This window comes from Streptomyces bottropensis ATCC 25435 (assembly GCF_000383595.1).
GTDB classification, from domain to species: domain Bacteria; phylum Actinomycetota; class Actinomycetes; order Streptomycetales; family Streptomycetaceae; genus Streptomyces; species Streptomyces bottropensis.
On sequence record NZ_KB911581.1, the window covers coordinates 1,564,255 to 1,619,030 of the forward strand.

A 54,776-nucleotide genomic window follows, 5' to 3' on the forward strand; every position below is an offset into this window, starting at 1 on the left:
CATGACCAGCGGACGTCGCCAGCAGGTGCTGCTCACCGTGGACCGGTCGGCCGGAGACCCGCTGTTGCTGGCGGCCGGTCTCGACCGCGACCGGGCGAACGTGGCCCTGGCGCTGCGCAGCCTCGGCGACCGGGCCCGTGAGGTGCTGGCATGAAAACACCCTCGGCGCGCAACGTACCCGCGCTTCTGCAGGCCCTGCACCAGGAGGGCCATACCGGTACGGTCCAGGTCTCGGGCTCTCCCGGTGGCACGATTCACCTGCGGGACGGCCTGATCGGCGCGATCGAGACACCGGGCGCGCCGACCGCGACGTCCGCGCTGCTCTCCTCGGGCCGCATCGACGACGACGCCTGGCTGGCGGCCTGCGCGGCCGAACCCGACGCCGACCGGCTCGACGCGCACCTGGCGGCCGCCGGTCTGATCGGCGCCGCCGAACTGGAGGTCGTCTGCACGGCGGCCGTGTTCGACGGGGCCTTCGCGATGGCGCTCAGCCCGCCCGGCGGCTGGGAGTTGACCGAACGGCAGCCCACCCTCCTCGCCCGGCCCGGCGTCGAGCCGCGTCGGCTGGCGGAGGAGACCACCCGCCGCATGGCGCTGCTGACGCGTATCTGGGGCCCCGCGAGCGAACTGGCGCGTGCCCGGCCCGAGCCGGTCACCGGCCACGGCTTCGCGGAACACGACGGCCGGCTGACCCGGCGCCATCGCGACCTCGTCGAGAGCGCGAACGGCCGCCGCACTCCGCGCGACATCGCCTTCGCCCGGGGGCGCGGCCTCTACGCGGTCATGCTGGACCTCGTCCGGCTGGAATCGCTGCAGGCGGTCCGCTGGCAGCACAGGGCCGAGCCCGACGGCCGGCCCAGCACGGCGCCCCGGATCCCGCAGGGGCCGCCGCCGTCCGAGGAGCCGTCACCGAGAGCCGGCCCCCTGCCCAGACGCAGGCCCGGCGGAGGCTCTCCGATCGGAGACCTCGGAGCGAAGGACGGGTAGTGAGCCCCGACAAAGACCCGGCCCGTAAGCGCCGCATACGCAGCAAGGCCGCCCGCCTCCGACGGCGTTCGGCCCCCGGAGCGGCCGCGGACGACCGCCCGGCACCACCTGCCGGAGCCCGGCCGGCCACCGTACCCGTCCCCACGACCGACGGGCGACCGCCGGCCGCCGAACCGGGTGGCGCGACGGCCGGACAGCCGCCCGACGTGTCCGTCCCCGCGACCGCGGAAACCGGCGCCGGTGGCGGTGCCACGGCCCCGGCGACAGGCGCCGGTGGATCCGCCACGGCCGCGCGGACCGGCGCCGGTGGCGGTGCGGCGCAATCGCCCCCGTCACCCGTGCGGGGCGCTGCCGCGGGACTGCCCCCGTTACCCGTGCGGGGCGCCGTGCCGGGCCCCGTGACCGCCGGGGAGGGGGCGTCGGACGCCCCGGCCGTGCCGCCGCCCTTCCTGCCCCTGCCCCTGCTGTCGGCCGAGGAACTGCTCGCCGACCGGCCCTCCCTCGACATGCTGCGGCGCGTCCGCCGCGGGCTGCGGGCTCTCCCCGAGTCCGACGGGCATCTCTCCGACTGAGGGGTGCCGTGACCCTCCCGCACGGCATCCACCGTGCCCGGCAGACCCCTGCCGACCGGACCGCACACCCACCGCAGACATCTGGACCAAGGAGCACGTGCCCATGACCGCACACGCATCGACCGAATCGCTGACCGGCATCCTGGCCTCGCTGCGTGACCGGGTGATGGGCGTCGCCGAGAGCGTCCTGTCCACCGTGGACGGACTCCTCGTCGTCGCCGACGTGGACAAGGTCCACCCCGAGTCCGTCGCGGCTCTCGCCGCCGCCACCCTCGGCGTCAGCCGCCGCATGGCCGACCAGTCCGGCGTGGGCGCGCTCCGCGAGGTCGTCGTCCGCTGCGGTTCCGGGCACGTCATCGTGGTCGCGGTCGGTGAGCGCACGCTCCTGACCGTCATGGGCGACGACGGCCTCGACTTCGCCGCCTTCCAGCGCGAGTCCCCGGCGACCGTGGAACAGCTCACCAAGGTGCTCGCGGCGGACGTGGCGCACTGAGGGGTGTCGACGGGTTCGCCGACCGCCGGTGCGGTGCCGGCCGTCGGATCCCGTCGTCGCCCGCGGGGACCGGCTGCGCGGGCCACCGGTCCTGTGCGCTTCCCCCCCGCTCACCGAGCGGCCCTCGTTTCGCAGGCATACGAGGCGAACGTCCGGGCAGCAGGGCCGGAGGGCCGCTCGCCGCGGGTGAGGGGGGAGCCGTGGCCGACGGGAGGCGCGCGACTTTCACCCGGACGTGGTGGAATCGCTCGCGAGGTACGGTCGGGAGACTGTCTGACCCTTCCCGCGGTGGGGTAACCCATGGGTAATGAGCGGCCCTCCACGCGGTCGTGGTTGGATGCGAGGGAGAGGGTGTACCGGGGGGCGACGGCCAGCCCACTCCGACGGAACTGGCAGGCGGGAACCGTAACTGGCAGGCGGGAATCGTGAGGATCTTCGGCAAGGGACGGCATCGGCCCTCCGCCTCTTGGCGGCAGGCCACCGATCGTGCGTTCACGCTGATCGGTGACGGTCGGTACGAGGACGCGGGCGCACTGCTGACACGTGCCGCGGACCTGGAGCCGTGGCTCTCCGAGTCCTGGTTCAACCTGGCCCTGCTGCACAAGTTCCGGCACGACTGGGAACAGGCGCGGGCCGCAGGTCTCAGGGCGGTCGCGCTGCTCGACCGGGAGACCGGGGCGCCCGACTGGTGGAACGTGGGCATCGCCGCGACCGCGCTGCAGGACTGGCCGCTGGCCCGCCGCGCCTGGCAGGCGTACGGCCTGCGGGTGCCCGGCGGCGCGTCCCGGCCGAGGCCCGGCAGCGGCCCCGGGGACAACGGCGAGCCGGTGGGCATGGACCTCGGCAGCGCGGCCGTACGGCTGTCACCGGAAGGTGAGGCCGAGGTCGTGTGGGGGCGGCGGCTCGACCCCGCCCGGATCGAGGTGCTCTCCATTCCGCTGCCGTCGTCCGGGCGGCGCTGGGGCGAGGTCGTCCTGCACGACGGGGTGCCGCACGGGGAGCGGACCACGGCCGTGGGGCACGCGTATCCGGTGTTCGACGAGATCGAGTTGTGGGCGCCCTCTCCCGTGCCGACGTGGGTGGTGCTGCTGGAGGCCGCGACCGAGGCGGACCGGGACGCGCTGGAGCGGCTCGCGGCGGACGCCGGGTTCGCGGCGGAGGACTGGTCGTCGTCGGTGCGGTTGTTGTGCCGGCTGTGCTCGGAGTCGCGGATGCCGTCCGACGAGGGGGACGGGGAGCATCTCGATCCGCACGACCACAGTGAGCCGGGGCATCCCGGGCCGCTGGGGCATGTGACGGACGGGCAGTTGTGGGCGCCGGAGCGGGAGTGCGGGGTGGCCGCGCCGGCCTCGCTGGTGCGGGGGCTGCTGGACGGGTGGGTGGCCGACAGCCCGGATTCCCGGGACTGGCGGGATCTGGAAGAGGTTTGTTAGAGGCTCGCCGTTCACTTTCGGCCACGGGTTCGTCGTGGTCGCTCGCGCGGTTCTCCGCGCCCTTACGGGGCGCCCCCTGAGCGGCGCGATCCCCGTACCCTGTATCAGCATCACCATTCCCTGTTTTTCTAGGAAGGCGTACGTCTGTCATGGCCCAGCAGGACACCGATCAGCAGCGCGAGGGCGTGCTCCCCGTCGACGACGAGGGGTTCGTCATCGACACGGAGGACTGCGAGGAGCGCGAGCAGGCGTACCGCGAGCGCGGCACCTCGCTGCCGATCACCGTGGTCGGGAACCCGGTGCTGCACAAGGAGTGCAAGGACGTCACGGAGTTCGGTGACGAGCTGGCGAAGCTGGTGGACGACATGTTCGCCAGCCAGCGCACGGCGGAGGGCGTGGGCCTGGCCGCCAACCAGGTCGGCGTCGACCTGAAGGTGTTCGTGTACGACTGCCCGGACGACGAGGGCAAGCGGCACACCGGTGTGATCTGCAACCCCAAGCTGGTCGAACTGCCCGCCGAGACGCGCCGGTTGGACGACAGCAACGAGGGCTGCCTGTCGGTGCCGACCGCGTACATGCCGCTCGCCCGCCCCGACTACGCCGAGGTCACCGGGCAGGACGAGAAGGGCAACCCGATCAAGGTGCGCGGCACCGGGTACTTCGCGCGCTGCCTGCAGCACGAGACCGACCATCTGTACGGCTACCTGTACATCGACCGGCTCTCCAAGCGCGACCGCAAGGACGCGCTGCGGCAGATGGCCGAGAACGAGCCCCGCTACCCCGTGGTCGCGAACGACTGAGCCGCGCGCCGGGCCCGCACCGTGAGCCGGGGACCGGTCCTCAGGCCGCCTCCGGGCCCCGGAAGGTCCGGCGGTACGCCTGCGGGGTCGTGCCCAGCGACTGCACGAACTGATGGCGCAGGGCGGCGGCGGTACCGAAGCCCGCGCGCCAGGCGATGCCGTCCACCGTCTCGTCCGTCGCCTCCAGCAACCGCTGGGCCAGCAGCACCCGTTGACGCAGGATCCAGCGGTACGGCGTGGTCCCGGTCTCCTGCTGGAAGCGGCGGGCGAACGTGCGGGGGGACATGTGCGCGCGGGCGGCGAGCTGCTCGACGGTGACCTCCTCGTCGAGGTGCTGATCCATCCAGACGAGCACCTCGCCCACCGTGTCGCACTGAGAGCGAGGCAGCGGTCGCTCGATGTACTGCGCCTGACCGCCGTCCCGGTGCGGCGGCACCACCATCCGCCGGGCGATCTTGTTGGCCACCTCCGGTCCCTGCTCCTTGCGGACGATGTGCAGACACGCGTCGATGCCGGCCGCCGTGCCCGCCGAGGTGATCACCGGGTCCGCGTCCACGTACAGCACGTCCGGCTCGACCACCGCCCGCGGATACTGCCGGGCCAGCTCCTCGGCGTGCTTCCAGTGCACCGCGCAGGGCCGCCCGTCCAGCAGTCCGGCCGCGCCGAGCACGAACACCCCCGAACACACGCTGAGCACCCGGGCGCCCCGGTCGGCGGCCCGCCGCAGCGCGTCCAGCAGTTCCGGCGGGTAGTCCCGGTGCACATAGCTGTCGCCCGCCGGTACGACGACCAGGTCGGCCTCTTCGAGCCGGTCCAGCCCGTACGGCGTGGAGACCGTGAACCCGGAGGGCGTCCGCAGGGTGGAGCCCTCCGCCGAGGCGACCGCGAAGTCGTACACCGGCAGGCCGTCGTCGCTGCGGTCGAGGCCGAAGACCTCGCAGACGACACCCAGTTCGAAGGGATGCACGCCCTCCATGAGGACGGTGGCCACGTTTTTCAGCATGCTGCCAGTGTGCATCGGAAGTGGCAGGAATTCGAGGGGGTGCGGCAGTCCTGCCACTGTTTGCCAGGAGCGTTCGGCGCGAAAGTGGTGTCCATGGATACGACACAGCTGCAAGGACTCATCGGAACACTGGCCGTCATCGGACTGCTCGTCCTGGTCGCACTGCCCGCGATCGTCGGCGTGGTGCACGACCGGCGCGTCGACCGCCAGCTCAGGCGGGCGCAGGAACGACGGGCGTCGCACCACGTCGCCCGCGCCGCCTGAGCGGCGGCCCGATGCCGCTGATACGTCCCCGGCACGACGACGACCGCGCGGGTCACGCCGGCCGGGGACGAGGTCACACCGCTGACCCGGGCGGCCTAGAAGTCCTCGTCCAGGTCGACCGTGCCCTCCACCGCCACCTGGTATGCCGAGGGACGCCGCTCGAAGAAGTTGGTCAGCTCCTGGACACCCTGTAGCTCCATGAAGGAGAACGGGTTCTCCGAGCCGTAGACCGGCGCGAAACCGAGCCGCGTGAGCCGCTGGTCGGCGACGCACTCCAGGTACTGCCGCATCGACTCGGTGTTCATGCCCGGCAGACCGTCACCGCACAGGTCGCGCCCGAACTGCAGCTCGGCCTCGACGGCCTCCTTGAGCATGTCGGTGACCTGCTGCTGGAGCAGATCGTCGAAGAGGTCCGGCTCCTCCTTGCGGACGGTGTCCACCACCTCGAAGGCGAAGGACATGTGCATGGTCTCGTCGCGGAACACCCAGTTGGTGCCCGTCGCCAGACCGTGCAGCAGCCCCCGGCTGCGGAACCAGTAGACGTACGCGAAGGCGCCGTAGAAGAACAGGCCCTCGATGCAGGCGGCGAAGCAGATCAGGTTGAGCAGGAAGCGGCGGCGGTCGGCCTTGGACTCCAGGCGGTCGAGCTTCTCCACCGAGTCCATCCACTTGAAGCAGAACTCCGCCTTCTCCCGGATGGACGGGATGTTCTCCACCGCCGCGAAGGCCGCCACCCGGTCCGCCGGGTCGGGCAGGTAGGTGTCCAGCAGGGTCAGATAGAACTGGACGTGCACGGCCTCCTCGAACAGCTGGCGGCTCAGATAGAGCCGCGCCTCGGGGGAGTTGATGTGCTTGTAGAGGGTCAGCACGAGGTTGTTCGCCACGATCGAGTCGCCCGTCGCGAAGAACGCGACCAGACGGCCGATCATGTGCTGCTCGCCCTCGGACAGTTTGGCGAGGTCCGCGACGTCCGAGTGGAGGTCGACCTCCTCGACGGTCCAGGTGTTCTTGATCGCGTCCCGGTAGCGCTCGTAGAAGTCCGGGTAGCGCATGGGGCGGAGAGTCAGCTCGAAGCCGGGGTCGAGCAGGTTCTGGTTGCTGGGAATCACTGGCAGGCCTCGCAGGACTCGGGGTTCTCAAGGGAGCAGGCGACGGCCTCTGCGGAGGTGGCCTGTTGGAGGGGGATGTTCGTCTCGGGCTGCCGGGCCTGGCCCTGCGCCGCGCGGGCGATCCGGGTCGCCGGGCGCGAGCGCAGGTAGTACGTGGTCTTCAGACCCGACTTCCAGGCGTACGCGTACATCGAGGAGAGCTTGCCGATGGTCGGCGTCTCCAGGAACAGGTTCAGCGACTGCGACTGGTCCAGATACGGGGTGCGGGCGGCGGCCATGTCGATCAGGCCGCGCTGCGGGATCTCCCAGGCCGTCCGGTACAGGGCCCTGACGTCGGCCGGGATCCACGCGAAGTCCTCCACCGAGCCGCCCGATTCGCGCAGCGCCTCCCGGGTGCGCGCGTCCCAGACGCCCAGTTCCTTCAGGTCCTTCACCAGATACGAGTTGACCTGGAGGAACTCACCGGACAGCGTCTCGCGCTTGAACAGGTTGGACACCTGCGGCTCGATGCACTCGTACACACCGGCGATCGAGGCGATGGTGGCCGTCGGCGCGATGGCGAGGAGCAGCGAGTTGCGCATGCCGGTCGTCGCGACGTGCTCGCGCAGGGCCGCCCAGCGCTCCGGCCAGGCCGGCCGGGCGTCGAAGTGGTCGGGGTGCAGCACACCACGGGCTGTGCGGGTCTTCTCCCAGGCCGGCAGCGGGCCGTTGCGCTCGGCGAGGTCGGCGGAGGCCTCGTAGGCGGCGAGCATGATCCGTTCGGCGATCCGGGTGGACAGTGCCTTCGCCTCGGGGGAGTCGAAGGGCAGGCGCAGCTGGAAGAAGACGTCCTGGAGACCCATCGCGCCGAGGCCGACCGGGCGCCACCTGGCGTTGGAGCGGCCCGCCTGCTCGGTGGGGTAGAAGTTGATGTCGACGACGCGGTCGAGGAAGGTGACGGCGGTGCGGACGGTCTCGTCCAGCCGCTGCCAGTCCATGTCGCCGGCCGCCCGGTCGACGAACGCGCCCAGGTTCACCGAGCCCAGGTTGCAGACCGCCGTCTCCCCGTCGTCCGTGACCTCCAGGATCTCCGTGCAGAGGTTGGAGGAGTGGACGACGTGGCCCGGCTCGGCCGTCTGGTTGGCCGTGCGGTTGGCCGCGTCCTTGAAGGTCATCCAGCCGTTGCCGGTCTGCGCGAGGGTGCGCATCATGCGGCCGTACAGGTCACGGGCGGCGATCGTCTTCCTCGCCAGGCCGTTCGCCTCCGCCTTGCGGTAGGCCGCCTCGAACTCCTCGCCCCACAGGTCGACCAGCTCGGGCACGTCGGCCGGGGAGAACAGCGACCACTGCTCGTCGGCGTTCACCCGGCGCATGAACTCGTCCGGGATCCAGTGCGCCAGGTTCAGGTTGTGCGTACGGCGGGCGTCCTCACCGGTGTTGTCGCGCAGCTCCAGGAACTCCTCGATGTCGGAGTGCCAGGTCTCCAGGTACACCGCGGCCGCGCCCTTGCGCCGGCCGCCCTGGTTCACGGCGGCGACCGAGGCGTCCAGCGTCTTCAGGAACGGAACGATGCCGTTGGAGTGCCCGTTGGTGCCCCGGATCAGTGAACCGCGCGAGCGGATGCGGGAGTAGGACAGCCCGATGCCTCCGGCGTGCTTCGAGAGGCGGGCGACCTGGTGGTAGCGGTCGTAGATGGAGTCCAGCTCGTCCAGCGGGGAGTCGAGGAGGTAGCAGGACGACATCTGGGGGTGGCGGGTGCCGGAGTTGAAGAGTGTGGGGGAGGAGGGGAGGTAGTCGAGGCGGCTCATGAGGCGGTAGAGCGCGGCGACCTCGTCCACGGCCCGCGTGGTGTCGTCCTCGGCCAGGCCGCTCGCCACCCGCAGCATGAAGTGCTGGGGCGTCTCGACGACCTTGCGGGTGAGGGGGTGCCGGAGCAGATAGCGGCTGTGCAGGGTGCGCAGGCCGAAGTAGCCGAAGCGGTCGTCGCCGGCCGGGTCGACCAGGGCGTCGAGACGCTCGGCGTGCACGCGCGCGAACTCCGCGGTGCGGTCGGCGACGAGACCCTCCCGGTGGCCCACGGCGATGGACTCGGTGAACGTGGTGACGCCCTGCGAGGCGGCCTCGTCGCGGATGCCGATGGCCAGCAGCCGCGCGGCGAGCTTCGAGTAGGCGGGGTCCTCGGAGATCAGACCGGCGGCCGCCTCCGTGGCCAGCTCGCGCAGCTCCACGATCATCTCGGCGGAGGCACCGCGTGAGGACCGGCCGCGCAGCGCGGCGGCGGCGACCCGGCCGGGGTCGGCGTCGGGGAGGTCGACGGTCAGCTCGGTCAGGATCCGCAGCAACGCGGAACCGGGACTGTCGCTCCCCGTCGCCGGGTCGGCTGAAGCCAGGTCGGCTGAAACCGGGTCGGCTGGCGCGATGGTCACGTGGGGGCTCTCCCTCGCTCGGCAAGAGGCCTGGCGGAGGGCAGGCGGCAGCTCACGAGCGCACGGGGGCGTCGCGTCCACCGGCCCATTCCACGAGGCCCGGACGTCAGGCACCCGGACCGGACGGCCGGGCGCGCTGTCGACAGGTGTTCGGACTGAACAGGCGTGCGCGAAAGGGCATGAACGCACGCGAGTACACCGTTGCGGGACAGTTCCGGATTCGCACCGGATTCCCCTGTGGTGACAGCGAGCATGAGCATACATCTAGTGCCGGTGCGCGGTGTCACCCCCACATGTTGTGTCGCATTCGGCTGCGCAGGGTGTCGGAGCGTCAACTCATAGGTGATCGAGTGATGTCGGGGGCCTCGGGGAGGGGGCTCCGTTCGCGCTCGGGTGTGCGGGTGAAGCCCAGGCGTTCGTAGAGGCGATGACCTCTCCCGCGTAAGTGATCGTGATGTCCATGCGTCGCAGTGTGCATCAGGAGCGTCTTGGCGCGGCCCGGGTTGTCCACAACGGCTGCCGTTTGTCGGATGATCCGATCCGGCGGCCCATGGCGCCCGGTCGGGACGGGACGAGCCGGTCAGGCCACCGCAGGCCAAAGCGGCAGCGTCGCCACGAAGTCCTCGCTGAAGTCGCGGGTGCCCGGACCCAGGGCCACGCGGCCGGTGGCGCGGAGGCGGGCGGTCAGGGCGGGGGACTCGGAGTAGTGGACGCGCCGGGCGGTGGCCGGCACGAACACGGTCTGACCCCGGGTGAGTTCGCTCGCGCATTCGACGACGACGGCGCCCTCGGCGGCCGCCACGAACGCCTCGTCCCCGCACACCCCCACGGCCAGCGGATCGTGCAGCGGACAGGTGCCGTCTCCGCCGTGGCGGGTGTAGGCGTCCATGTACGTGCGCATCAGCCGGGCGGCGAGGGCCGTGCCCGGGCCCGCCGCCTCCAGCGCGGCGAGGTCGGCGGGGCGGAACAGCCAGCGGTGCGAGGCGTCCAGGTCGACCATGGTGAACGGGATGCCGGAGGAGAGCACGATCTCGGCCGCGTCGGGGTCGGCCCAGATGTTGAACTCGGCGACCGGGGTGATGTTTCCCGGCACCTGGGCGGCGCCGCCCATGAACACGAATCTGGCGACGCGGTGGGCGAAGCGGGGGTCTTCGAGCAGTGCGACGGCGATGTTCGTGAGGGGGCCGGTGGCGCACACCGTCAGCTCGCCCTCGTACTCCCGGGAGAGGCGGAGCAGGGCCTGTGCGGACGACTCCGTCGGGTGCGGGGCCGTGGAGTCGGGCAGTGTCTCGTCGCCGAGGCCTGCCGGGCCGTGGAAGGCGGACGCCTCTCGGTAGGGGAGGGAGGAGAGGGGGCGGCCGGTGCCTCGGTGCACGGGGATGTCGCCGTCGATGCGGAGGGCTCGGGAGAGGGCTCGGGCGTTGGCGTAGGTCGCTTCGGCGGGGAGGTTGCCCCCTACCGAGGTGTAGGCCTTGAGGTCCCACAGGCCTGTGCCGAGGAGGTACTGCAGGGCTACGGCGTCGTCGATACCGGGGTCGCTGTCCAGGACGATCGGTGCGCGAACGGTCACGTCGTCAGCGTAGCGGGGTGTTGTGCGCCCCCGCGGCTCCTACCCGTCCCCTGACCAGGGGCGCTGCCCCTTCGACCCCGAGAGGGTGAGTTCCACGGGTGCGGGTCGGGTGCGGGTCGGGTGGGGGGTGCGGGTCGGGGGGCTCGCGCAGTTCCCCGCGCCCCTGAAAAGCCAGGCCCCGCGGGCCGGGGGCGAAAGACAGACCTTCCCGCCCCGGACCCCCGTCCCGGACCCCCGTCCCGGCCTAGTGGCTCGTCCCCGCCGTCGCCGGAGGCAGTTCCACCTGGACGCCTCGGTCGCCCGCGTCCGCCGTGTAGTCCTCGGGGCTGGTCTCGTCGATGCCGTCGGGGGCGTTGAACGCGCGCAGGGCGAAGGTGAGGACCACCGTGACCACGACGTTCAGGACGAAGGCGGTCAGGCCGATGTAGCCGATCTCGCCGATGCCGGGGATCTCCGCGGACGAGCCGCCGAAGTGCTTCTGCGTGGGGGAGGCCACGCCGTACGCGGCGATCGTCCCGTACAGCATGCCGACGGCCCAGCCCGCGAGCAGGGCCCAGCGATGGCACCAGCGGGTGAACAGGCCGCCCACGAGCGCCGGGAAGGTCTGGAGGATCCAGATGCCGCCGAGGAGCTGGAAGTTGATGGCGACGGTCTTGTCCATGGTGAGGACGAAGGCCAGGGCGCCCACCTTCACCAGCAGGGACACCAGCTTGGAGACCTTGGTCTCCTGCGCGGGTGTGGCGTCCGGCTTGATGAAGTCCTTGTAGATGTTGCGGGTGAAGAGGTTCGCCGCCGCGATGGACATGATCGCCGCGGGGACCAGCGCGCCGATGCCGATGGCCGCGAAGGCCACGCCCGCGAACCAGTCGGGGAACATCGTCTCGAACAGCTGCGGGATCGCCAGCTGGCCGTTCTGCACCTGGATGCCGGCCGCGATCGCCATGAAGCCCAGCAGCGCGAGCAGGCCCAGCATCAGCGAGTACAGCGGCAGGATCGTCGTGTTGCGGCGGATGACCTCGCGGCTCCTGGACGACAGCGTCGCCGTGATCGAGTGCGGGTACATGAAGAGCGCCAACGCGGAGCCGAGGGCCAGCGTCGCGTACGTCCACTGGTTGGCGTCGCCGGGGACGAGGGCCCCGCGGGGTTTGTCCGTGGCCGGGTTGGTCTGGCTGTACGCCTCGCCGGCCTTGGCGAAGATGTCGTCGAAGCCGCCGAGCTTGATCGGGATGTAGATGATCGCCACCGCGATGACGAGGTAGATCAGGGTGTCCTTCACGAACGCGATCAGGGCGGGCGCCCGGAGGCCGGAGGAGTAGGTGTAGGCCGCCAGGACGCCGAACGCGATCAGCAGCGGCAGGTCCTTGACGAACCAGTTCGTGTTCTCGCCGCCGCCCACCCCCATCACGTCCAGTACGGCCTGGATGCCGACGAGTTGAAGGGCGATGTACGGCATCGTCGCCAGGATGCCGGTGAGGGCCACCGCCAGCGACAGGCCCTTGGACCCGAAGCGGCCGCGCACGAAGTCCGAGGTCGTCACGTAGCCGTGCCTGTGGGAGACCGACCACAGCCGGGGCAGGAACGTGAAGATCAGCGGGTAGACCAGGATCGTGTACGGCACGGCGAAGAAGCCGGCCGCGCCCGCCGCGTAGATCGCCGCGGGGACGGCGACGAAGGTGTACGCCGTGTAGAGGTCACCGCCGAGCAGGAACCAGGTGACCCAGGTGCCGAACGACCGGCCGCCGAGGCCCCATTCGTCGAGGCTGTGCTCGTTCTCGGCCTTGCGCCAGCGCGCGGCCAGGAAGCCCATGACCGTGACGGCCAGGAAGAAGAAGATGAAGACGGCGAGTGCCACGCCGTTCACGCCGTCCTTCACTTCGCGACACCCCCGTCCCGCGTCTCGGACCTGCGGGCGCGCTGGTCACGCTGCCACAGCACGTACGCGGTGGCCGTGAGCGCGGTGGAGACGAGCACCCAGGCCATCTGGTACCAGTAGAAGAACGGGATGCCGATGAACGCCGGGTCCGCCTTCGCGTACGAGCCGACCCAGAGCATCGCCACGAACGGGGCGAGCAGACACAGGGCGATGACGACTCTGACAGGTGTCACCACCGGTGGTCCCACTTCAGGCGCTTCTGACATGTCCCGGTTCCGTCCCCTCGCTGGTCGCCATTGATCGCCACTGATCACGTGCTCGACGCGCAGGAAATGTAAGGGACAGGTTCCGTCCTCCGGAACCCCTTGTCCGGATAACGGATGCGGAGGTTGTGTGTTCAGCGGCGGCGGAACTGCTGGCCGGGGCCCGTTTCCTGGCGATCCGTCCGCGGGCGCTCGGACTCCCCTCGGGGAGCGACACCACCGTGCCGGGATCGCGCGCGGGCATACGCACAGCGGGGCCTCCGTGTCGGTGGGGCGACGCAAGGACCGTAGAACAGGAGCGGCGATCGCGCCACACCACGTGCACCACACGCGCGCGGCGGGGCACCACCGGTCACGCGCGCCGGCGGGCCCCGAGAGGCTCAGCCACGCGGGCGCCCCGCAAGGCTCAGCCACCGCGGCCGCCCCGACCGGCTCAGTCCTGCGGGCGCTTGAGCCTCGCCACGAACTTGTAGCGGTCGCCCCGGTACACCGACCGCACCCACTCCACCGGCTGGCCCTCCATGTCCAGCGAGTGCCGGGAGAGCATCAGCATCGGCAGGCCGACGTCCGTGCCCAGCAGGCCGGCCTCGCGCGGGGTGGCCAGCGAGGTCTCGATGGTCTCCTCGGCCTCGGCGAGACGGACGTCGTACACCTCGGCGAGCGCGGTGTAGAGGGAGGTGTACTTGACCAGTGACCTGCGCAGGGCCGGAAAACGCTTGGCGCTCAGGTGGGTCGTCTCGATCGCCATCGGCTCGCCGTTGGCCATGCGGAGGCGCTCGATGCGCAGGACCCGGCCGCCGGCGGTGATGTCGAGCTGCCCCGCGAGCGTGTCGTCGGCGGTGATGTAGCCGATGTCGAGCAGCTGGGACGTCGGTTCGAGGCCCTGGGCGCGCATGTCCTCGGTGTACGAGGTGAGTTGCAGCGCCTGGGAGACCTTCGGCTTCGCGACGAACGTGCCCTTGCCCTGGATGCGCTCCAGCCGCCCCTCGACCACCAGCTCCTGCAGCGCCTGCCGCACGGTCGTGCGCGAGGTGTCGAACTCGGCGGCGAGGGTGCGCTCCGGCGGCACCGGCGTGCCGGGCGGAAGCGTCTCGGTCATGTCGAGCAGGTGCTTCTTCAGGCGGTAGTACTTGGGCACGCGTGCGGTACGGACGGTCGCCCCGTTCTCGTTCTCCGCACTGCTGACGTCGGTGCTCATGCTCCGCCTTCCCGGTCTTCGTGGCGTGATCCCTCTGTATACCCCTGCGGGCCCCGCTGGTCTAGTCCACGAAGGAGTCCTGGCTGGTCCACTCCGCAGCGGTGCAGTGGTCTACCCGGAGAGTGTGGCTCAAGTGGCGCTGTTTTCGCTGGCTTATTACATAAAGGTTCCTGCATATGTAGGTCGCATAACGGCTGGTGAGAGGGGGTTCGAGCACTCTTGACACGGCGAATGGTCTGAGCCAAGCTCCGCCTACTGGTCTACACCATTGGTCCAGGTCCTGGCCCCAGGGGCGGTACGTCCTGTCACCGCGGGGAGCAGGGGGGTTTGTGGCATCCCTGAGCAAGGGCATCCCTGAGGAGGGTGGCGTGAAGAGGAAGCTGACGACCGCGATCTGTGTCGCGGGCATGATGGTCTCCATCGCGGCGTGCGGGGGCGGCGAGAAGAAGAGCTCGGACACCGGCGCCGACACCAAGGAGCTGACGGTCTGGCTCACGGTGGACGCGCAGAACAACTGGCCCGAGCTGGTCAAGGCCGCCGACGCGGCGATCGAGAAGAAGCACCCCGGCATCACCATCACGCACGAGTACTACGGGTGGCCCGACAAGAACGCCAAGCTCGACGCCGTCCTCGCCACCGACAAGGCCCCCGACGTGGTCGAGATGGGCAACACGGAGATGCTCGCCTACATGGTCAAGGGTGCCTTCGCCCCCCTCGACGCGGCGAAGTTCGACAACGCGGACGCCTGGCTCGACGGCCTCAAGGCCTCCGTCACCTACGAGGGCAAGACCTACGGCGTCCCGTACTACGCCGGTGGCCGCGTCGCCAACTGGCGCAAGGACGTCTTCGCCGCCGCCGGCGTCAAGTCCCCGCCGAAGACGTACGCCGAACTCACCGCCGCCCTCGACAAGGTGCAGAAGAAGAAGGGCGACAAGTTCAGCGCCTGGTACCAGCCCACCCGCGACTGGTACGCGGCCATGTCCTTCGTGTACGACGCCGGCGGCTCCATCGCCGTCGAGTCCGGCGGCACGTGGAAGGCCAACCTCTCCTCGCCCGAATCCCTCAAGGGGCTCGGCGAGTTCAAGAACGTCGTCGACAAGTACATGCACGGCGACAAGACCAAGGACGAGTCCGACCGGTACATCGTCTACGGGCAGGGCAAGTCCGGCATGATCTTCGCCCCCGCCTGGGAGGGCGCGACCGCCGCGGCCAAGGAGAACGACAAGACCGGCAAGCTCGAAGGCAACGTCGAGAACTTCGTGATGCCCGGCCCGTCCGGCAAGAACCTGCCCGTCTTCCTCGGCGGCAGCGACCTCGCCGTCCCGGTGAAGTCCGACGCGCAGACCGTCGCCGCCGAGTGGATCAACGCCTTCACCGGGCCCGCCGGTCAGAAGGGGCTGATGGAGAAGGGCAACCTGCCCAACAACAAGACCGACCTCGCCACGCTGAAGGACGACCCGGCGACGGCGGTTCCGGCCACCGCGGCCGAGTCCAACTGGTTCGTCCCGATGGCGCCCGGCTGGGGACAGGTCGAGAAGGCCCAGATCCTGCAGACGATGCTGCAGTCCATCGGCACCGGCAAGAAGTCGGTCGAGGAGGCCGCGAAGGAAGCGGACGCCGAGATCGACAAGGTCATCAACAACGAGTGACGGTGACCCGTCGGTCGGGGCCCGGCCGTGGTGGCCGGGCCCGGCCGGGGGTGCCCTGGTGGTCGCCGGTGGGGGACACCGGGTTGGCCGCCGGCCGAAGACATCAGGTCGCCCGGTTGGAGACATCGGGCCGGCCGGTCGAAGACATCAGGTCCGCCGGTTGCAGACACCGGGTCGACCGGTTGCAGACACCGGTTCGGCCGGTGGGTGATCTACGAAAGTGCCGCGACGGGGTGTCGGTTCGGTGCCGGTGCGTCGTGGCTGGTCGCGCAGTTTCCCGCGCCCCTTCGGGGTCGCTGCTGCCGGCCCCTCCTTCATCTGCTTAGGAGTGCGCGATGAGTGCCGCAGACACGACCGCCCCCGCGAAGGTGCCGCCCGCGCGGCCGGCGCCGCCCGCGCCACCTCCGCCGGTGGTCACCGGGCGTTCGGCCAGACGTTCGACCGGGGGAGCCGCGGTCCCCTGGGCCCTCCTCGCCCCCTGCCTGCTGATTCTCGCCGTCGTCCTCGGCTACCCGCTGGTCCGCCTCGTCACCCTGTCCTTCCAGGAGTTCGGCCAGTCCCAGCTGTGGGGGTTCAAGCCCGCCGAGTCGGTCGGGTTCGACAACTTCTCCAAGGTGCTGGGGGACGGCGAGTTCTGGTCGGTGGTCGTCCGGACCATCGTCTTCGCCGCCGCCTGCGTCGTGTTCACGATGGTCATCGGCATGGCGGTCGCCCTGCTGCTCCAGCGCGTCTCCGGCTGGGTCAAGACGCTCGTCAACATCGCGCTCGTGGCGAGCTGGGGCATGCCCATCATCGTCGCCACCACCGTCTTCAAGTGGTTGTTCGACTCCGACTACGGCATCTTCAACGCCCTCCTCAGCAAGCTCCCCGGCGTCGACATGATCGGCCACAACTGGTTCGCCAGTGGCCCCGAGGGCCTGGCCGTCATCACGCTCCTCGTGGTGTGGGGCGCCGTGCCGTTCGTCGTCATCACCCTCAGCGCCGGACTCACCCAGGTGCCCAAGGAGTTGGAGGAGGCCGCCCGCCTCGACGGCGCCGGCGCGTGGGGCGTGTTCCGCTACGTCACGCTCCCCATCCTCAAACCCATCATCGTGATGCTCACGACCCTCTCCGTCATCTGGGACGTGGGCGTCTTCCCCCAGGTCTTCGTCATGCGGGGCGGCCACCCGGAGGCCGAGTTCCAGCTGCTCACGACCTACTCGTACGACAGGGCGTTCGTGGTCAACGACTACGCGCAGGGCTCGGCCATCGCACTGCTGACCGTGCTGCTGCTGCTCGGCGTGATCGGTGTCTACATGCGCCAGATGCTGAAGATCGGAGAGGTCGAATGAGCGGCACGAGCGCGATCGCCACCACGAAGGGCCGCTCCGGCCCCCGGAAGCCGAAGCTCGGCTGGAACCTCCTCGGGCTGTTCGTCTTCGTCACCGCGGGCTTCCCCGTCTACTGGATGCTCAACACGGCGTTCAAGCCCGCCAAGGACGCGATCGACCCCGACCCCAGCCTGCTGCCGACGTCGATCACCTTCGCCAACTTCGGCCGGGCGCTGGACATCGCCGACTTCTGGGGTCCGGTCGGGCGCAGCCTCATCGTGTCCCTGACCGTGGTCGTGATCGGCATCGTCGTGGGCATGCTGGCCGCCCTCGCCATCTCCCGGTTCGCCTTCCGCGGCCGCAAGGTGGTCATCGTCGGCATCCTGGCGGTGCAGATGGTCCCGCTGGTCGCGATGATCATCCCGGTCTTCCTGCTCCTGAACGACCTCGGCCAGTACGACCGCCTCACCGGTCTGATCATCACCTACCTGACGTTCATCCTCCCGTTCACGGTGTGGACCCTGCGCGGCTTCATCGTCAACATCCCGCGCGAACTGGAGGAGGCGGCCATGGTCGACGGCTGCTCCCGCACCACCGCCTTCCTGCGCGTCGTGTTCCCGCTGCTCGCGCCGGGCATGGTGGCGACCTCGGTCTACGGCTTCATCCAGGCGTGGAACGAGTACCTCTACGCCCTGATGCTGATGAGCCAGCAGAACCAGACCGCGACCGTCTGGCTCGGCAACTTCACCACCAAGCACGGCACCGAATACGCCCCGATGATGGCCGGCTCCACCATGATGGCCGTGCCGATCGTCGTCCTCTTCCTCCTCGTCCAGCGCAAGATGGCCGCGGGCCTCACCGCGGGCGCCGTGAAGGGATAACCGCCCCGATGACGACATTCGCCACCGGCTCGCCCGGCTCGCCCTCCGGACAGGACGGCCTCGCGCGCGACGCGCTGACGGTTCTGCAGCCCGGTTTCACGGGCACCACCGCCCCCGACTGGCTGCTGCGCCGCCTCGGCGAGGGCCTCGCCTCCGTCGGTCTCTTCGGCCGCAACATCACCTCGCCCGGACAGCTGGCGGCCCTCACCGCCCAGTTGCGCGCCGAGCACGAGGACGTGCTGGTCGCGATCGACGAGGAGGGCGGCGACGTCACGCGCCTGGAGGTGCGCACCGGCTCCTCCTTCCCGGGCAACCACGCCCTGGGCGCGGTCGACGACGTGGACCTGACCAGGGACGTCGCCTTCGCCCTCGGCCGCCGCCTCGCGGAGTGCGGCGTGAACCTCAACTGGGCCCCCTCGGCCGACGTGAACGCCAACCCGTCCAACCCGGTCATCGGGGTCCGCTCCTTCGGCGCCGATCCCGGCCTGGTCGCCCGCCACACGGCCGCCTACGTCACCGGCCTCCAGAACGCGGGCGTCGCCGCCTGCACCAAGCACTTCCCGGGCCACGGCGACACCGCCGTCGACTCCCACCACTTCCTGCCCCGGATCGACGCGGACCGCTCGCTCGTGGACTCCCGGGACCTGGCCCCCTTCCGCGCCGCCATGGCCGCCGGTTCGCGCGCGATGATGAGCGCCCACATCCTGGTCCCGGCCCTGGACCCCGACCTTCCGGCGACGCTGTCCCACGGCATCCTCACCGGCCTCCTCCGCGGCGAACTCGGCTACGACGGGCTCATCGTCACCGACGGCATGGAGATGCGGGCCATCGCGGACACCTACGGCATCGAACGCGGCAGCGTGCTCGCCCTGGCCGCGGGCGCCGACGCCATCTGTGTCGGCGGCGGCCTCGCCGACGAGGAGACCGTCCGCCGTCTGCGCGACGCCCTCGTCACGGCGGTCCGCGACGGCGACCTCGCCGAGGAACGCCTGGCGGACGCGGCGAGGCGGGTCCGGTCCCTGGCGAAGTGGACCCGGTCGGCGGCCGGGGGAACGGGAGACGGCGGTGGCGGTCCCGAGACCGACGCCACCGGGGATGTCGGTCTCGTGGCCGCCCGCCGCGCCCTGACCACCACCCGCGCCCGGCCCTACGAACCGCCGACCCAGTCCCTCTACGTCGCGGCCTTCACCCCGGTCGCGAACATCGCGGTGGGCGACGAGACCCCGTGGGGCGTCGGGGCGGAACTGGCCCGCCTCCTTCCCGGCACCGAGACGGGCACCTTCGCCGGCGACAGCGCCGGAGCCTCGGCCCTGTCGGTCGCCGGCACCCGCCGCGTCGTCGCCGTCGTCCGCGACGAACACCGTCACCCGTGGATGACCGCGGCCCTCGACCTGCTCCTCGCCACCCGCCCCGACACGATCGTCGTGGAGATGGGCATCCCGCAGGCCCCGCCCCGGGGCGCCCTCCACATCGCGACCCACGGCGCGGCGCGGGTCTGCGGAAGGGCGGCGGCCGAGGTCATCGCCGGGACGCGCTAGAGACTCCCGGCGAACCCCCACGCACAAAGGCGCCACAGCCCCCACCGGGCCGTGGCGCCGTCGCGTATCCCCGCCGCCTAGATCCCCTGCCAGTCGGGCTTGTTGTCGAACGTGTGCCGGAAGTAGTCCGCCAGCTTCAGCTTCGACGCGGCGCCCTCGTCCACCACGACCGTCGCGTGGCGATGGAGCTGCAGCGCCGAGGCCGGGCAGACCGCCGCCACCGGCCCCTCCACGGTCGCCGCGACGGCGTCGGCCTTGCCCTCGCCCGTGGCGAGCAGTACCAGGTGCCGTGCTTCCAGGATCGTGCCGATGCCCTGGGTGATGACGTGGTGCGGCACCTGCTCGATGTCGCCGCCGAAGAACCGCGCGTTGTCGATCCGGGTCTGCTGGGTGAGCGTCTTGATCCGCGTCCGGGAGGCGAGTGAGGAGCACGGCTCGTTGAACCCGATGTGGCCGTCGGTCCCGATGCCGAGCAGTTGCAGATCCACACCCCCGGCCTCGGCCAGCGCCCTGTCGTACGCCTCGCACGCCCCCGTCACGTCCTCGGCGGTCCCGTCGGGCCCGATGAACGCGTCCGGATCCAGTCCCAGCGGCTCCAGCACCTCCCGCCGCAGCACCGAGCGGTACGACTCGGGGTGCTCGGCCGGCAGACCCACGTACTCGTCGAGCTGGGCGACCCGCGCCCGGGAGGCGTCCACGGCACCGGATCGCACCTTCGCCGTGAGTGCCGTGTAGACGGGCAGCGGGGTCGAGCCCGTGGCCACCCCGAGGAGCGCCTCGGGCTTGCGCCGGAGCAACTGCGCCATCGCCTCGGCTATGAGTTCGCCACCCGCCTTGGCATCCGGAACGATGACAACTTCCACGCTGGGCCTGCCGATCTGGAAAGAAGGACTCAAGGGGACCCGACCCGGAGCGGCCAGGTAGCCTCGTATGTGGTGTAGACCAATCTAGCAGGGGAGTCCCCGACGCCACAGGGGTCGGCCGGGCAGGGACGTGAGGCGGCCACCACGGTCGCCACCGTCGTCCGGCGTTCCGGCCCGCCTCCGGCCGGAAGCGGGCTACTCTGCGTGTGGGGCGTCGGCGGATGTCGGACAATGGAACAACAACAAACATCCGCCAACGCATGGACACACGCAGTGGTCTAGTCAACAATGCGTGGGTAGGCAGGTGATCGATCAACGGCTCCGGCCGCCGACGATCGCCCGTCAAGAAGTAGAAGCCTCCGTCTTCCCCGCACAGGAAGGCGGACCGAGGACCCGGCGCTCTCTGCCCTGACTGCTCCGGATCCTCGCCTTCGGCCGACTGGGACCGCACACCCCACGGCCGATGTTGCTCCGGGCTGCGGTGCCGGGAGGGTTGAGGGTCCCTCTCAGGCGCCGCGGCCCGCGGGTGTTTCCGGGGCCGACCACGACGGCCACCGGCCCTTTCCGGTCATCTTCGTACCGCCAGGTACGCTCGCACACGTGCCCTCCATGAACGAACTCGTCCGCCAGCACACCGCTCTCAGCGACTCCGACCTGGAGTGGCTGCATCTGCTGGTGTCGGAGTGGCAGCTGCTGTCCGACCTCTCCTTCGCCGACCTGGTCCTGTGGGTCCCCACGCGCGACGGCACCCGCTATGTCTCCGTGGCCCAGATGCGCCCCAACACCGGCCCCACCTCCTACCAGGACGACATGGTCGGCCACCTGGTCCCCCGAGGTCGCCGCCCTCTGCTGGACGCCGCCCACGACGAGGGCCGCATCGTCCGCGAGGGCGACCCCGAGTGGCGGGAGGAGGTGCCCGTACGGGTCGAGTCCATCCCCGTGCGCAGGGAGGGGCGGGTGCTCGGCGTCATCGCGCGCAACACCAATCTGCTGACCGTGCGTACCCCCAGCCGGCTGGAGCTGACGTATCTCCAGAGCGCCTCCGACCTGGCCCAGATGATCGCCGGGGGCGCGTTCCCGTTCCCCGACCAGCAGGTCGACATGGATGCCTCGCCGCGCGTCGGCGACGGCCTCATCAGGCTCGACGCCGACGGGATCGTCCAGTACGCCTCGCCGAACGCCCTCTCGGCCTACCACCGCCTCGGCCTCGCCACCGATCTCGTCGGCTGCCATCTCGGCCGGACGACCGCCGAACTCGCCCCCTCCCGGGGCCCGGTGGACGAGGCGCTGGCCAAGGTGGCGAGCGGATGGGCGCCCCGTGAGTTCGAGATCGAGTCCGTGGAAGGTGTGATCCAGTTCCGGGCGATCCCCCTCAAGCCCAAGGGGCCGCGCATCGGTTCGCTGGTGCTGCTGCGGGACGTGACGGAACTGCGGCGGCGCGAGCGTGAGTTGATCACCAAGGACGCGACCATCCGGGAGATCCACCACCGGGTGAAGAACAACCTCCAGACCGTCGCCGCGCTGCTGCGCCTCCAGGCGCGGCGCATCGAGTCCGAGCGGGGCCGCGAGGCACTGGAGGAGGCGGTGCGACGGGTCGGATCGATCGCGATCGTCCATGAGACGCTGTCCCAGAACCTGGACGAGCGGGTGGAGTTCGACGAGATCGCCGACCGGGTGCTCGCCATGGTCGCCGAGATCTCACCGGGCAAGGTCGTCGGCCGGCGCACCGGACGCTTCGGCATCCTGGACGCGGAGGTCGCGACCCCGCTCTCGATGGTCCTCACCGAGATCCTGCAGAACGCCCTCGAACACGGTTTCCGTGAGGGCGACACCGGCACCGTCGAGGTCTCGGCCGTGCGCGGCGGCACCAGCAAGGAGACCCGCCTCCTCGTCACCGTCCAGGACGACGGCGTCGGCCTCCCCGAGGGCTTCGACCCGCACCGCTCCGGCAACCTCGGCCTGCAGATCGTACGGACGCTGGTCGAGGGCGAGTTGGGCGGCACGTTCGACATGGTCCCCGCTCCGGAGCGGGGCACCCAGGTGATCCTGGACCTCCCCGTGCGGGCCCAGAAGTAGCGGCGGACACGACAGCCACGCACACGACAGCCACGCACACGAAAGCCGCGATCGCCGTGACGACCGCGGCCTTCCTGCGGCGAACAGCACAGAGCCCCGGACCACCATGTGGTCCAGGGCTCGGGCTCGTGGCTGATTAAGCGCACCGGGGGTACTGCGCGCTGCGGCTCGGGGGCGGGAGAAGCGCACTCGCTGTGCGCGCCGCCAAGCTCAGGCTATTGCTGGGTGGGATGTCAGGCGGATGCCTGACGGGCCCGGTTGCGGGCGGCGCGGCGCTTCATGGCGCGGCGCTCGTCCTCGCTGAGACCACCCCAGACGCCGGAGTCCTGGCCGGACTCAAGCGCCCACTGCAGACACTGCTCGATAACAGGGCAGCGACGGCAGACAGCCTTGGCTTCCTCGATCTGCAGCAGCGCAGGACCGGTGTTGCCGATGGGGAAGAAGAGCTCGGGGTCTTCCTCGCGGCAAACGGCGTTGTGACGCCAGTCCATGGCTGCTACCTCTCCTTGGGTATTACTTGCACGTTGCTTGTGAATGTGAACGCTTTCACGAATCCCTCAACAAGTGAAGGGCCGATCACCAGACGGACTGGTGTGGTCCTGTGGATTGAGGAGGGGTTCTGGCGCTTGCTTGAGCCGGGTGTTGCGGGCTGTCCCGAGCGCCACGTAGAGACTCGCAAACCTCAGCGGCGGATACAACCCCTTCCGGAAAGTTTTTTTTGATTCCTCGGTGTCGACTGTGTCACAGCCGTACTTCCATGGGGTGGACCCTGGCCTAAACGTTCGAGTGGAAGGACTTTTGCCCGTTCCGCTCACACAATCACACGCAGTGCACGGCGTACGCCTGTGAACGTCACGCTCGTACGCAGTCCGAGGTGGTCGCCGTCCATCTGGAGGGGGAGAGGGGCCTTCGAATGCAAGGTGAAGTCGGTCAGATCGTGCAGGGTGGTGGCGTGCTTGCCGCGGGGTCCCCGCTCGGGGGACGAAGTGAGCAATTGTGTGCCATATCGGGCGAGCGCGGGCGTCGACATGCGGCTCAGGCCGAGCACGTCGAGGCCTTTATCGAACGAGGCCTTAGGCGACGCGTACACCGGGCGATTACCCAGAAACGTCCACGGGGACGTGTTGCAGACTATGGACAGCACAAGATCGGAAATCGGATCCTGGCCCGCCTGCTCCACGGTGATCGTGCCGAGTCTGCGATGCGGCTCTTCCAGGAACTGCCGAAATGCCTGACGCAGGTAAAGGGCGTGTGTGGATTTCCGTCCGCGTTCCCGTTGTTGCTCGACACGGCCGATCACACCCGCGTCGAATCCGAAGCCGGCGCAGAAGGTGAACCAGCGGGACGGCACCGCCTCGTCCTCCGTACCCGGTGTGCCCGAGGCCATGCCCAGTCCGACCGTGCGCTCCCGGCTCTCGCGCAGGGCGTCGAGCAGGACGCCGGTCGACTCCACGGCGTCGTTGGGCAGTCCCAGCGCACGGGCGAAGACGTTGGTGGAGCCGCCGGGAACCACGGCGAGACGGGGGAGGCGGTCGGGATCGGGGCCGTGGTGCAACAGGCCGTTGACGACCTCGTTGACCGTGCCGTCGCCGCCGAGGGCGACGACCAGTTCGATGTCGTCCTTGCCCTCCGCGGCCTGCCGGGCGAGGTCCCGGGCGTGGCCCCGGTACTCCGTGGTGACCGCCTCAAGCTTCATCTCGCTCGCGAGGGCGTGGATCAGGACATCGCGCGTACGTGCGCTTGTGGTGGTTGCCGCCGGATTGACCACGAGAAGTGCACGCATGGGTTGCAGCGTACCTACTGGGTGGTACCCGGCCCATACCGAGGTGCGGATCAAGGGGAGATCGGGTAGTGACGATGAGCACGCGGGGGCGTGTGGAGGGGCGGCTACCCTTCACGGGTGAGCCCTGAGCAGACCCCCACGCCGGACACCTCCGACGCCGAGCCCCGTCCCGGGCGGCTGACCGCCGCCGCGGCGCTGGCCGCGCTGGAGGGGGCGGCCCTGTTGGTGGGCGGCGGGGCCATGCTCGTCCTGGGCCTCGGCGGCGACTCCGACGACCTGAGCACCGGCGTCACCGGAGGGATCACCCTCTTCGCGCTGGCCCTGCTGCCGCTGATCGCCGCGCGCGGGCTGCTGCTGCGCCGGAGCTGGAGCCGGGGGCCCGCCGTGATCACCCAGATCATGGCGCTGCCAGTGGCCTACAACCTGCTGCGCGCCGACAGCGTGGCGATCTGGGCGGGCATCGTCCTGGCCGTGGTCGCCGTCGCCGCGCTGGTCCTGCTGATCAATCCCGCTACGACCCAGGCCCTGGGGATCCAGGGGCCGGGCCGGGCGGAGGAGACGAAGCGGTAGGTCCTGACGGGGCGCGGGAGCTACTCCTCCACGAGCAGCTTCTCGCGGAGCTGGGCCAGCGTCCGCGCCAGAAGCCGTGAGACGTGCATCTGCGAGATGCCGACCTCCTGGGCGATCTGCGACTGGGTCATGTTGCCGAAGAAGCGCAGCAACAGGATCCGCTTCTCGCGCGGCGGAAGGTCCTCCAGGAGCGGCTTGAGGGACTCCCGGTACTCGACGCCCTCCAGCGCCTCGTCCTCGGCGCCGAGCGTGTCCGCGACGGCCGGGGACTCGTCGTCGGTGTCGGGGACGTCCAGGGACAGCGTGGAGTACGCGTTCGCCGACTCCAGGCCCTCCAGGACCTCCTCCTCCGAGATGGCCAGCTTCTCGGCCAGCTCGTGCACCGTCGGCGAGCGGCCGTGCTGCTGGGACAGCTCGGCCGTGGCCGTGGTCAGCGAGAGGCGCAGCTCCTGCAGCCGGCGCGGGACCCGCACCGCCCAGCCCTTGTCACGGAAGTGCCGCTTGATCTCGCCGACGACCGTCGGGGTCGCGTACGTCGAGAACTCCACGCCGCGGTCCGGGTCGAAGCGGTCGACCGACTTGATCAGCCCGATGGTGGCGACCTGCGTCAGGTCGTCCAGCGGCTCCCCGCGATTGCGGAAACGGCGCGCGAGGTGCTCCACGAGCGGCAGATGCATCCGGACCAGCCGGTTGCGCAGCTCCGCGTACTCGACACTGCCGTCCGGCAGGGCGCGCAGCTCGATGAACAGGGCTCGCGCCCCGCTGCGGTCCTGCGGATGGTGCTGGGTGCTGCGCACGGTCTGCGCGTGCTGCGCGGCCGTCTCGTCGTGTCGCTCGTGCTCGCTCATAGTCCCGCCCGCCGTCACCGTTCCCCCAGCTCCCGACTGTGTTCGTCGAGCGGGGGAGGCCCCAGTCCGCCCTCGTGAGGACGTGGTGATCCGCAGGACACCCTCCGGATCCCGTTGCCCGCCGGAGGGCGCCTCGCGCTCCTCGCCGTCGGCCGGCTCCGTCCACCGAGACGCTCCGGCCGCCGAGGACTCGTCCTCCGGGTGCGGCCTGGCCTGCTCGGGGATGCCGTCGACGCCGTCCGCCAGAGGCGCCGGCCCACTCGGACCGCCGTCGTCCTCCGCGGGAAGTTCCCGTGTGCCGCGTTCTTCGTCCCGCACCGGCCCGTCCCCGTTCCTCACGCCGGCCCGGGTCCCGCGCCGCGCTGTTTGTAGAGGCTGATCGAAACGGTTTTGTCGTCGGCCACCGCGGAGGAGACCTTCCCCGCCAGGGCCGACAGCACGGTCCAGGCGAAGGTGTCGCGCGCGGGGGCGTGACCGTCCGTGGTGGGGGCCGAGACCGTGACCTCCAGTGAATCGTCGACCAGACGGAAGACACAGCTGAGCACCGAGCCGGGCACGGCCTGCTGAAGCAGGATCGCGCAGGCCTCGTCGACCGCGATGCGCAAATCCTCGATCTCGTCGAGGGTGAAGTCCAAACGGGCCGCGAGGCCGGCCGTCGCCGTACGCAGCACCGACAGGTAGGCACCCGCGGCCGGCAGCCGGACTTCCACGAAGTCCTGGATCCCGGGCTCGCCTGCGATCTGGGACACCCTCACCTCCAAGGTGGTACAAGCTTTTTCGGGGGCCGAGGGTCGCCCCCCGGGGTAACGCGCTACGTGGTTCAGCGGTGACGCTATCGCGCTACCGAGCGTCGTGTCCTCGGGGTCCTGAGGACCCCACCCCATGCTGTCACTCATAGTAAGCCTATGAATACGCTCGGTGGCTAGAGGTCTGCGGGCCTCAAATAGGAAGAGCGCGCGCCGGATTGACGTACCCAGGCGTCGGACTGCCGAACCGTGTCACACGAGTACGTCGACGTGTCACGGGGTGACATGGTTCCGTCGTGCGACGACTCCGCTCCGGTAGTCATACCGGTACAGGGACTGTCATACGAGTACATGGTCGACGAAGCACCAGCGCCAGGTCTCGCCCGCCTCGAACGTACGCATGATGGGATGGCCGCTCTCCTTGTGGTGCTCGGTCGCGTGCCGCATCGGCGAGGAGTCGCAGCAGCCCACGTGCCCGCACTCCAGGCACATCCGCAACTGCACCGGATGACTCCCGGCGGCCAGGCACTCCGGGCAGGTGTCGCTCAGCGGTTCGGGCTCGGGGTGCGGCAGCGCCTCCGTGTGCGTGCACTGTTTCATGATTGCCAGGTTACGACGGGTGCGCGGAACGCCGCGCGGAAACGAAGGCGGCGCAAGCGATGCACTTCCTGCCCTTGCTGTTGCTGGTCGCCGGGAGCGCGACGGTGGCCGGTGCCGCCCGGCGTACGCCGGTGCCCGCCCCGCTGCTGCTGGTCGCGGCAGGGCTCGCGGTGTCGTATCTGCCCGGAGTGCCGCACTACGAACTCGATCCCGAGATCGTCCTGCCGCTGATCCTGCCCCCGCTGCTGTACACGGCCGCCAGCGACAGCTCGTACCTCGACCTGCGGGCCCAGCTGCGACCCGTGGCGCTGCTGTCGGTCGGCTACGTGCTCTTCGCGACCCTCGCGGTCGGCTGGGCCGCCTACCTGCTCGTGCCGGGGATGCCACTGCCCGCGGCCCTGGTGCTCGGCGCGGTGGTGGCCCCGCCGGACGCGGTCGCGGCCACGGCGGTCGCCCGGCGGGTGGGCCTGCCCTCGCGGATCACCACCATCCTGCAGGGCGAGTCCCTGGTGAACGACGCGACCGCGATCACCGCCTACCGGGTGGCCCTCGCGGCCACCATCGGCGAGGGCGCGAGCTGGTCGGGCGGGACGGTCGACTTCCTGGTGGCGGCGGTCGGCGGCGTCGCGGTGGGCCTGCTGCTGATGGTGCCGATCCACTGGCTGCGCACGCACCTGAAGGAGGCACTGCTCCAGAACACCCTCTCCCTGCTGATCCCGTTCGTCGCCTACGGCCTCGCCGAGTGGGTGCACGCCTCCGGGGTGCTCGCCGTGGTCGTCGTCGGCCTGTACCTCGGCTACCGCAACTGGCAGGTCGACTTCGCCACCCGCCTCCAGGAGGAGGCCGTCTGGAAGATGGTCGCCTTCCTGCTGGAGTCCGCCGTGTTCGCCCTCATCGGCCTGCAGCTCCCGGTCGTCCTCGAAGGGCTGGGCGAGTACGAGGGGGTCCGCGCCTCCTGGTACGCCGTGGCCGTCTTCCTCGTCGTGGTCGCGACCCGGTTCGCGTGGGTCTATCCGGCCACCTTCCTGCCCCGCTTGCTGTCGCGGCGCATCCGGGAGCGGGAGGACAACCCCACCTGGAAGGCGCCCTTCGTCATCGCCTGGGCCGGCATGCGGGGTGTCGTCTCGCTGGCCATCGCCTTCTCGATCCCGCTCACGGTGAACGGCGGGGACGACTTCCCCGGACGGAACCTGATCCTCTTCCTGACCTTCACGACGGTCATCGGGACGCTCGTCATCCAGGGGCTGACCCTCCCGCCGCTCATCCGCGCCCTGAAGCTGCCGGGACGCGACCAGCAGGCCGAGACCCTCGCCGAGGCCAACGCCCAGGCCCAGGCGTCCCGCGCCGCCGAGGCCCGCCTCGACGAACTCCTCGCCGACGAGCGCAACGAGCTGCCGCCTCCGCTCGTCGACCGCCTCCACACCGTCCTGGAACGCCGCCGCAACGCCGTCTGGGAACGGCTCGGCGCGGTCAACCCGGTGACCGGGGAGAGCGTCGACGACACCTACAGCCGCCTCTCCCGCGAGATGATCGGCGCCGAACGCGAGGTCTTCGTGAAACTGCGGGACGGCCGGTACATCGACGACGAGATGTTGCGCACCCTGTTGCGCAGGCTGGACCTGGAGGAGGCGGCGGTATTCCGGGAGGCGTCCTGAGACGGTCCCGGGGCGCCGGCCGGTCTAGGGCGCGTGGTCCTCGAACGGGCGTCCGGTGATCACCGCGGCGAGCGTCGTCCCGCGCGCGAAGGCGCCCTCCGCCGCCAGGGCGACAAGTCCGTAGAGCGACTTGGCGACATAGAGACGCTCCACGGGCAGGGCGTGGCGGGCCTCGAAGTCGACGGCGAAGGCGTCCAGTTCGGGGGTGGTGCGCGCGTAGCCGCCGCAGTGGAAGCGGTCGTCGAGACGCCAGTCGCCGCGCGGTCCGCCGAAGGCCCGCTCCTGCAGCCTTCGTATCTCCTCGTCGAGGAAGCCCCCCTTGAGGACCGGAATTCCGAGGGCGCGCTGGCCGGGGGCCAGGCCGGCGGCCAGCCCCGCGAGCGTGCCGCCGGTGCCGCAGGCCAGGGCCACGACGTCGGCCCGGCCGCGCAGTTCCGCGCCGAGGTCCTGGCAGCCGCGCACCGCGAGACTGTTGCTGCCGCCCTCGGGGACGACGTACGCGTCCCCCGCGTCGGCGGCGCGCAGGACGGCGGCCAGGGCGGCGGGGTCGGACTTGCGGCGATAGGTCGATCTGTCGACGAAGTGCAGCCGCATGCCGTCCGCCGCGCAGCGGGCCAGGGACGCGTTGAGCGGACGGTCGGCCAGTTCCTGACCGCGGACCACGCCGATGGTGGGCAGGCCCAGGAGGCGGCCCGCCGCCGCGGTGGCGCGCAGGTGGTTCGAGTAGGCGCCGCCGAACGTGAGCACCGGCCGGCCGGCCGCCGCGCGCAGGTTGGGGGCCAGCTTGCGCCACTTGTTGCCGACGAGCCGCGGATGGATCAGGTCGTCGCGCTTGAGGAGCAGCCGGACGCCGTGGCGGGCGAAGCGCTCGTCCACCACCTCCTGCAGAGGGGACGGCAGCACGGGGTCCAGGGCGGCGACGGGGTCGGGGGCGGAGGACTGGCCGGTCACGTGCCCATTGTCGGACACATGACCGGTCGGCGTCGGGTGCGCCGGCGCTCGTGCCCTATTTCAGGCGGTCCCGTACCCGGTCTCTCATGTGGGCCATGGTGAAGCCCCGGGGGTCGACCTTGCCGGGCTGCCATTCGAGGTGGCCGATGACGGACCGCTGGTTCCAGCCGTGGTGGCGGCAGATCGCGGCGGAGACCCGTTCGATGGCGTCGAGCTGGGCCGCCGGCCAGGGGTCCTGGCCGTCGCCCAGGTTCTCGCACTCGAAGCCGTAGAAGTGGCGGTTGCCGTCGGTGTTGGACTCGTTGTCCGGCGGGAGCGCCTTCTCGGCGATCACGGCCCGCAGTACGTCGTCGTCGCCGAGGCCGGCGTGGTTGGCGCGGCCGTAGCCGACGAGGTGCACCCGGCCGTCCTTGGTGATGACGCCGTGGCACAACGGGCCGGGCAGGCCCTCGTAGCCGTTGCGGCAGATGCGCACGGTGCGTTCGCTGCCGGAGGTGACGGTGTGGTGGATCATCACGCCGTGGACGGGCCCCCAGGGGCCCACGTGGTTGCGGTTGTGATGCTCCCAGTCGCCGACCTCGACGACCTGTACGCCCTCGTTCCTGAGGACGGTGAGGAACCTGCTCGCGGACATGGGTGGGGCCATGGCCGACTCCTTCGTGCTGTCCGGCGGCCGCTGGTCGTGGTCGCCTCGTACGCAGGCTTGTACCCCCCTCGCGCGGTGCGAGCGAGTTGTCGGCGGGGCGTGCGGGTGGATCCGGTCAGATTCGCGCGGCGCTCGGACAGACGCGCGAGCGGGTCGACAGCGGCGACCGACATGCCCACTCTCCCTAAGATCCATTCCCGCTCTTTCGGGTAATAGCACCAACACGCTCCGTGATGCGAGGCTGGTCGGGAGATCGGTGACCGCGATATCAGTGCACACCCGGAGGGGAAATCCGTATGTCGGTAGGCGAAGAGGTTCGCTCGCAGCAGGACAGGCCGCAGCAGAGTCTCGGCACGGCGGCTGCAAGGAACCTGGCCACCACCACGAAGTCCACACCCCAGATGCAGGAGATCAGCTCGCGCTGGCTGCTGCGCACCCTGCCCTGGGTGAATGTGCAGGGTGGCACGTACCGGGTGAACAGGCGGCTCACCTACGCGGTCGGCGACGGCCGCGTCACCTTCGTGAAGACCGGCGACCGGGTGACCGTCATCCCCGCGGAGCTGGGCGAACTGCCTGCCCTGCGGACGTACGAGGACATCGAGGTGCTGGGCGAGCTGGCCCAGCGGTGCGAACAGCGGGAGTTCGCCCCCGGTGACGTACTGGCCGAATTCGGCAGCCAGGCGGAGGAGGTGTTCCTCCTGGCCCACGGCAAGGTCGAGAAGATCGGGACGGGCCCCTACGGCGACGACGCGGTCCTCGGCGTACTGGCGGACGGCGCCTACTTCGGCGACCAGGCCCTGCTCGACCCCGAGGCGATCTGGGAGTACACGGCCCGCGCGGTCACCGCGTGCACGGTGCTCGTCCTGCCCCGTCGCGCCGTCGAGCAACTCGCCGAGCGGGCCGAGACCCTGAGCGAGCACCTTCAGGAGCTGCGCGCGATCCCTTCGCAACGCACCAACAAGTACGGCGAGAAGGAGATCGACCTCGCCGCCGGCCACAGCGGTGAGCCGGACATCCCGCACACCTTCGTCGACTACGAGGCCGCGCCGCGCGAGTACGAACTCAGCGTCGCCCAGACCGTCCTGCGCATCCACACGCGCGTGGCCGACCTCTACAACCAGCCGATGAACCAGACCGAGCAGCAGATCCGGCTCACGGTCGAGGCGTTGAAGGAGCGCCAGGAGCACGAGCTCGTCAACAACCGCGAGTTCGGCCTCCTGCACAACTGCGAGTACGACCAGCGGCTCCAGCCGCACGACGGTGTGCCCGGCCCGGACGACCTGGACGAACTGCTCAGCCGCCGCCGGGGCACCAAGCTGCTGCTCGCCCACCCGCGCGCGATCTCCGCGTTCGGACGCGAGCTGAACAAGCGCGGGCTGGTCCCGGAGACCATCGACATCGCCGGGAACCGCATCCCCACCTGGCGCGGTGTGCCGATCTACCCGTGCAACAAGATCCCGGTGACCGAGGCCAGGACCACGTCGATCATCGCCATGCGTACGGGCGAGGACGACCAGGGCGTGATCGGTCTGCGGGCCGCGAGCATCCCGGACGAGATCGAGCCCAGCCTGTCCGTGCGCTTCATGGGCATCAACGAACAGGCGATCATCAAGTACCTCGTGACGGCCTACTACTCGGCCGCGGTCCTGGTCCCCGACGCGCTCGGCGTTCTGGAGAACGTCGAGATCGGCCGCTGGCGGTGACCCTGTCCGACCGGATTCCGTGTCCCCGCCCCTCAGGGCGGGTGCACTCCGGGACGCGCCCCTCGGCAGCGGCACCACCGACCGCCGGCTCTCCGGGGCGACCCCATGGGTGAGTTCCTGACGCAGACGAAGCGGGGTCCCGCCGAGACTCCGGCGAGGACGGCGAAGTCGGCGTACGCCGAGGGGACGGTGTGCGCCGACGAGGCGGCCGGGGCCGGGGAGCCCGCGGCAGCGGGGGCCCCGGTACGGGTCGCGCAACCGGCGGGAGTCGTCCGGCCGGCGGGGCCGACGGGCGACCGGGGCCGCGAGCGAAGGGGAGTTCTGGAGCCGAAGGGGGGCGGGGAGCCGGTGAGGGCTGGGTCTCCCTGCGGTGACCGGAGCGCGGCCGACCCGGCGGGCGGGCGGAATCGGCTCGACGGGCGCGAGGCGGCGGGAATCCTGGAGCAGGCCCGGGTGTCCGTCGACCCCGAACTGCGCCGGGCCGTGAAGACCCTGCCCCTGTCGATGCGCCGGGTCGCGCGCTACCACTTCGGCTGGGAGGACGCGCACGGCACCCCGGCCGCCGGGAACGCGGGCAAGGCGATACGTCCGGCGCTGGTCCTGGCCGCCGTCTCCGCGCTCGGGGGGCACGAGTCCGCCGCCGTGCGGGCCGCCGCCGCGGTGGAACTGGTGCACAACTTCACCCTGCTGCACGACGACGTGATGGACCGGGACACCACCCGTCGGCACCGGGCGACCGCCTGGACCGTGTTCGGTGTCCCCGACGCGATCCTCGCCGGGGACGCGATGCAGGCCCTCGCCCAGCAACTGCTCGCCGAGGACCCGCACCCGGCGTCCGCCGCGGCCTCCGCACGGCTCGCGTCCTGCGTCATCGAACTCTGCGCGGGGCAGCACACCGACACCGAGATGGAGGGACGCCGGCCCGAGGAGGTCACTCTCGACGAGGTGCTCGCCATGGCCGAGGCGAAGACGGGCGCGCTGCTCGGCTGTGCCTGTGCCGTGGGAGCGCTGTACGCGGGCGCCGGCGAGGAGGACGTCGAGGCTCTCGACGCGTTCGGGCGAGAGGCCGGGCTCGCCTTCCAGCTCATCGACGACGTGATCGGCATCTGGGGGGACCCGAGCCGCACCGGAAAGCCGGCCGGGGCGGATCTCATGGTCCGCAAGAAGTCCCTCCCGGTGGTCGCCGCGCTCACCTCCGGCACCCCGGAGGCGACCGAACTCGCCGAGCTGTACGGACTGCCGTACGAAGAGGGAGATCTGGAGCGCACGGCACTCGTGGTGGAGCGGGCCGGCGGTCGCGACTGGGCGCAGGTTCAGGCCGCCGACCGGATGGCCCGTGCCATACAGGAACTGTCCCGGGCGGTCCCGGACCCGGAGTCGGCCGGCGGACTCCTCGCCCTGGCCGAGTTCGTGACGCGCCGCAGCAGCTGAGACCCGGCGCCCAGGGCCGGCCGATGCTCCGGAGGTGTCGGCGCCGTGCCGACCTGACCACGCGTGGTTCCGGCGCCTCCGGTCGACCGGCGGGTCCCGCACATCCCCACGGTGTGCGGGGCCCGTCGGTCTTTTCGCGCGGGTCAGTGCTCGGGGACGATCGTTTCCACGAGGCGTTCCATCAGGCCCCCGGGGGCCCGCACGCCGGGAAGGGCGCCGTCGAGGACGTCCGGCAGGGTGAGGTGTTCGAGGAGAAGGCCCTGCATGGCCAGGTAGAGGACCATGACCGTCTCGTCGCCGCCGGGGAGACCGGCCTCGCGGTGGAAGCGCATCCCGAACTCCAGCTCTCCGCGCACCGACTCGGTGTACGAGGCGTACAGGGCGGGGCGGCGGGTGGCTTCGAGGCGCAGCTCCAGATGGGCGAGGTAACCGGTGCGGTCCCCGGTGACGCGGGCCAGCAGGTCGCGCATGAAGGCCGTGACCAGGGTCCGGTCCTTCGGTGACGCGAGCAGGTCCTCGACCACGGCCGGGTCGGGTGCCAGGCGTTCCTTCAGTCGGGCGTCGATCTGGTGGAGAAGGGCGTCGCGGTCGGCGAAGTAGTTCGAGGCGGTGCCCACCGGCACCCCGGCCTCGGAGTCCACCGCCCGGAACGTCAGCCCGCGCGCCCCCTCCCGCGCCAGCACCTCCACCGCCGCGTCCAGCAGAGCGGCCCTGCGCTCCGGGTTCCTGACCATCCGGGCTCCCTCGTATCCGAAATCGTCTTGCAACCACTACGATTGAAGTACTATAACTGAAGTGGTTGCACGGTGGTCACGCGGTGATCCACCTGTCGGACGAGGAAAAGAGACCGGTTTGCGCAAGCTCACGTACGCCATCGCCTGTTCCATCGACGGCTTCATCGGGGACCCGGAGGGTGACGCGTCGTACATGTATCCCTTTGTGGTGGGGGAGTACGCGGAGTACCTCCTCACGGAGCACCCGGACATCAACCCGAGCCACGTGCGTCGGCTCGTCGGCACGGACGGCCTGCCGAACAAGCACTACGACACGATCGTCCAGGGCCGCGCCAGCTACGACGTGGCCCTGAAGGACGGCATCACCAGCCCCTTCGCCCACCTGCGCGAGTACGTGGCCTCCCGCACGCTGAAGGAGTCGCCCGATCCGCACGTCGAGATCATCTCGGACGACCTGGTCGGCAAGGTCCGTGAACTCAAGGCGGAGGACGGCGAACTCGGCATCTACCTCTGCGGTGGCGCGGCCGTCGCGGGCGCGCTGATCGACGAGGTCGACGAGCTGATCATCAAGACGTACCCGGTGGTGCAGGGCAGCGGGATGCCGATGTTCGGCTCCGGCTTCGACATCCGCGAGTTCACGCTCGACGAGGTGCGCGGCTTCGACAACGGGGTGGTCGTCCGCAAGTACAGCAGGAAGCGCTGACGGACGGGCCCGCGCGGTCGAGGCGCGACGAGGGCGAGGCCCCGCGCGTCCGTCCGGGAGCCGTGCGCGCGTGACCGGTCGCCGATCGTCCGCGCACGCGGGGAGCGCCCCGGGGCTGTCGGTCATACCCTGAGGGCATGGGCATCGACGAGCATGTCTGCCCGGTCTGCGGACAGCCTGTGGCCACGGTCGTACGGCGGCACAAGACGCTGGGCGCGTGGGTACCGGTATGGAGTCCGGGTCCGTGCAGGAATCACGAGTGTGCGGCGTACGTCGACGAGGCCGTCGAGGCCGAGGACGCCGCCGCGGAGAAGCCCCGGGCGGTGGCCCGGCGCACAAGCGGCAGCCATGGAGCGCATGGTGATCAGGACGCGCGGGCGGGCGGAGCGGGTGAGACCGCCGAGGGGAGGGCCGAGAAGAAGGCCTGACGGGTGCGGCCGCCACCGAGGCGGAGCGGCTCCGACGCCTCCTGCGCGAGCTGCCCGGACCGGGGGGTCGAAGGAGCGTACGCATGAAGTACCTGCTGATGGTCCTGGGCACACAGGCGGACTACGAGGGCATGCGCGGCAAGGCGTCCGCGGGCTCCCCGGGCTGGACGGGGGAGCAGTTGCAGGCCATGTACGCGCACATGGGCGCGATCAACGAGGACCTCGCCCGGACCGGGGAGATGATCGACGCGCAGGGACTGGCGGAGCCGGCGCGGACTCGTTTCGTCACGGCCGGCGCCGACGGCGAGCCGGTGGTCACGGACGGGCCGTACCCGCGGACCGAGGTGCTGCTCGCCGGCTACTGGCTCCTGGACTGCGCCGACCTGGACCGGGCCACGGAGATCGCGGCCCGCGTCGCCAGGTGCCCCGGCCCCGAGGGGCTCACGGAGTATCCGGTGGTCATCCGGCCGGTGCTCGACGGTGCGGGAGACGTCTGAGCCGTTCGTCCCCGTCCCCGCTCCGCTGATTCACCGTGTCGTCGGTGGCAGTCCGCCCGTCTCCGGGGACCGGCCCGTCAGGCAGTACGTGCCGCCCGCCGGGTCGCGCATCACCGTCCAGTGGGAGTGGCGGGCCACGACGGTGGCGCCGAGGGCTTCGTGACGGATCCGGACGGTGTCGATGTCGGCGCAGGCCAGGTCGAGGTGGGCGGAGGCGGGGCGGGGGGCGTCGAGACGTTGGAGGAGGACACGGAAGGGGAGGCCGGCCGGCGGGCGCAGGACATGGAACTCCGGGAGTGAGCCCGGGTGCGAGTCCCAGCCCGACAGGGCCGCCCAGAAGGCGACCTCGCCCGCGAAGCCGGCCGGCGCCACGTCCAGACACACCTGGTCCAGCCGGCTCCCGTCGACCACCGGCGGCCGCACGGACTCCCCGTGCCACGGCACCGCGCAGAAGAGGTGCCCGGCGGGGGAGCGCAGCACCGCCCAGCCGTCGTTCGGGGCGACCACCTCGGCGCCGAGCCGGACCGCCCGGTCGACCAGGGCGGGGACGTCGTCGACGGCCAGATCCAGGTGGGCGCCGCCGTCGCCGGACATCACACCCTGCGCCTTCACGCACGCGTCGCCGGTCTCGGGCAGCAGGGTCACGAACTCACCCCGGTCGCCCCGGGGTGCGGACAGCCGGGTGGCCGTGACCGCCGTCCAGAAGGCGCACGCCCGCTCCAACCCGGCCCTCGGCCGGTCGGCGAAGGCATACGTCCACCGAATCGCACCCCGTGCCGCGTCCGCCCCCTCCGCCTGCGAGTCTCCCTGCGAGCCGACGCCCGCGCCGCCGCCGCTGCCGTCCCCGCGCACTCCGCCCACAGCACCGTTCCCTCTCGGACTCCGGCCCCGCGGCCGAACGACTCGTACGTTCTCCCGCCCAGCCGCCGACCGTCTACCCCCGGCGCTCCATGAAGCGCAGCATGTTCCCCGCCGGATCGCGGAAGGCGCAGTCGCGGACGCCGTAGGGCTGGTCCATGGGCTCCTGGAGGACGTCGGCGCCGGCGGCCTCGACGCGGGCGTAGAGGGCGTCGCAGTCGGTGGTGGTGAAGTTGACGCCGCGCAGGACGCCCTTGGCGAGGAGCGTGGCGATGGTCTCGCGGTCGGCGGGTGAGATGTCGGGGTCGGCGGCCGGGGGTTCCAGGACGATCTCGACGTCCGGCTGGAGAGGGGAGCCCACGGTCACCCAGCGCATGCCCTCGAAGCCCACGTCACCGCGGACCTCCATGCCCAGCACGTCACGGTAGAAGGCGAGCGCCTTGTCGTGGTCGTCGACGGCGAGGAAGCACTGGGCGAGCCTCAATTCCGGGGCCGGGAGTCTGTTCGGGACGTGTGTGACGTTCGGATCGTTCGTGGCCATGCCTTCACGCTAGGGCGCTTCGCTCGGTTCCGCCGCGCGCACGCGGTGCCGGGACGGGCGGGTCAGGCGTTTCGCCACGCACGCGGGGATCGCCGCGCTCTCCTCGTGCGAGCGCGCCCGGTACGCGCTCGGCGTCTCGCCGACCAGCTCGGTGAAGCGCGAGCTGAAGGACCCCAGGGACGTGCACCCGACCGCGATGCACACCTCGGTCACCGTCAGGTCGCCGCGGCGCAGCAACGCCTTGGCACGCTCCGTCCTGCGGGTCATGAGATAGCCGTACGGGGTCTCGCCGTAGGCCGCGCGGAAGCTGCGCTGGAAGTGTCCGGGGGACATCAGCGCGGTGCGGGCGAGGGCGGTCATGTCCAGCGGCTCGGCGTACTCGCGGTCCATACGGTCCCGCGCCCGCCGCAGCCGCACCAGGTCGTCCCGGTTCATGGCCCCAGCATCGCACCGACCACGGACAACGGGCCACGCGCGGCCCGGCCCCCGTGCTCACCCCTTCACCGCCGAGTTGGCCACCCCCTGGACGAACCACCGCTGGAAGAAGGCGAAGACGATCAGGACCGGGAGGACGAGGAGGACGCCGAAGGCGAGGATCTGACCCCAGTCCGGGGGCTGCTGGCCCTGGAAGACGCTCATCTCCAGCGGCAGCGGGCGCACCGACGGGTCCGAGACCATCAGCACGGGCCACAGGAACGAACCCCACTGGGTGAGGAAGGTCAGGATCGCGACCGACGCGAACGCCGGCTTCGACATCGGGACGATGATCGCGAAGAAGGTGCGCCAGGGGCCCGCGCCGTCCAGCCGGGCCGCCTCCTCGATGCTCGGCGGGATCGAGCGGAAGAACGTGTGGAACTGGTAGACCGAGAACGCGTTGGCGATGAAGGGGAGCGCCTGGATGAAGAGCGTGTTCCGCTGGTCGTTGAACAGGTAGAACAACGGCACGGCCACCGACTCGAACGGCACCAGCATCAGCAGCAGGACCAGGGTGAACACGGCCTCCCGCCCCCGCCACCGCAGCCGCGAGAGCCCGTACGCCGCCATCGAGTTGACGAAGAGGCCGCCCGTCACCACCACGAACGCCAGCAGCAGCGAGACGCCCATGAACTGCCAGAAGTGACCGGTGCTGTCGGAGTTCAGGCTGTCCAGGACGGCGGCGTAGTTGTCGAAGGACAGATGGGTGGGCAGGAAGCCGGACAGACCGTTCAGGACCTCGTCGGACGGCTTGAGGCTGCCGAGGAGGAGGTAGAGGACCGGCAGTGTGAAGACGAAGGCCAGGACGGAGAGGACGGCGTAGTCGAGGAACCGGCGCAGCCCGGTGCGGGACGGGCCGGCCCCCGCGCTCGTCCCGGTCCGCGTGCTCGTCCGCGTGCGCAGACTCGTACTCGTGGTGGTGCTCATGCTCAGTCCTCGTTGTCGGGCCGGACGACGCGGCGCTGGATCAGGGTCAGGACGACGACGATCAGGAAGAAGACGACGGTGATCGCGGACGCCTGACCGACGTTGTTCTGGTCGAAGGCCGTCGTGACCGCCTGGTACATCACCGTGCGCGCGGCGTCCTCGTCGAGGCCGCCGCCCTTGACCAGCACGTACACCTGGTCGAAGACCCGGAAGGACAGCACCGAGGTGAGCATGGCGACGAAGACGAGCGTGCCGCGGATGCCGGGCAGGGTGATGTGCCGGAACTGCTGCCAGGCGGAGGCCCGGTCGAGCCGGGCGGCCTCGTAGCGCTCGCCCGGGATCTGCTGGAGGCCGGCGAGCAGGATGACCATCTGGAAGCCGACACCCTGCCAGACGGAGAGCACGATGATCGAGGCCATCGCCGTCAGCCCGTCGCCGAGCCAGTCGAACGCGCCCCAGTTGCCGAGACTCACCGCGTCCAGCACCGAGTTGAGCATGCCCTGGTCGCTGCGGGCGAGGATCAGTCGCCAGATCACGGCCACGAGTGCCATCGGGAAGACGACCGGCAGGAAGAAGAGCGAGCGGAACAGGCCGATCGCCTTCAGCTTGCGGTTCAGCAGGATCGCCAGGCCCAGGGCGAGACCCGTCTGCAGGGGGACGACGACCACGGCGAAGGTCAGGTTGTTGAGCAGCGCCCGCAGGAACGGGCCGGAGAGGTCGGGGTCGGTGAGCAGCCGCCGGTACTGCTCGATCCCGAAGAAGGTGGGTTCCAGCGGGGAGCCGAGGCGCACGTTGTAGAAGGAGAGCACCACGGCGTAGCAGAAGGGGATGCCGACGAAGGCGATGAGCCCGGCGACGGCCGGCGCGGACATGAGCAGTCCGTGCAGCCATTCGCGGTTCCGGCGGGACGGCCGCCGGGCCGGGTCACCGACGGGGGAGGCCTGCGTCCGGCCTGGCGCCGCCGCGGGCGCGGGTTCCACGGCTTTCACGGTTTTCACGGGAGGGTCCTCTTCCCTGCGGGGCGGGCGGCCACGTGGTGTGCGCCCGCCCCGGCCGATGGGTTCGACTGAACCCGATGGGTCGTGTGGGTCCTGTAGGTCGTGTGGCTACGGGTGCTACGGGTGCTACGGGTTCCGAGGGGCTACGGGATCGCGTAACCCGCGTTGTCCGCGAAGTCGCGGTCGATGGCGCGGGCGGCCTCGGCCAGGGCGTCCTCGGGATCGGCGCCCCCGTAGATCGAGTTGAGCGCCTCGCCGAACTTCGCGGTCACCACCGGGTATCCGGCGGTCACCGGGCGGGTGACGGCGACACAGGACTTGCTGATGTCGATGTCGCCGCAGGGCTTGGCGAGCTGGTCCGCGAAGAGCTGGAGCGGGCCGCCCTTCTTGTACAGCTCGCTGGCGGCGAGCGCCGACCTGGTCGCGGGCGGGGCGCCGTTGGCCTTCGTCATCGCGCCGACGTTGGTGTCGTCGAGGAGGAAGTCCAGGAAGGCACCGGAGGCCTTGGCGTTCTTGGAGTTCGCGCCGACGCCCCAGGCCCACGAACCCTGGCCGGTCTTCGGGCCGTCGCCGAAGTCGGGCAGCGGCAGCACGACCAGGTCGTCGCCGAGCGCCTCGCTGTAGGCGGGGTACATCCAGTGCCCGACCCAGCTGAGGGCGACCCGGCCCTTGGCGAAGGCGTTGCCGTCGGTGTTGGCGTCGACGGTGCTCTTCCAGGACTGGAAGGTCTTCATGGCCGAGACCACCGCCGGGGTGTCGAGGGCGCCCGCGGCCTTGCCGTCCTTGAGCAGGGAACCGCCGGCCGACCAGACGACCGGGGCGAAGCCGTAGGTGCCCCACTCGGTGGCGTAACCGTTGCCCTCCTGCAGGTCGAGGACCTTCCCGTCGGAGTCCTTCGCCTTCAGCGCCTTCAGCGCCGCGTCGAACTCCTCCGCCGTCCAGGCGTCGTCCACACCCTTCGGGTACGTCACCCCGGCCGCGTCCAGCAGCTTCTTGCTGCCGTACATGCCGAGCCCGGAGTCGAACATGCCCAGGCCGTAGTGCTTGCCGTCGATCTCGCCCTGTGCCTTGCTCGCGTCCGTGGCGTTGTCGAGGGTCCCGGCGGAGACGTAGTCGTCGATCGGGGCGAGCTTCTTGGTGTAGACGAAGTTGGCCATGGTCGGGCCGTCGAACTCCAGGACGTCCGGCAGCTTGTCGGCGTTCGTGGCGGTGATCGTCTTGGTGTAGTCGGTCTCCGGTATCAGCTTCAGCTCGACCTTCACCTTGTCCTGCGAGGAGTTGAACGACTTCACCGCGTTCTGCAGCGCCTCCGACTCGCTCTTCTGCCCCTGGTGGGCCCAGACGCTGATGGTTCCCTCACCGCTGCCGGCCTCGGCGGACGTGTCGCCGCCGCCACCACCGCCGCAGGCGGCCAGGGCTGCCAGGGGGAGGGCCAGGGCCAGGCCCGCACGGGCCGTGCGGCGGAACCTCTTGCTGGTCGGGCTGGGGGTCGGGCTCATGGTGTGTGCCTCCGTGCGGGATGAGGGTGCGAGGAGCGGGTGCGCCGAGAGGTGCGAGGTGCGGGGCATTCGGGGGGTGGGACCGGCGCGGGTGTCGCGGCGTGCGGGTGCGCGGCCCCGTGGTGAGGGAGCGTGGGTGAGGACGCGGGGGTGGATGGGGGCGGGGACGTGGGCGTGCGTGGCTGGGGAGGCCGGGGCGGACGGGAGGTCACCGCGGTCCGGCCGGAGGTCACTGGGGTCCGCGTGGGCGGGGCGGTGCCGTCGTCTCGCGCAGGACCAGCCGGATGGGCATCTGCACATGGCCGGGCTGCTCGGTGTCCGGCTCGTCCAGCCGGCGCAGCAGCAGCCGGGCCGCTTCCGCGCCCTGGCCGGCGACGGGCTGGGCGACGGTGGTCAGGCCGACCACGTCGGCGAGTTCGTGGTCGTCGAAGCCGACCACGGACACGTCGTCCGGCACCCGCAGCCGATGCCGCCTGAGCGCGCGCAGCGCGCCCATCGCCATCTCGTCGGACTGGGCGAACACGGCGGTCGGCGGCCGGGACGCGGCCAGCAGCTCGGTCATCGCCCGCTCACCGCCGTCGACGGTGTAGTCGCCGTCCGCGACCAGGGCCGCGTCGTGCTCGATCCCGGCCTCGGCGAGGACGTGCAGATAGGCGGCGCGACGGTCGAGGGGCGTGGTCCAGTGCAGCGGACCGCTGGCCCCGGAGATCATGCCGATCCGCCGGTGGCCGAGGTTCACCAGATGCCGTACGGCGCTCTCCGCGCCCGCCCGGTCGTCGATGCCGACCACGGTGAAGCCGGGCCGGGGACCCCCGACCGTGGAGGCCAGCGGCACCCCGAGCGAGCGCAGGGCCGCCGACTCGTCCTCGTCCGGGATGAGCAGCGAGAGCACCGCGTCGACCCGCTTGCGCACCGGCAGCTTGGTGAAGAAGCGCTTGCGTGCCTCGGGCGAACCCAGGTTGTACAGCAGGACGTCGTACCCGGCCGCGCTGAACACCTGCTCGGCGGCGTCCAGCACGGTGCCGAAGAACCAGCGGCCGATGTACGGGGCGACGACCCCGATCGTGTACGTCCGCCCGCTGGCCAGGCTGGACGCCGAACGGGAGGCCGTATAGCCGAGTTGTGCGGCGACGGCCGCGATCTGCGCCCGCACCTCGTCCGAGACTCCCGGCCGGCCCCGCAGCGCGCGGGACACGGTGGACGCCGAGACCCCGGCGGCGGTGGCGACATCGGTGATGCTGACCGTCACGGCGGTCTTCTCCCGTCGGTAGGGCGTGGGTCGGCGTCTCGCGTGGAATCCCGCGCCGGTTTCACGTCGGTGTGAGCTGTTGGGGTGACGTGACCGTAAACCCGCCTCCTCTGTTGCGCAAGCGTTTGCGTTCAGATTTACTTGCGCTGATTCTCCAGTGACACCCTCCGGAATCATGGTCAGCGCACGCGTTTGGGCGCTGTGAGCGACAGGACTGCTGCGCATGCGATACGCCCCGCCCGGCCTCTGCGTGAACGACTTCGCCCTGCTCCGCGACGACGACGGCACCTACTCCGTGCTGCACCTCCAGGGCCCCTGGACCGACGACTTCGACCACCTGCGCATGGAGACCTCCTACGGCCGGGCCACCTCGGCCGACCTGGTCGCCTGGTTGCCCGAGGGCAGCGTGTTCGGCAACGGCCTGCCGGGCCGCTTCGACCAGCGGGCGGTCTGGACGATGCACCCGTTCCGCCATGGCACCGGTATGGCGATGCTCTACACGGGCGTGCGCGGGCTGACGCCGGAGGGCTGGCCGTTGCAGGCGGTGGGCCTCGCGTACTCCGACCGCACGGACGGCACGGGCTGGCGGCGCCACGGCACGGAGCCCGTCGTCGAGGCGGACCCCCGCTGGTACCGCACCGCCGACCGCATGGGCTGGCGGGACCCGTTCGTCGTGCGCGACGACGAGGGCGACGGCTGGGCGATGGTGATCTGCGCGAGCGACGTCTCCCTCCCCGTGGAGACCGGTGGCTGTGTCGCCCTCGCCACCTCCGACGACCTGGAGCACTGGACGGTCCACCCGCCCCTGATCTCCCCCGGCGACGTCGACGAACTCGAATGCCCGGTCCTGGAACGCCTCGATGACGGAACCTGGCTCCTCCTCGGCTCCATCGGCGCGACCCGGGGCTTCGAGGCATGGACGGCCCCGCGCCTGCGCGGCCCGTGGACCCGCCGGGGCGTGCTCGGCCCGTCGGGGGCGTACGCCCCGCGCGTCATCCTCGCCCCCGACGGCTCCCGGGTCGTCCTGCACACCACCCCCCGCCGCGTCGGCCTGACCGACACCGGCGACCACTGCCGAGGCATGCTCGCCCAGCCCAAGTCCCTGGTGACGGGCGGGGATTCGGCCCCGCGGCTGGAGTGGTGGCCCGGCCTGGACGCCTGGCTGGGCGAGGAGACGCACGCCGCGGCCCCGCATGCCGTCGGCGACGTCGAGGTCTGCGGCCGCCCCGTCGAAGTCACCCTGCGCACCGACTCCTTCGGCCCCGACCGCGCGAACGCCGAGCCCGCGGACACCCCCGACCGCGCCGAGAGTCCCGCCCTGACCGTCGGCTGCGACGGCAAGAACCTCCGGATCACCGGCGCCGCCGGTACCCCCCTCGCCGAGACCGTCCTCCCCGAAGCGGCCGGCACCCTGCGCATCCTGACCGTCGGGGAGTACGTCGAGATCTACGCCGACGGGGTCTTCGCCCTGACCACGCTCTCCTACACGGGCCGCCCCGCCCCCTGGACGGCGGTCACCGAGGACGGCACGAGGACCGTCCCCGTCCGCCCCCTCCGTCTCCCGGCCCCCGAGCGCGACGACGCCTCCGCCATCTGGCCCGGCCCCGACGGGAGTTGACCGGCGCTCCGGCCCGGTCGACGGGGCCCCGCGAAGTGCGGGCAGGAGTGGTTCGGCAGGGCCCGGCGGACGGTGCGCCCCCCCCGCCACGATCCGGTGCGCCCGGCCAGGAGCGGGCTGTTCTGGCACGGCGGCCGGGGGCCCGCGCTCCTCACCCGGAGGACATCGTCCGGCTCCGGCTCGACACCGCCGAACCGGCCTTCCTGTCGGCCTGCGAGACGGCCCGCTGCACGGCCCGGCTGCCCGACGAGGCCCTGCGGCCCAGCATCTCGCGGGAGCGCCGCGGCTGGCGGGCTTCACCCATGTCGTGGCCGCACAGCGGGCCGCCGAGGACACCACGGCCCGGGAACCGACCGCGCACTTCTCCGCCGAACTCCGCCACCCCGATCACCCGGACGCCCTGCTCCGGGCCGCCTACGTGCACACCGGCCCGTGAGCCGCCCGAATCCCGGCACCGCGCTGTCCCGCCTGCTGAACGACGACGACCTGCGGCGCAACGGTGTCCGGGCCGAGGCCCGGCTCCTCGGCCGTCCGCGCGGACCCGGACAGGACGCTCCGCACGGCCCCGGAACTTCACCGCACGGCCCCGGAAACACAACCGCACCCGGCCCGTGACACCGCCGTGCGGGACGGCGGCATACGGACCGGGTGCGGTCGAGAGAGGCCGGGTCAGGCCTTCTTGGTCTCCCAGAAGATCTTGTCGATCTGGGCGATGTAGTCGAGCGCCTTCTGGCCCGTCGCCGGGTCGGTGGACGCCTTGGCGGCCGAGAGGGCCTTGAGGGCGTCGTTGACCAGCTGGTGCAGCTCCGGGTACTTCTCGAAGTGCGGGGGCTTGAAGTAGTCGCTCCACAGCACCGAGACGTGGTGCTTGGCGAGCTCGGCGCGCTGCTCCTTGATGACGGTCGCGCGAGCCTGGAAGTGAGGGTCGTCGTTGGCGGCCATCTTGTCCTGCACGGCCTTCACCGACTCCGCCTCGATGCGGGCCTGGGCCGGGTCGTACACACCGCAGGGCAGGTCGCAGTGGGCGCTGACCTTGACCTTGGGGGCAAACAGGCGGGAAAGCATGGAGCGTTCCTTCCTCGTGATCGTCTTCTCAGGTGGGACATTACTCCCTGCGAGAGTGGTTTTCGCGGGTGCCCCCATGGGCTTAGGACAAAAGTCCGGGGTCAGACTGGGACTGGTGGAGGAACGAACCGGGGAGGTGCCGGGGATGCCGGAGCTGTCGCAGGAGAGCGAGCTGGAGCGGGCCCTCCTGCCCTTCGGAGTGGCCGAGGTCACAGGACCGTCCATGGTCCCGACGCTGCGCCACGGGGACCAGCTGCTCGTCCACTACGGCGCCCGCCTCCGGGTCGGCGACGTGCTGGTGCTGCGGCACCCCTTCCAGCAGGACCTGCTCGTCGTCAAGCGGGTCGCCGAACGGCGCGACGGCGGCTGGTGGGTGCTCGGGGACAACGCGTACGCGGGCGGGGACAGCACCGACTACGGGGTCGTGCCCGACGAACTCGTCCTCGGCAAGGTGCGGTTCCGCTACCGGCCCCGGCCCGGCGGTCAGCGCTCGCCGTTCGCGCTCGCCCGCTGGGTGCTCTCGGCCGCCCGGCCCGTGTTCGGCGACCGGTCTGCCTCCAGGCGTTTGCGGGCCCGGTAGGCCGCCACGTTGGCGCGGGTCGCGCAGCGGTCCGAGCAGTAGCGCCGGGAGCGGTTGGTGGAGGTGTCGAGGTAGGCGTTGCGGCACGGCGCCGCCTCGCACAGGCCGAGCCGGTCCACGCCGTACTCGGTGAGGTGGAAGGCCAGGCCCATCGCCGCGATCGCCGCGTAGCCGGCCGTCGCGTTCGAGGGGTGGTCCGCCAGGTGCATGTGCCACAGCGGGCGGCCGTCGTCGTCGCGGAAGTCGTGGCCGGAGATCTGCGGGCTCACCGGGAACTCCAGCAGCAGTGAGTTCAGCAGGTCCACGGCGAGGGTCTCGTCCCCGTCGTTCGCCGCCTCGAAGACCGAGCGCAGCCGGGCCCGTACCGACCGGAACCGGGTCACGTCGGCGTCCGTCGCCCGCCGGGCCGCCTGCCGGCTGGGTCCGAAGAGATCACGGACGGCCTCGACCGAGGTGAGCGCGTCCTTGCCCCGGTCCGGCTCCTCGGTGTTCACGAGGCGTACGGCGTAGTCCGAGTAATGGGCCAGTTCCACTTGTAGTCCTTACGAGGGCGCTCTATTGTCGTGATGCGGGTCAGGTAATGGCTGCTCGTACTTACAGGGTATTACGCAGTAGGCGGAAGACGCGGTACGCGGAAGAAGGGGCCTCATGACCACCACAGCCGGAACCGACTGGCATGCCTGGCAGGAGAGCTGGGACCGGCAGCAGGAGTGGTACCTGCCGGACCGTGAGGAGCGGTTCCGGGTGATGCTGGACATGGTCGAGGCCTTCGCCGGACCCGAGCCCCGCGTCCTGGACCTCGCCTGCGGTACGGGTTCCATCACGTCCAGACTGTTCGCGCGGTTCCCGAAGGCCGTCAGCACCGGCGTGGACCTCGATCCCGCGCTCCTGGCGATCGCCGAGGGCACGTTCGAGGGCGACCCCCGGGTCACCTTCGTCACCGCCGACCTCACCGACCCCGACTGGACGACCCGGCTGCCGTACGACTCGTACGACGCCGTGCTGACGGCCACGGCCCTGCACTGGCTGCACAGCGAACCCCTCGCCGCCCTCTACGGTCAGGTCGCGGAACTCGTCCGCGACGGCGGTGTCTTCATGAACGCGGACCACATGATCGACGAGTCGACGCCCCGGATCAACGCGGCGGAGCGCGCGCACCGGCACGCGGGTATGGAACAGGCCAAGGCGCGCGGCGCCGTCGACTGGGCCGCATGGTGGCAGCTCGCCGCCCAGGACCCCGTGCTCGCCGGGCCGACGGCCCGCCGTTTCGAGATCTACGGGGAGCACGCCGACGGCGACGTCCAGAGCGTCGGCTGGCACGCCCGCGTCCTGCGCGAGAAGGGCTTCGCCGAGGCCCGCGCGGTCTGGTGCTCGCCCTCCGACTCACTGGTGCTGGCGGTGAGGTAGACCGCCGCGCGCACGGACGGGTGCACGAGCGAGGGGCGGTACGGAGATCCGTACCGCCCCTGCCTGTCGTGCCGCGGCGCTACAGCACCTTGGACAGGAACGACTGGGTGCGCTCCTCCTGGGGGTTGGTCAGCACGTCGCGGGGGTTGCCGGACTCGACCACCACTCCGCCGTCCATGAAGACCAGGCTGTCGCCGACCTCGCGGGCGAAGCCCATCTCGTGGGTGACGACGACCATCGTCATGCCGGACTCGGCCAGGTCGCGCATGACGTCGAGGACGTCGCCGACCAGCTCCGGGTCGAGCGCCGAGGTCGGCTCGTCGAAGAGCATCAGCTTCGGCTCCATGGCCAGCGCCCGGGCGATGGCCACACGCTGCTGCTGGCCGCCGGAGAGCTGGGACGGGTAGTTGCCCGCCTTGTCGCCGAGGCCGACGCGCTCCAGCAGCTCACGGGCGCGGTCGCGGGCCTGGGCCCGGCTGACGCCCTTGACCTGGACCGGCGCCTCCATGACGTTCTCGGCGGCCGTCATGTGCGGGAACAGGTTGAAGCGCTGGAAGACCATGCCGATGTCACGGCGCTTGAGCGCGACCTCGCTGTCCTTCAGCTCGTACAGCTTGTCGCCCTTCTGGCGGTAGCCGACCAGCTCGCCGTCGACGTACAGCCGGCCGGCGTTGATCTTCTCCAGGTGGTTGATGCACCGCAGGAAGGTCGACTTGCCGGAGCCGGAGGGGCCGATGAGGCAGAACACCTCGCCCGTCTGCACCTCCAGCTCGATGCCCTTGAGGACCTCGACGGGGCCGAACGACTTGTGGATGCCCTCGGCCTTCACCATGGCGGTCATGCCGAGACTCCCTTCGGACGGCGCACGGGCAGTACGGCCGCCTTGAATCGCTGCATCGGTGTCGGCGGGAGGGACCGCGAGGAGCCCTTCGCGTAATGCCTCTCCAGGTAGTACTGCCCGACGCTGAAGATGCTGGTCAGGATCAGGTACCAGGCGGCGGCGAGGAACAGCATCTCCACCGTGGAGCCCGAGCCCTGGCCGATGTCCTGGGCGGCCTTGAGCAGATCCACGTACTGCACCGTCGAGACGAGCGACGTGGTCTTCAGCATGTTGATGACCTCGTTGCCCGTGGGCGGCACGATCACGCGCATCGCCTGCGGGATGACGATCCGGCGCAGCGTCTTGGCGTGACTCATGCCGAGGGCGTGCGACGCCTCGGTCTGGCCCTCGTCGACCGAGAGCAGACCGGCGCGGCAGATCTCCGCCATGTACGCGGCCTCGTTGAGACCGAGGCCGAGCAGCGCCGTCAGCAGCGGCGTCATGAAGGAGGACCAGTAGTCCTTGTAGATCGGGCCGAGGTTGATGTACTCGAAGACCAGACCCAGGTTGAACCAGACGAAGAGCTGGACCAGGACCGGCGTGCCGCGGAAGAACCAGATGTAGAACCAGGCGACCGACGAGGTCACCGGATTGTTCGACAGCCGCATCACGGCGAGCAGGATGCCGCCGACGATGCCGATCACCATGGACAGCACGGTGAGCAGGAGGGTGTTCAGAACGCCCTCGATGATGCGGTCGTCGAAGAAGTAGTCGGGGACGGCGCCCCAGTTGATCTTCTTCGCCTGCGCGAACGCGTAGATGATCGAGCCGAGCAGAGCGAGCGCGATGGCCGCGGACACATAACGCCCCGGGTGCCGGACCGGAACGGCCTTGAGGGCCTCCGGACCGGCGGGGGGAGTGTCCGAGGGACCGTCCGTCTTGCTGACGTCAACAGTCACGGGTGGAGCCTTTGCCTTTCAGAACCGAGCCGAGAATCAGGAGCCGCCGTTGACCTTGGCCTCGGTGATCGCGCCGTCCTCGACGCCCCACTTCTTGACGATCTTCTCGTACTCGCCGTTGTCGATGATCGCCTGGACGGCGGCCTGCAGCGCGTCGCGCAGCTCGGTGTTGTCCTTGGCGACGGCGATGCCGTACGGGCCGGCCTCGACCTGGTCGCCGACGATCTCGAAGTACTTGCCGCCGCCCGAGGTCTTCACCGAGTACGCGGCGACCGGGTAGTCGGCGGAGACGACGTCCGCGCCCTTGGAGCGCATCCGGGTCTCGGCCTCGGGGTTGGTGGCGAAGTCCTCGATCTTGAGGGCCTTGCCGCCGTCCTTCTTGCACTTCGCCGCCTGGTCCTTGGCGAGGTCGTGCGAGAACGTGTTGCGCTGCACGGCGATCGTCTTGCCGCACAGGTCGTCCCAGGTCTTGATGCCCTGGTCGTCGCCCTTGTTGGTGTACAGCGAGACGCCCGCGGTGAAGTAGTCGACGAAGTCGACGCCGGCGCCGACCTTCTTGCCGGTGTCGGCGTCGATGCCCTCCTGGCGGTCCTTGGTGTCCGTCATGGCCGACATGGCGATGTCGTACCGCTTGGCCGCCAGACCACCGATGAGGGTGTCGAAGGTGGCGTTCTGGAACTTGAAGTCCACGCCGAGCTGCTTGCCCATCGCCGCGGCGATGTCGAGGTCGATGCCGACGACCTTGCCGGACTCGTCCTTGTACTCCACGGGGGCGTACGCGATGTCCGAACCGACGTTGATCACGCCCTTGTCCCGGAGGGCCGCGGGCAGCTTGTCGGCCAGCGGGGCACCGCTGGCCGAGGCGGTCTCCGAACCGCTGTCCTTGCTCTTGGTCTGGTCACCGCAGCCGGTGAGCAGCAGGGCGCCCGCGACCGCGATCGCTCCGACGGCGGCGGTACGGGAACGCAGGCCGGTCGTACGACAGGTGGTGCTTGCGGTCATGGTGGGTTCCTCCGGCGGGGGTGGTGTGGAGTTGCCGACAGGTCGACGATTAACACGCGTCTTCGAGTGTGGCGACCTCGTGTGATTACGGCATCTTGCCATTCGGGCATGTGCAATCAGATGACCGGCCATGTCAAAATCGGATAACGGGTGACCCCCCGATGACCTACGAACCGCCGCGGACCAGGTGATCACACCGGATCCTGTGCGGGAATTCCTCCTTCCGGCCGGAAGATCTTCGGCGCATCTCAGGATGCGGTCGGCCTCGAACTCCGCACACGTGGCTGTACGTGACTTGTCATGACGTGTACCGACTTGCCCCGTTATCCGTCGATGAATCGAACGGTCCATGATCGTCTTCAAATGACCTACGAGTTGTGACCTTCGAGGTATCAAGACGTGTGGACTCGTCGTCGGCACCGTCCGTCCGGTAAGAAGGTTCCTTACACCCCTCATCCGGGGCCCAGGGCGCGTGTGCGGCGCGCCCGTCGCGTCTGAGCCCGCAGGCGTCGCCGTACGTATCGGTGACCTGGGACTTACGCGGTGCCCGCCCGCTTGCGGACCGGAAGCGGAACACCCTCAAACCATGAAGACCTAAGGGGTAACACCAGTGGCAGCGGAGATTGTCAATCCTCGCACCGACAGTGGCGACGACAGTACGGGACAGGAGGGCGGGGCGGAGCCTCTCAATTCCCTCGACTCCTTCGACCCCGCCTTCGCCCTGCACCGGGGCGGCAAGATGGCCGTGCAGGCCACCGTGCCGATCCGGGACAAGGACGACCTGTCCCTCGCCTACACGCCCGGCGTCGCGCGGGTGTGCACCGCCATCGCCGAGCAGCCCGACCTGGTCAACGACTACACGTGGAAGTCGTCGGTCGTCGCCGTCGTGACGGACGGTACAGCGGTCCTCGGACTCGGCGACATCGGCCCCGAGGCCTCCCTGCCCGTGATGGAGGGCAAGGCGATCCTGTTCAAGCAGTTCGGCGGCGTCGACGCGGTGCCGATCGCGCTCGCCTGCACGGACGTCGACGAGATCATCGAGACCGTCGTCCGGATGGCGCCCTCCTTCGGCGGCGTGAACCTGGAGGACATCTCCGCGCCCCGCTGCTTCGAGATCGAGAAGCGGCTCCAGGAAGCCCTCGACATCCCCGTCTTCCACGACGACCAGCACGGCACGGCGGTCGTGACGCTGGCGGCGCTGCGGAACGCGGCGAAGCTGACCGGGCGCGGGCTGGGCGATCTGCGGGCCGTCATCTCGGGCGCGGGCGCGGCCGGTGTGGCCATCGCCAAGATGCTGCTGGAGGCCGGTCTCGGCGACGTCGCGGTCGCCGACCGCAAGGGCATCGTCTCCGCGGACCGCGAGGACCTCACGCCGGTCAAGCGGGAACTCGCCGAACTCACCAACCGGGCCGGGCTCTCGGGCTCCCTGGAGGACGCCCTCGCGGGCGCGGACGTCTTCATCGGCGTCTCCGGCGGTACGGTCCCGGAGGCGGCGGTGGCCTCGATGGCCGAGAACGCGTTCGTCTTCGCCATGGCCAACCCCAACCCCGAGGTGCACCCGGACGTCGCGCACAAGTACGCGGCGGTCGTCGCCACCGGGCGGTCCGACTACCCGAACCAGATCAACAACGTCCTCGCCTTCCCGGGGATCTTCGCGGGGGCCCTCCAGGTGCGGGCCTCCCGGATCACCGAGGGGATGAAGATCGCGGCGGCCGAGGCGCTGGCGTCGGTCGTCGGCGACGACCTCGCCGCGGACTATGTCATTCCGTCGCCGTTCGACGAGCGGGTCGCTCCTGCCGTGACCGCGGCGGTCGCCGCGGCGGCTCGGGCGGAGGGTGTGGCTCGGCGCTGAGCCGAGTGCCGGGGCGGTGCGGGATGGTCTCGCCCCCGCCGCCCCTACCCGTCCCCTCACCAGGGGCGGTGCCCCTGCGCCCCCCAGTGCGGGTCCGGTGGGTCCGCGGGTCCGGTGGGGGCTGGTCGCGCACTTCCCCGCGCCGCTGAAAAAGCGGGGCCGCGCCCCTGCTTTTTCGGCCCGGGAGGGCCGGAGGCACTCAGGCGCGCGGAACTGCGCGAGAAGTACCACTCGGCCGCACCCGCCGTACCACCCGTGCTCCCGAGTTCGATCGCGCGAGTCCGGGTGACGGGACGCGTGTCACAGTCCTCCCCGGTTCCATCGCCTCCGGCGTCCCCCTATGGTCAGGCGCATGTTCGCTGCCTACGCCGCCCGCATCGACCGTGATCGACCGCTCGACGGACTGGAGTTGGGTGACCGCCCGGCCCCGGAACCGAGGCCCGGCTGGACGACCGTGAGGGTGAAGGCCGCCTCGCTGAACCACCACGACCTGTGGTCCCTGCGCGGGGTCGGCCTCGCCGAGGACAAGCTGCCCATGATCCTCGGCTGTGACGCCGCCGGTGTGGACGAGGACGGCAACGAGGTCGTCCTGCACTCGGTGATCGGCCAGACCGGCCACGGGGTCGGCCCCGACGAGCCCCGCTCGATCCTCACCGAGCGCTACCAGGGCACCTTCGCCGAACTCGTCTCCGTCCCCACCTGGAACGTCCTCCCCAAGCCCGCGGAACTCTCCTTCGCGGAGGCCGCCTGTCTGCCCACCGCCTGGCTGACGGCATACCGCATGCTCTTCACCAACGCCGGCGTACGCCCCGGTGACTCCGTCCTCGTCCAGGGCGCCGGCGGTGGTGTCGCCACCGCGGCGATCGTGCTGGGCAAGGCGGCCGGACTGCGGGTCTTCGCCACCAGCCGGGACGAGGCCAAGCGCAAGCGCGCCCTGGAGCTGGGCGCGGTGGAGGCGCTGGAGTCGGGGGCCCGGCTGCCGCAGCGTGTCGACGCGGTCATCGAGACCGTCGGTGCCGCCACCTGGTCCCACTCGGTGAAGTCGCTGCGCCCCGGCGGCAGCCTCGTCATCTCGGGCGCCACCAGCGGCGACCGCCCCTCCCACGCCGAACTGACCCGCATCTTCTTCCTCGAACTCAAGGTCGTCGGCTCCACCATGGGCACCAAGGACGAACTGGAGGACCTCCTCTCCTTCTGCGCCGCGACGGGCGTCCGCCCCGTCATCGACGAGGTGCTTCTCCTGGACCGCGCCCGCGAGGGCTTCGAACGCCTGGCGGCGGGCGACCAGTTCGGCAAGATCGTGCTCACCAGCCCCTGACGGACTCTCTCGTTACAGCGACGGCGACGGCGACGGCCGGCCCGGTTCTCCGGGCCGGCCGTCGTCATGTCAACTGGGGTTGACGCGACAGTGGATGTCAACGTAGGTTGACATCATGACCGAAGCAACGGATCTCGCCGAGCGCGCGGGCGACGGCGACCCCCGGGTCGGGCTGCGGGCCGTCGCCGCGCTGCGGAGGCTGCTGGAGCGACTGGAGTCGGTGCAGGTGCGCAGCGCCCGCCGGCAGGGCTGGTCGTGGCAGGAGATCGCCACGGAACTCGGAGTGAGCAGGCAGGCCGTGCACAAGAAGTACGGGAGGCATTGATGTTCGAACGGTTCACGAAAGACGCCCGTGCCGTGGTTCTGGGAGCGGTGGACCACGCCGAACGCACCCGTGCGACGGAGGTGACCGAGGAGCACCTCCTCCTCTCCTTGCTGGACCGCGAGGCCAGCCGCGCCTCGTTCGCCCTGGCCGCGCTGGGGCTCGCCGGAGCGGACCGCCGGGAGTCCGTCGAGCGTGCCCTCGCCGAGGCCCGCCGCCGAGGTGGGCTCTCCCGCGCCGACGTCGACGCCCTCTCCGGCCTCGGCATCGACCTCTCCGAGATCGTCTCCCGCGTCGAAGAGGCTCACGGCGTGGGGGCGTTGGCCTCGGAGCGGAAGGGCTTCGGGAGCGGCTGGGCGCGCCGTTCCGGCCACCGGCCCTTCACCCGCGACGCCAAGGACGTCCTGACCCGTTCCCTGCGCGCCGCCCACGCCCACCGCGACCGGCACATCGGCGACGAACACCTCCTTCTGGCCCTCACCACCCGCCCCGGCATCCCGGCCGAGGTCCTCGCGGACCACGGGGTGACGTACGCGGCGCTGGAGCGGGTGCTGTACGGGGCGGGGGAGGCCAAAGCGGGGTGAGTGCACCGGGTGAGCCGCTGGGTGAGCGCGCCGGGGGTGCGGCGAATGCCGCCCCGCCTCATCCCTTGGGTGCCCGCAGCACCACGCCGATGTGGGCCGCCGCTGTCGACAGGTGGCGTCGGGCGTCGCGCAGCTGCTCCTCGGTCACGCCGTGGTCGCGGGCCGCGTCACGAATGTCGTCGCGGAAGCGGTCCAGGAGACGGTCGAGGTCACGGGCCGGTTCACCCGTGGGCGGCTCGTGCACCCAGGCGGGCTCGTACCCGGCCGGGAACTCCTCGGGGGTGGCCGAGTACTCGGGCTCCCCGGCGCCGGTCGCCGCGCCCGTACGCCCGAAGCCGAAGTCCTTTCCGAACTCCATTCCGAAGTCCTTCCCGAACTCGCCGAACTCCTTGGCCAGTTCGGTCAGCCCCTCCCGGACGCCTGTCGGCCAGTCGCCCCGGGTGAAGTGGTCCTGGACGTGGTCCTGGACTCGCTTGGCGATGCGCTGCAGCTCCTCCTGGGCCTGGGTGCGGGCATGCTCCTGTGCCTCCTTGGCCTGGCGGCGGGCACGCTGGGCCTCCTCACGGGCACGCCGGCTCTCGTCCTTCGCGCGGCGTGCCTGCTCCTTCCACTCCTGCTTGACGCGGCGCATCTCCTCCTTGGCGGCCCGCCAGGACGCGTTGTCGGCGTACCCCCCGAACTCCCCGGGCGTCCCCTGCTCCCCCTCGCCCGTCCCGCCGCCCCCGCGGGCCTCGGACGCGGCCGCCCGCATCTCGCGGCGCAGGTCGCCCGCCGCGCCCCGTACGTCGGCCCGGATCTCGGCGGCCAGCTCCGCCACCGATTCGCGGATCTCCAGCTCCAGATCGGCCAGCTCGCCGCCGCGGTCGGCCAGTTCGGCGCGGCCCGCGTCCGTGATCGCGTACACCTTGCGGCCGCCCTCGGTGGTGTGGGTGACCAGTCCCTCCGCCTCCAGCTTGGCCAGACGGGGGTAGACGGTGCCGGCCGAGGGGGCGTACAGGCCCTGGAAGCGTTCCTCCAGCAGCCGGATCACCTCGTAGCCGTGGCGCGGCGCCTCGTCCAGCAGCTTCAGCAGATACAGCCGCAGGCGTCCGTGGGCGAAGACGGGAGGCATGTCAGAACAC

58 protein-coding genes, 1 pseudogene and 1 riboswitch (2 of these 60 only partly in view) are annotated in these 54,776 nt (G+C 70.8%); of the genes and pseudogenes, 27 read left to right on the plus strand and 32 right to left on the minus strand.

The window, feature by feature from the left end; all coding sequences use genetic code 11:
• From STRBO_RS0107050 to def, 6 genes are all read left to right on the plus strand, one after another.
• A protein-coding gene (locus tag STRBO_RS0107050; protein WP_005480439.1) for a hypothetical protein crosses the window boundary here: on the plus strand, positions 1-154 show its end. 188 nt of this gene lie to the left of the window's left edge; only the last 154 of its 342 coding nucleotides appear in the window; its start codon lies beyond the left edge, outside the window; the stop codon is at positions 152-154.
• Complete coding sequence (locus STRBO_RS0107055) at positions 151-987, plus strand: DUF4388 domain-containing protein (protein WP_005480438.1); 837 nt, start codon at positions 151-153, stop codon at positions 985-987. The genes STRBO_RS0107050 and STRBO_RS0107055 overlap by 4 nt, the downstream gene beginning before the upstream one ends.
• The gene (locus STRBO_RS44455; protein ID WP_237547577.1) at positions 987-1,559 is read left to right on the plus strand and encodes a hypothetical protein; all 573 of its coding nucleotides are present in this window, start codon (positions 987-989) and stop codon (positions 1,557-1,559) included. Before STRBO_RS0107055 ends, STRBO_RS44455 begins: the two co-directional genes overlap by 1 nt.
• Before the next feature lie 103 nt (positions 1,560-1,662).
• Entirely contained in the window at positions 1,663-2,052 is a 390-nt protein-coding gene (locus tag STRBO_RS0107065) for a roadblock/LC7 domain-containing protein (RefSeq protein ID WP_020113986.1), read from the plus strand.
• 425 nt (positions 2,053-2,477) lie between these two features.
• The gene (locus STRBO_RS0107070) at positions 2,478-3,485 is read left to right on the plus strand and encodes a tetratricopeptide repeat protein (protein WP_005480435.1); all 1,008 of its coding nucleotides are present in this window, start codon (positions 2,478-2,480) and stop codon (positions 3,483-3,485) included.
• A 149-nt stretch (positions 3,486-3,634) separates the two neighbouring features.
• Positions 3,635-4,285: a peptide deformylase gene (gene def, locus STRBO_RS0107075; RefSeq protein ID WP_005480434.1), complete on the plus strand. Its 651-nt coding sequence runs from the start codon at positions 3,635-3,637 to the stop codon at positions 4,283-4,285.
• A 40-nt stretch (positions 4,286-4,325) separates the two neighbouring features.
• Here def and STRBO_RS0107080 read toward each other — a convergent pair whose 3' ends face one another.
• On the minus strand, positions 4,326-5,288 hold the full coding sequence (locus STRBO_RS0107080; protein ID WP_028796518.1) for a GlxA family transcriptional regulator: 963 nt from the start codon (positions 5,286-5,288) through the stop codon (positions 4,326-4,328).
• 93 nt (positions 5,289-5,381) lie between these two features.
• Between STRBO_RS0107080 and STRBO_RS43680 the strand changes: the two genes are divergently transcribed.
• Positions 5,382-5,552 carry a hypothetical protein gene (locus STRBO_RS43680; RefSeq protein WP_020113988.1) on the plus strand — a complete coding sequence of 57 codons (171 nt, stop codon included), beginning with the start codon at positions 5,382-5,384 and terminating at the stop codon, positions 5,550-5,552.
• Between the two features lie 95 nt (positions 5,553-5,647).
• Here STRBO_RS43680 and STRBO_RS0107090 read toward each other — a convergent pair whose 3' ends face one another.
• The 7 genes and pseudogenes from STRBO_RS0107090 to STRBO_RS0107115 all read right to left on the minus strand — a co-directional run bounded on the left by STRBO_RS0107090 (position 5,648) and on the right by STRBO_RS0107115 (position 13,970).
• Entirely contained in the window at positions 5,648-6,604 is a 957-nt protein-coding gene (locus STRBO_RS0107090; protein WP_237547613.1) for a ribonucleotide-diphosphate reductase subunit beta, read from the minus strand.
• A gap of 53 nt (positions 6,605-6,657) precedes the next feature.
• Positions 6,658-9,066: a ribonucleoside-diphosphate reductase subunit alpha gene (locus STRBO_RS0107095; RefSeq protein ID WP_028796520.1), complete on the minus strand. Its 2,409-nt coding sequence runs from the start codon at positions 9,064-9,066 to the stop codon at positions 6,658-6,660.
• A 145-nt stretch (positions 9,067-9,211) separates the two neighbouring features.
• A riboswitch (cobalamin riboswitch) is annotated at positions 9,212-9,301 on the minus strand.
• 91 nt (positions 9,302-9,392) lie between these two features.
• Positions 9,393-9,496, minus strand: a pseudogene (locus STRBO_RS44460) (GNAT family N-acetyltransferase); the annotation flags it as partial.
• 150 nt (positions 9,497-9,646) lie between these two features.
• Positions 9,647-10,636, minus strand: coding sequence for a nucleoside hydrolase (locus STRBO_RS0107100; RefSeq protein WP_005480430.1), 990 nt, complete (start codon positions 10,634-10,636; stop codon positions 9,647-9,649).
• A 244-nt stretch (positions 10,637-10,880) separates the two neighbouring features.
• Complete coding sequence (gene mctP, locus STRBO_RS0107105) at positions 10,881-12,509, minus strand: monocarboxylate uptake permease MctP (protein ID WP_005480429.1); 1,629 nt, start codon at positions 12,507-12,509, stop codon at positions 10,881-10,883.
• Positions 12,506-12,775: a DUF3311 domain-containing protein gene (locus STRBO_RS0107110; RefSeq protein ID WP_005480428.1), complete on the minus strand. Its 270-nt coding sequence runs from the start codon at positions 12,773-12,775 to the stop codon at positions 12,506-12,508. Before STRBO_RS0107110 ends, mctP begins: the two co-directional genes overlap by 4 nt.
• A 430-nt stretch (positions 12,776-13,205) precedes the next feature.
• The gene (locus STRBO_RS0107115; protein ID WP_005480427.1) at positions 13,206-13,970 is read right to left on the minus strand and encodes a GntR family transcriptional regulator; all 765 of its coding nucleotides are present in this window, start codon (positions 13,968-13,970) and stop codon (positions 13,206-13,208) included.
• 368 nt (positions 13,971-14,338) lie between these two features.
• Here STRBO_RS0107115 and STRBO_RS0107120 point away from each other — a divergent pair, with 368 nt between their 5' ends.
• The 4 genes from STRBO_RS0107120 to STRBO_RS0107135 all read left to right on the plus strand — a co-directional run bounded on the left by STRBO_RS0107120 (position 14,339) and on the right by STRBO_RS0107135 (position 19,348).
• A complete protein-coding gene (locus tag STRBO_RS0107120; RefSeq protein WP_020113990.1) occupies positions 14,339-15,619 on the plus strand; it encodes an extracellular solute-binding protein in 1,281 nt (426 codons plus the stop codon).
• A 335-nt stretch (positions 15,620-15,954) separates the two neighbouring features.
• Positions 15,955-16,950 carry a carbohydrate ABC transporter permease gene (locus STRBO_RS0107125; RefSeq protein WP_020113991.1) on the plus strand — a complete coding sequence of 332 codons (996 nt, stop codon included), beginning with the start codon at positions 15,955-15,957 and terminating at the stop codon, positions 16,948-16,950.
• The gene (locus STRBO_RS0107130) at positions 16,947-17,810 is read left to right on the plus strand and encodes a carbohydrate ABC transporter permease (RefSeq protein ID WP_005480422.1); all 864 of its coding nucleotides are present in this window, start codon (positions 16,947-16,949) and stop codon (positions 17,808-17,810) included. Before STRBO_RS0107125 ends, STRBO_RS0107130 begins: the two co-directional genes overlap by 4 nt.
• Positions 17,811-17,818: 8 nt before the next feature.
• The gene (locus tag STRBO_RS0107135) at positions 17,819-19,348 is read left to right on the plus strand and encodes a glycoside hydrolase family 3 protein (protein WP_005480421.1); all 1,530 of its coding nucleotides are present in this window, start codon (positions 17,819-17,821) and stop codon (positions 19,346-19,348) included.
• Between the two features lie 77 nt (positions 19,349-19,425).
• On the opposite strand, the gene nagB is transcribed toward STRBO_RS0107135, so the two are convergent.
• Positions 19,426-20,211: a glucosamine-6-phosphate deaminase gene (nagB, locus tag STRBO_RS0107140; protein ID WP_005480416.1), complete on the minus strand. Its 786-nt coding sequence runs from the start codon at positions 20,209-20,211 to the stop codon at positions 19,426-19,428.
• A 609-nt stretch (positions 20,212-20,820) separates the two neighbouring features.
• Between nagB and STRBO_RS0107145 the strand changes: the two genes are divergently transcribed.
• A complete protein-coding gene (locus tag STRBO_RS0107145) occupies positions 20,821-22,287 on the plus strand; it encodes a sensor histidine kinase (protein ID WP_005480415.1) in 1,467 nt (488 codons plus the stop codon).
• A gap of 233 nt (positions 22,288-22,520) precedes the next feature.
• Here the strand turns inward: STRBO_RS0107145 and STRBO_RS0107150 are convergent, their stop codons facing one another.
• Both STRBO_RS0107150 and STRBO_RS0107155 read right to left on the minus strand, forming a co-directional pair.
• A complete protein-coding gene (locus STRBO_RS0107150) occupies positions 22,521-22,778 on the minus strand; it encodes a WhiB family transcriptional regulator (protein ID WP_003992873.1) in 258 nt (85 codons plus the stop codon).
• A 320-nt stretch (positions 22,779-23,098) separates the two neighbouring features.
• Positions 23,099-24,070 (minus strand): diacylglycerol/lipid kinase family protein, encoded by a 972-nt coding sequence (locus STRBO_RS0107155; RefSeq protein WP_005480413.1) that lies wholly within the window; start codon positions 24,068-24,070, stop codon positions 23,099-23,101.
• Positions 24,071-24,187: 117 nt separating this feature from the next.
• Here STRBO_RS0107155 and STRBO_RS0107160 point away from each other — a divergent pair, with 117 nt between their 5' ends.
• Positions 24,188-24,640 carry a hypothetical protein gene (locus STRBO_RS0107160; protein ID WP_005480411.1) on the plus strand — a complete coding sequence of 151 codons (453 nt, stop codon included), beginning with the start codon at positions 24,188-24,190 and terminating at the stop codon, positions 24,638-24,640.
• A 20-nt stretch (positions 24,641-24,660) separates the two neighbouring features.
• Here the strand turns inward: STRBO_RS0107160 and STRBO_RS0107165 are convergent, their stop codons facing one another.
• The 3 genes from STRBO_RS0107165 to STRBO_RS0107175 form a co-directional block, all read right to left on the minus strand.
• Positions 24,661-25,827, minus strand: a complete 1,167-nt coding sequence (locus STRBO_RS0107165; RefSeq protein WP_005480410.1) for an RNA polymerase sigma factor SigF — start codon at positions 25,825-25,827, stop codon at positions 24,661-24,663.
• The gene (locus STRBO_RS0107170; RefSeq protein ID WP_005480408.1) at positions 25,824-26,237 is read right to left on the minus strand and encodes an ATP-binding protein; all 414 of its coding nucleotides are present in this window, start codon (positions 26,235-26,237) and stop codon (positions 25,824-25,826) included. The genes STRBO_RS0107165 and STRBO_RS0107170 overlap by 4 nt, the downstream gene beginning before the upstream one ends.
• 336 nt (positions 26,238-26,573) lie before the next feature.
• Entirely contained in the window at positions 26,574-26,834 is a 261-nt protein-coding gene (locus STRBO_RS0107175; protein WP_005480407.1) for a UBP-type zinc finger domain-containing protein, read from the minus strand.
• 59 nt (positions 26,835-26,893) lie between these two features.
• Here STRBO_RS0107175 and STRBO_RS0107180 point away from each other — a divergent pair, with 59 nt between their 5' ends.
• Entirely contained in the window at positions 26,894-28,489 is a 1,596-nt protein-coding gene (locus tag STRBO_RS0107180) for a Na+/H+ antiporter (protein ID WP_005480405.1), read from the plus strand.
• A gap of 24 nt (positions 28,490-28,513) precedes the next feature.
• Here the strand turns inward: STRBO_RS0107180 and STRBO_RS0107185 are convergent, their stop codons facing one another.
• Together STRBO_RS0107185 and STRBO_RS0107190 are read right to left on the minus strand one after the other, a co-directional pair.
• Positions 28,514-29,440, minus strand: coding sequence for a 1-aminocyclopropane-1-carboxylate deaminase/D-cysteine desulfhydrase (locus STRBO_RS0107185; protein ID WP_005480404.1), 927 nt, complete (start codon positions 29,438-29,440; stop codon positions 28,514-28,516).
• Between the two features lie 55 nt (positions 29,441-29,495).
• Positions 29,496-30,086: an N-acetylmuramoyl-L-alanine amidase gene (locus STRBO_RS0107190; protein ID WP_202499693.1), complete on the minus strand. Its 591-nt coding sequence runs from the start codon at positions 30,084-30,086 to the stop codon at positions 29,496-29,498.
• Between the two features lie 296 nt (positions 30,087-30,382).
• Here STRBO_RS0107190 and STRBO_RS0107195 point away from each other — a divergent pair, with 296 nt between their 5' ends.
• Positions 30,383-31,789 carry a family 2B encapsulin nanocompartment shell protein gene (locus STRBO_RS0107195; protein ID WP_005480400.1) on the plus strand — a complete coding sequence of 469 codons (1,407 nt, stop codon included), beginning with the start codon at positions 30,383-30,385 and terminating at the stop codon, positions 31,787-31,789.
• Positions 31,790-31,894: 105 nt separating this feature from the next.
• On the plus strand, positions 31,895-33,220 hold the full coding sequence (locus STRBO_RS39955; protein WP_005480398.1) for a family 2 encapsulin nanocompartment cargo protein polyprenyl transferase: 1,326 nt from the start codon (positions 31,895-31,897) through the stop codon (positions 33,218-33,220).
• A 143-nt stretch (positions 33,221-33,363) separates the two neighbouring features.
• Here STRBO_RS39955 and STRBO_RS0107205 read toward each other — a convergent pair whose 3' ends face one another.
• Entirely contained in the window at positions 33,364-33,954 is a 591-nt protein-coding gene (locus STRBO_RS0107205; protein ID WP_005480397.1) for a TetR/AcrR family transcriptional regulator, read from the minus strand.
• 118 nt (positions 33,955-34,072) lie between these two features.
• Here STRBO_RS0107205 and STRBO_RS0107210 point away from each other — a divergent pair, with 118 nt between their 5' ends.
• From STRBO_RS0107210 to STRBO_RS0107220, 3 genes are all read left to right on the plus strand, one after another.
• Positions 34,073-34,657, plus strand: a complete 585-nt coding sequence (locus STRBO_RS0107210; protein WP_005480395.1) for a dihydrofolate reductase family protein — start codon at positions 34,073-34,075, stop codon at positions 34,655-34,657.
• Positions 34,658-34,794: 137 nt separating this feature from the next.
• Complete coding sequence (locus STRBO_RS0107215) at positions 34,795-35,085, plus strand: hypothetical protein (RefSeq protein ID WP_005480393.1); 291 nt, start codon at positions 34,795-34,797, stop codon at positions 35,083-35,085.
• Positions 35,086-35,168: 83 nt separating this feature from the next.
• Positions 35,169-35,582, plus strand: a complete 414-nt coding sequence (locus STRBO_RS0107220) for a YciI family protein (RefSeq protein ID WP_005480392.1) — start codon at positions 35,169-35,171, stop codon at positions 35,580-35,582.
• A 30-nt stretch (positions 35,583-35,612) separates the two neighbouring features.
• Here the strand turns inward: STRBO_RS0107220 and STRBO_RS0107225 are convergent, their stop codons facing one another.
• The 7 genes from STRBO_RS0107225 to STRBO_RS0107255 all read right to left on the minus strand — a co-directional run bounded on the left by STRBO_RS0107225 (position 35,613) and on the right by STRBO_RS0107255 (position 42,128).
• Positions 35,613-36,443, minus strand: coding sequence for a VOC family protein (locus tag STRBO_RS0107225; RefSeq protein WP_005480391.1), 831 nt, complete (start codon positions 36,441-36,443; stop codon positions 35,613-35,615).
• Positions 36,444-36,516: 73 nt separating this feature from the next.
• Positions 36,517-36,981 (minus strand): VOC family protein, encoded by a 465-nt coding sequence (locus STRBO_RS0107230; RefSeq protein WP_005480390.1) that lies wholly within the window; start codon positions 36,979-36,981, stop codon positions 36,517-36,519.
• Between the two features lie 9 nt (positions 36,982-36,990).
• Entirely contained in the window at positions 36,991-37,416 is a 426-nt protein-coding gene (locus STRBO_RS0107235; RefSeq protein ID WP_005480389.1) for a helix-turn-helix transcriptional regulator, read from the minus strand.
• 57 nt (positions 37,417-37,473) lie between these two features.
• A complete protein-coding gene (locus STRBO_RS0107240) occupies positions 37,474-38,382 on the minus strand; it encodes a carbohydrate ABC transporter permease (RefSeq protein WP_005480388.1) in 909 nt (302 codons plus the stop codon).
• Between the two features lie 2 nt (positions 38,383-38,384).
• Complete coding sequence (locus STRBO_RS0107245) at positions 38,385-39,371, minus strand: carbohydrate ABC transporter permease (protein ID WP_028796522.1); 987 nt, start codon at positions 39,369-39,371, stop codon at positions 38,385-38,387.
• A 152-nt stretch (positions 39,372-39,523) separates the two neighbouring features.
• On the minus strand, positions 39,524-40,879 hold the full coding sequence (locus STRBO_RS0107250) for an ABC transporter substrate-binding protein (protein WP_020113999.1): 1,356 nt from the start codon (positions 40,877-40,879) through the stop codon (positions 39,524-39,526).
• A gap of 229 nt (positions 40,880-41,108) precedes the next feature.
• On the minus strand, positions 41,109-42,128 hold the full coding sequence (locus tag STRBO_RS0107255; protein WP_005480384.1) for a LacI family DNA-binding transcriptional regulator: 1,020 nt from the start codon (positions 42,126-42,128) through the stop codon (positions 41,109-41,111).
• A 223-nt stretch (positions 42,129-42,351) separates the two neighbouring features.
• On the opposite strand from STRBO_RS0107255, the gene STRBO_RS0107260 reads away from it, so the two are divergent.
• Positions 42,352-43,746: a glycoside hydrolase family protein gene (locus STRBO_RS0107260; protein WP_005480382.1), complete on the plus strand. Its 1,395-nt coding sequence runs from the start codon at positions 42,352-42,354 to the stop codon at positions 43,744-43,746.
• A 151-nt stretch (positions 43,747-43,897) separates the two neighbouring features.
• Here STRBO_RS0107260 and STRBO_RS43415 read toward each other — a convergent pair whose 3' ends face one another.
• Positions 43,898-44,050, minus strand: coding sequence for a hypothetical protein (locus STRBO_RS43415; RefSeq protein WP_005480381.1), 153 nt, complete (start codon positions 44,048-44,050; stop codon positions 43,898-43,900).
• Between the two features lie 3 nt (positions 44,051-44,053).
• Between STRBO_RS43415 and STRBO_RS45355 the strand changes: the two genes are divergently transcribed.
• Positions 44,054-44,182, plus strand: coding sequence for a hypothetical protein (locus STRBO_RS45355; protein ID WP_005480380.1), 129 nt, complete (start codon positions 44,054-44,056; stop codon positions 44,180-44,182).
• A gap of 233 nt (positions 44,183-44,415) precedes the next feature.
• Here STRBO_RS45355 and sodN read toward each other — a convergent pair whose 3' ends face one another.
• Entirely contained in the window at positions 44,416-44,811 is a 396-nt protein-coding gene (sodN, locus tag STRBO_RS0107270) for a superoxide dismutase, Ni (protein WP_005480378.1), read from the minus strand.
• Positions 44,812-44,956: 145 nt separating this feature from the next.
• Between sodN and sodX the strand changes: the two genes are divergently transcribed.
• Positions 44,957-45,391, plus strand: coding sequence for a nickel-type superoxide dismutase maturation protease (sodX, locus tag STRBO_RS0107275; protein WP_020114000.1), 435 nt, complete (start codon positions 44,957-44,959; stop codon positions 45,389-45,391).
• On the opposite strand, the gene STRBO_RS0107280 is transcribed toward sodX, so the two are convergent.
• On the minus strand, positions 45,295-45,924 hold the full coding sequence (locus tag STRBO_RS0107280; RefSeq protein WP_005480376.1) for a CGNR zinc finger domain-containing protein: 630 nt from the start codon (positions 45,922-45,924) through the stop codon (positions 45,295-45,297). The two genes, sodX and STRBO_RS0107280, sit on opposite strands and share 97 nt — an antisense overlap.
• A 115-nt stretch (positions 45,925-46,039) precedes the next feature.
• Between STRBO_RS0107280 and STRBO_RS0107285 the strand changes: the two genes are divergently transcribed.
• Positions 46,040-46,798, plus strand: a complete 759-nt coding sequence (locus STRBO_RS0107285) for a class I SAM-dependent methyltransferase (RefSeq protein ID WP_005480375.1) — start codon at positions 46,040-46,042, stop codon at positions 46,796-46,798.
• Between the two features lie 79 nt (positions 46,799-46,877).
• Here the strand turns inward: STRBO_RS0107285 and STRBO_RS0107290 are convergent, their stop codons facing one another.
• From STRBO_RS0107290 to STRBO_RS0107300, 3 genes are read right to left on the minus strand one after another with little or no spacing between them, the layout of a single operon-like run.
• Entirely contained in the window at positions 46,878-47,639 is a 762-nt protein-coding gene (locus STRBO_RS0107290) for an amino acid ABC transporter ATP-binding protein (protein WP_005480374.1), read from the minus strand.
• Complete coding sequence (locus tag STRBO_RS0107295; protein ID WP_005480373.1) at positions 47,636-48,577, minus strand: amino acid ABC transporter permease; 942 nt, start codon at positions 48,575-48,577, stop codon at positions 47,636-47,638. Before STRBO_RS0107295 ends, STRBO_RS0107290 begins: the two co-directional genes overlap by 4 nt.
• Before the next feature lie 36 nt (positions 48,578-48,613).
• Complete coding sequence (locus tag STRBO_RS0107300) at positions 48,614-49,579, minus strand: ABC transporter substrate-binding protein (protein WP_005480372.1); 966 nt, start codon at positions 49,577-49,579, stop codon at positions 48,614-48,616.
• Between the two features lie 610 nt (positions 49,580-50,189).
• Here STRBO_RS0107300 and STRBO_RS0107305 point away from each other — a divergent pair.
• The 4 genes from STRBO_RS0107305 (at position 50,190) to STRBO_RS0107320 (ending at position 53,655) form a co-directional block, all read left to right on the plus strand.
• Positions 50,190-51,431 (plus strand): NAD(P)-dependent malic enzyme, encoded by a 1,242-nt coding sequence (locus tag STRBO_RS0107305; RefSeq protein WP_005480370.1) that lies wholly within the window; start codon positions 50,190-50,192, stop codon positions 51,429-51,431.
• Positions 51,432-51,783: 352 nt separating this feature from the next.
• Positions 51,784-52,749: a zinc-binding dehydrogenase gene (locus STRBO_RS0107310; protein ID WP_020114001.1), complete on the plus strand. Its 966-nt coding sequence runs from the start codon at positions 51,784-51,786 to the stop codon at positions 52,747-52,749.
• Positions 52,750-52,864: 115 nt separating this feature from the next.
• Positions 52,865-53,074, plus strand: a complete 210-nt coding sequence (locus STRBO_RS0107315) for a helix-turn-helix domain-containing protein (RefSeq protein ID WP_005480368.1) — start codon at positions 52,865-52,867, stop codon at positions 53,072-53,074.
• Complete coding sequence (locus STRBO_RS0107320) at positions 53,074-53,655, plus strand: Clp protease N-terminal domain-containing protein (RefSeq protein ID WP_005480367.1); 582 nt, start codon at positions 53,074-53,076, stop codon at positions 53,653-53,655. The genes STRBO_RS0107315 and STRBO_RS0107320 overlap by 1 nt, the downstream gene beginning before the upstream one ends.
• Before the next feature lie 58 nt (positions 53,656-53,713).
• On the opposite strand, the gene STRBO_RS0107325 is transcribed toward STRBO_RS0107320, so the two are convergent.
• Both STRBO_RS0107325 and STRBO_RS0107330 read right to left on the minus strand, forming a co-directional pair.
• A complete protein-coding gene (locus STRBO_RS0107325; RefSeq protein ID WP_005480366.1) occupies positions 53,714-54,766 on the minus strand; it encodes a PadR family transcriptional regulator in 1,053 nt (350 codons plus the stop codon).
• A gap of 1 nt (position 54,767) precedes the next feature.
• Positions 54,768-54,776: the end of a DUF4097 family beta strand repeat-containing protein gene (locus tag STRBO_RS0107330; protein WP_020114002.1), read on the minus strand. It continues 1,233 nt past the right edge of the window; only the last 9 of its 1,242 coding nucleotides appear in the window; its start codon lies off the right edge, out of view; its stop codon occupies positions 54,768-54,770.

Excerpts from the sequence above, each read along its gene's own strand:
- STRBO_RS0107055 (WP_005480438.1), top strand. The coding sequence starts at position 151 with ATGAAAACACCCTCGGCGCGCAACGTACCCGCGCTTCTGCAGGCCCTG.
- STRBO_RS0107065 (WP_020113986.1), top strand. The coding sequence starts at position 1,663 with ATGACCGCACACGCATCGACCGAATCGCTGACCGGCATCCTGGCCTCG.
- def (WP_005480434.1), top strand. The coding sequence starts at position 3,635 with ATGGCCCAGCAGGACACCGATCAGCAGCGCGAGGGCGTGCTCCCCGTC.
- STRBO_RS0107080 (WP_028796518.1), bottom strand. The coding sequence starts at position 5,288 with ATGCTGAAAAACGTGGCCACCGTCCTCATGGAGGGCGTGCATCCCTTC.
- STRBO_RS43680 (WP_020113988.1), top strand. The coding sequence starts at position 5,382 with ATGGATACGACACAGCTGCAAGGACTCATCGGAACACTGGCCGTCATC.
- STRBO_RS0107090 (WP_237547613.1), bottom strand. The coding sequence starts at position 6,604 with ATGCGCTACCCGGACTTCTACGAGCGCTACCGGGACGCGATCAAGAAC.
- STRBO_RS0107110 (WP_005480428.1), bottom strand. The coding sequence starts at position 12,775 with ATGTCAGAAGCGCCTGAAGTGGGACCACCGGTGGTGACACCTGTCAGA.
- STRBO_RS0107115 (WP_005480427.1), bottom strand. The coding sequence starts at position 13,970 with ATGAGCACCGACGTCAGCAGTGCGGAGAACGAGAACGGGGCGACCGTC.
- STRBO_RS0107125 (WP_020113991.1), top strand. The coding sequence starts at position 15,955 with ATGAGTGCCGCAGACACGACCGCCCCCGCGAAGGTGCCGCCCGCGCGG.
- STRBO_RS0107130 (WP_005480422.1), top strand. The coding sequence starts at position 16,947 with ATGAGCGGCACGAGCGCGATCGCCACCACGAAGGGCCGCTCCGGCCCC.
- STRBO_RS0107135 (WP_005480421.1), top strand. The coding sequence starts at position 17,819 with ATGACGACATTCGCCACCGGCTCGCCCGGCTCGCCCTCCGGACAGGAC.
- STRBO_RS0107145 (WP_005480415.1), top strand. The coding sequence starts at position 20,821 with ATGAACGAACTCGTCCGCCAGCACACCGCTCTCAGCGACTCCGACCTG.
- STRBO_RS0107150 (WP_003992873.1), bottom strand. The coding sequence starts at position 22,778 with ATGGACTGGCGTCACAACGCCGTTTGCCGCGAGGAAGACCCCGAGCTC.
- STRBO_RS0107155 (WP_005480413.1), bottom strand. The coding sequence starts at position 24,070 with ATGCGTGCACTTCTCGTGGTCAATCCGGCGGCAACCACCACAAGCGCA.
- STRBO_RS0107175 (WP_005480407.1), bottom strand. The coding sequence starts at position 26,834 with ATGAAACAGTGCACGCACACGGAGGCGCTGCCGCACCCCGAGCCCGAA.
- STRBO_RS0107180 (WP_005480405.1), top strand. The coding sequence starts at position 26,894 with ATGCACTTCCTGCCCTTGCTGTTGCTGGTCGCCGGGAGCGCGACGGTG.
- STRBO_RS0107190 (WP_202499693.1), bottom strand. The coding sequence starts at position 30,086 with ATGGCCCCACCCATGTCCGCGAGCAGGTTCCTCACCGTCCTCAGGAAC.
- STRBO_RS0107195 (WP_005480400.1), top strand. The coding sequence starts at position 30,383 with ATGTCGGTAGGCGAAGAGGTTCGCTCGCAGCAGGACAGGCCGCAGCAG.
- STRBO_RS39955 (WP_005480398.1), top strand. The coding sequence starts at position 31,895 with ATGGGTGAGTTCCTGACGCAGACGAAGCGGGGTCCCGCCGAGACTCCG.
- STRBO_RS0107205 (WP_005480397.1), bottom strand. The coding sequence starts at position 33,954 with ATGGTCAGGAACCCGGAGCGCAGGGCCGCTCTGCTGGACGCGGCGGTG.
- STRBO_RS0107215 (WP_005480393.1), top strand. The coding sequence starts at position 34,795 with ATGGGCATCGACGAGCATGTCTGCCCGGTCTGCGGACAGCCTGTGGCC.
- STRBO_RS0107220 (WP_005480392.1), top strand. The coding sequence starts at position 35,169 with ATGAAGTACCTGCTGATGGTCCTGGGCACACAGGCGGACTACGAGGGC.
- STRBO_RS0107230 (WP_005480390.1), bottom strand. The coding sequence starts at position 36,981 with ATGGCCACGAACGATCCGAACGTCACACACGTCCCGAACAGACTCCCG.
- STRBO_RS0107235 (WP_005480389.1), bottom strand. The coding sequence starts at position 37,416 with ATGAACCGGGACGACCTGGTGCGGCTGCGGCGGGCGCGGGACCGTATG.
- STRBO_RS0107240 (WP_005480388.1), bottom strand. The coding sequence starts at position 38,382 with ATGAGCACCACCACGAGTACGAGTCTGCGCACGCGGACGAGCACGCGG.
- STRBO_RS0107250 (WP_020113999.1), bottom strand. The coding sequence starts at position 40,879 with ATGAGCCCGACCCCCAGCCCGACCAGCAAGAGGTTCCGCCGCACGGCC.
- STRBO_RS0107260 (WP_005480382.1), top strand. The coding sequence starts at position 42,352 with ATGCGATACGCCCCGCCCGGCCTCTGCGTGAACGACTTCGCCCTGCTC.
- STRBO_RS43415 (WP_005480381.1), bottom strand. The coding sequence starts at position 44,050 with ATGGGTGAAGCCCGCCAGCCGCGGCGCTCCCGCGAGATGCTGGGCCGC.
- sodN (WP_005480378.1), bottom strand. The coding sequence starts at position 44,811 with ATGCTTTCCCGCCTGTTTGCCCCCAAGGTCAAGGTCAGCGCCCACTGC.
- sodX (WP_020114000.1), top strand. The coding sequence starts at position 44,957 with ATGCCGGAGCTGTCGCAGGAGAGCGAGCTGGAGCGGGCCCTCCTGCCC.
- STRBO_RS0107285 (WP_005480375.1), top strand. The coding sequence starts at position 46,040 with ATGACCACCACAGCCGGAACCGACTGGCATGCCTGGCAGGAGAGCTGG.
- STRBO_RS0107290 (WP_005480374.1), bottom strand. The coding sequence starts at position 47,639 with ATGACCGCCATGGTGAAGGCCGAGGGCATCCACAAGTCGTTCGGCCCC.
- STRBO_RS0107300 (WP_005480372.1), bottom strand. The coding sequence starts at position 49,579 with ATGACCGCAAGCACCACCTGTCGTACGACCGGCCTGCGTTCCCGTACC.
- STRBO_RS0107310 (WP_020114001.1), top strand. The coding sequence starts at position 51,784 with ATGTTCGCTGCCTACGCCGCCCGCATCGACCGTGATCGACCGCTCGAC.
- STRBO_RS0107315 (WP_005480368.1), top strand. The coding sequence starts at position 52,865 with ATGACCGAAGCAACGGATCTCGCCGAGCGCGCGGGCGACGGCGACCCC.
- STRBO_RS0107320 (WP_005480367.1), top strand. The coding sequence starts at position 53,074 with ATGTTCGAACGGTTCACGAAAGACGCCCGTGCCGTGGTTCTGGGAGCG.
- STRBO_RS0107325 (WP_005480366.1), bottom strand. The coding sequence starts at position 54,766 with ATGCCTCCCGTCTTCGCCCACGGACGCCTGCGGCTGTATCTGCTGAAG.